The following is a 57,671-nucleotide window of genomic DNA, read 5'->3' on the forward strand; positions in this document are numbered from 1 at the left end:
TTCAGGCCGAGCCCCGTCGTACGGCTCTGCCGGTGTCCGCCGACGCGCGGAGCACCGCGGTCAGTCCGCGCACTCCCGCACGCAGTCCGCGCAGGTCCCGAAGATCTCGATCGTGTGCGCCACGTTGACGTACCCGTGCTCGCTCGCGATGGCCTCGGCCCACTGCTCCACCGCCGGGCCCTCCACCTCGACGGCCTTCCCGCACATGCGGCACACCAGATGGTGGTGGTGCTCCTCGGAGGCGCACCGGCGGTAGACCGCCTCGCCCTCCGTGTTGCGCAGGACGTCCACCTCGCCCGCGTCGGCCAGCGACTGCAGCGTGCGATAGACGGTGGTCAGCCCGACGGAGTCGCCACGGTGCTTCAGCATGTCGTGGAGATCCTGCGCGCTGCGGAATTCGTCGACCTCGGACAGGGCCGAGGCCACGGCGGCCCGCTGCCGCGTGGAACGGCCGCGTACCGGGGGTCCAGCGGTGGTCACCGTTGCCTCCTCACGTCTGCTGGCTGGTCATTGTGCCAGGTGTTCCCGGGCCCGCGCCCGTGGCGGACGAGGCGCGAGCGGCCGGGACCGCCCCCGGCGGGACCTCCGGCAGCACGCACTCGGCCGGATCACCCGCCCCGTGCGCCACCGCCCGGGACCGCGCCGCACGCCGCGCCAAGGGGGTCGCGAGCAGGGACAGCACGACGAACACGCCGATGGCCATCAGCACGATCGTCGCGCCGGGCGGCACCTCCTGGTAGTACGACAGCGAGGTCCCGCCCAGGGTCGTGGCCACGCCGATCGCGACGGCGCCCGCGAAGGTCGCCGCGAAGCTCCGGCTCAACTGCTGCGTGGCCGCCACCGGGATCACCATCAGGGCGCTGACCAGCAGCAGCCCCACGATCCGCATCGCGACCGTCACCGTGAGCGCCGCCGTCACCGCGATCAGCAGGTTCAGCAGCCGCACCGGCAGGCCCGTGACGCGCGCGAACTCCTCGTCCTGGCTCACCGCGAACAACTGGCGGCGCAGCCCCACCGTCACGAGCACCACGAGGGCCGCGAGCACGCACATCGCCACGACGTCACTGCGCGAGACCGTCGAGAGCGAACCGAACAGGTACGAGGTGAGGTTGGCGCTGGAGCCGCCCGGCGCCAGGTTGATGAGCAGCACCCCGCCCGCCATGCCGCCGTAGAACAGCATGGCCAGCGCGATGTCCCCGCGCGTCCTGCCGTACCAGCGGATCAGTTCCATCACGATCGCGCCCGCGACCGACACCGCCGCCGCCGTCCACACCGGGGAGGCGGACAGCAGGAAGCCGAGACCGACACCGGTCATCGCGACGTGGCCGATCCCGTCGCCCATGAGCGCCTGGCGGCGCTGGACGAGGTAGATGCCGATGGCGGGGGCGGTGACGCCGACCAGTACGGCGGCCAGCAAGGCCCGCTGCATGAAGGGGTCCTGGAGCATGTCCATGAGAGTGTGCCTTCCTGGCCGGTCAGCCGAGCAGTCCGGAACGGACGGGCTCGGCGCCGCTGTGCGGGTGGACGTGGTCGTGGCCGGGCAGGGCATGCTGGCCCACGGCCTTCGGGGGCGGTCCATCGTGCAGGACGCAGCCGTCGCGCAGGACGACCGCGCGGTCGATCAGCGGCTCCAGCGGCCCGAGTTCGTGCAGCACCAGCAGCACCGTCGTGCCCAGCGCCACCTGTTCGCGCAGGGTCTCGGCCAGCACCGACTGGCTCACCAGGTCCACCCCGGCCATCGGCTCGTCCATGATCAGGACCTCGGGCTCGGAGGCCAGCGCGCGGGCGATCAGGACCCGTTGGTGCTGACCTCCGGAGAGCGCGTCCACCGAGTCCTTCGCCCGGTCCGCCATCCCGACCTGCTCCAGCGCCCTGCCCACCGCCGCCCGGTCCGCGCGGCCCAGGAAGCCGAGCCGGCTGCGGGAGAGCCGCCCCGAGGACACGACCTCGGTCACCGTCGCGGGCACCCCGCTCGCGGCGGTCGTGCGCTGCGGTACGTAGCCGATCCGCGACCAGTCGCGGAAGCGCCGGCGCGGGGTGGAGAACAGCTCGACCTCCCCGCCGCTCACCGGGACCTGGCCGATCACGGTACGCACCGCCGTCGACTTGCCCGAACCGTTCGCACCGAGCAGCGTCACGACCTCGCCGCGCCGCACCTCCAGGTCGATCCCGCGCAGCACCGGGCGCGCGCCCAGCTCGGCGCGGACGCCGCGCAGCGCGATGACGGGCTCGCGGGAGCCCGGGGAACCGGCGGGGCGGCTTTCGCCGCCCCCGCCGGACGGGGTGAGGGAAGTCATGCGCGCGCCTCCTGGGGTGCGGACTGTGCGGTGCTGCGGAAGTCGGAAGGGAGACGCCCGGGCGGGTACGGGCCGTCATGGACGGGTGCGGACGGGTGCGGGTTTCAGGAACGGGTGCCGAGGTCGGGAACGGGCTCGCAGGCCGGACCGGCCAGAGGACCAGAGGTCAGGAACGGGCCCCCAGGGCCTTCTGGAGCGCCTGGAGGTTCGACTCCATGACCTGGAGGTAGTCGCGGCCCCGGGACTTGTCGGTGATGCCCTCCAGCGGGTCCAGGACATCCGTCCGCAGTCCGCTGTCCCCGGCCACGGTCTTCGCGGTCTTGTCGGAGACGAGCGTCTCGTAGAAGACGGTGGTGACCCCGTCCGCCTTCGCCATCGCGTGCAGGTCCTTGATCCGGGCCGGGCTCGGCTCGCTCTCCGGGTTCAGCCCGCTGATGGCCTCCTCGGTGAGGCCGTAGCGCTCGGCGAGGTAGCCGAAGGCGGCGTGCGTCGTGATGAAGACCTTGGTCCTCGTGTCCTTCAGGCCCTCGGCGTAGGCGGTGTCGAGCTTGCCGAGCTTGCCGAGGAGCGCGGTGGTGTTCTTCCGGTAGACGGCGGCGTGGCCGGGGTCGGCCTTCTCCATGGCCTTGCCGACGCCCTTGGCGACCTCGGCGTACTTGACCGGGTCGAGCCATATGTGGGGGTCCTGTCCCGCCTCCTCGTGGTCGTGGTCCGCGTGCTCGTCATGGGCGGCCGCGTGCCCGCCGACCTCGTCGCCGTGCTCCTCCATCCTCGTGAGCGTGGCGGCGTCCACCTTGTTCTTCACGGAGGACTGGGCGACGACCTCGTCCACGGACGGCTGGAGGCCCTTGAGGTAGAGGATCAGGCCGGAACGCTCGACCTTCGAGGTCTGCCGCGCGCTGATCTCCAGATCGTGCGGCTCCTGACCGGGCTTGGTCAGGCTCGTGACGTCCACGTGCGCGCCGCCGATCTGCTCGGCGAGGTACGCCATCGGGTAGAAGGACGCGGTGACGTCCAGTTTCCCGTCGTCGGAGCCCGAGTCCCCGGAGGAACAGGCGGAGAGCAGGGTGACGCTCAGAGCGGCGGCCGCGGCGGAGGCGGTCACGGATATGAGGCGGGGACGACGACGGCTGGTGTTCATGACACTCATTTTCAACAAACATGGAAACGATTGTCAATAATCGTACGGTAGGGATGCGGGGCGGCGGTCGCGGGCTGTCGCGAGACCCGGATCCGGGGCCGGAGGAGGGGGCTCGTGCCGGTCGCCCGGAGGCCCTGGCGGCGTGGTGCCGGGCCCGTGCCGCGGAACCGATTTGATCCTGGGGGCCGCGCCGCCGGTAACCTGAGTCATTCGCTGGGCAGCGGCGGGTCCGCGGGGCCCGGCGGATGCGTACGAATCCGTGCAGAAGGGCTCCGGGCCCGCGCGGGACCGGCGCAGAAGACCGCTTCGTCGTCGTAATGAAGAGAGCACCGTGGCCGCCGACAAGATCGACACCATCGTCAGCCTGAGCAAGCGCCGTGGCTTCGTCTACCCGAGCAGCGAGATCTACGGTGGCCAGCGCGCCGCCTGGGACTACGGACCGCTGGGCGTCGAGCTCAAGGAGAACATCAAGCGTCACTGGTGGCGCTACATGGTCACCTCGCGTGACGATGTCGTCGGTATCGACTCCTCGGTGATCCTCGCCACCGAGACCTGGGTGGCCTCGGGGCACGTGGCGACCTTCTCCGACCCGCTCACCGAGTGCACCTCCTGCCACAAGCGCTACCGCGCCGACCACCTGGAGGAGGCGTACGAGGCCAAGCACGGCCACCTCCCCAAGGACGGCCTCGCCGACCTCAACTGCCCCAACTGCGGCAACAAGGGCACCTTCACCGAGCCCAAGGAGTTCTCGGGCCTGCTGAGCACCCACCTCGGCCCGACCCAGGACACCGGCTCCGTCGCGTACCTGCGGCCCGAGACCGCGCAGGGCATCTTCACCAACTTCGCCCAGGTCCAGCAGACCTCGCGCCGCAAGCCGCCCTTCGGCATCGCGCAGATGGGCAAGTCCTTCCGCAACGAGATCACGCCCGGCAACTTCATCTTCCGCACCCGCGAGTTCGAGCAGATGGAGATGGAGTTCTTCGTCAAGCCGGGCGAGGACGAGACGTGGCAGGAGTACTGGATGGAGCAGCGCTGGAACTGGTACACCGGCCTGGGCCTGCGCGAGGAGAACATGCGGTGGTTCGAGCACCCGAAGGAGAAGCTCTCCCACTACTCCAAGCGCACCGCCGACATCGAGTACCGCTTCCAGTTCGGCGGCTCCGAGTGGGGTGAGCTGGAGGGCGTCGCCAACCGCACCGACTACGACCTGTCGGCGCACGCCAAGGCCTCCGGCCAGGACCTCGCCTACTTCGACCAGGAGGCCGGCGAGCGCTGGACCCCCTACGTCATCGAGCCCGCGGCGGGCGTCGGCCGCACCATGCTGGCCTTCATGCTCGACGCGTACAACGAGGACGAGGCGCCCAACGCCAAGGGCAAGCTGGAGAAGCGCGTCGTGATGCGCTTCGACCCGAGGATCGCCCCGGTCAAGGTCGCCGTGCTCCCGCTCTCCCGCAACCCGCAGCTCTCCCCGAAGGCCAAGGGCCTCGCGGCGGCGCTGCGCCAGCACTGGAACATCGACTTCGACGACGCGGGCGCCATCGGCCGCCGCTACCGCCGTCAGGACGAGATCGGCACCCCGTACTGCGTGACCGTCGACTTCGACACCCTCGACGACAACGCCGTCACGGTGCGCGAGCGCGACACGATGAAGCAGGAACGTGTCTCCCTCGACCAGATCGAGGGCTACCTGGCCGGCCGCCTCATCGGCTGCTGACCACCCTTCGGGGAACCCGGTCCCGGCCGCGTACGACACGCGGCCGGGACCGGTCCTTTTCCCGGCCCGCCTTCCTCCCCGCTCTCCTCTCCACACCAGGAGCCGACCGTGCCCGAGCCGACCGTGTCCGAGGCGCCCGTGCCGCCCGCGCTCGAACTCACCGCGAACTGCGCGGACTGCTTCGGCCTGTGCTGTGTCGCGCTGCCCTTCACCCGCTCCGCCGACTTCGCCCGGGACAAGGAGGCGGGCACCCCCTGCGGCAACCTCGGCGCCGACTTCGGCTGCACGATCCACGAGGGGCTGCGCGAGCGGGGCTGGTCCGGCTGCACCGTCTTCGAGTGCCACGGCGCGGGCCAGCACGTCTCGCAGGGCACCTTCGCGGGCGTGGACTGGCGCGCGCGGCCCGGCACCTCCGCCGCCATGTTCCGCTCCTTCGGCGTCATGCGGCAGCTCCACGAGATCCTGCGGTACGTCACCGAGGCGCTGGAGCGGGCCGAGACCGCCCCCGTCCACGCCGAGCTGTCCGAAACCCGCGCCCGGATAGCCGAGTTGAGCGAGGGGACGCCCCCGGAACTCGCGGCCCTCGACGTCCCGGCCCTGCGCGCCGCCGCGAACGGCCCGCTGACCCGCGCCGCCCACCTCGTACGCGCCGCCGCCCGCCCCGGCCGCGCCCCCGACCACCGGGGCGCCGACCTCATCGGCAGCGCCCGGCTGCGCGGCGCCGACCTGCGCGGGGCGAACCTGCGCGGCGCCTACCTCATCGCCGCCGACCTGAGCGGGGCCGATCTGCGCGGCGCCGAACTCCTCGGCGCCGACCTGCGCGACACGGACCTGCGGGGCGCCGACCTGCGCGGCGCCCTCTACCTCACCCAGGCCCAGGTCAACGCGGCACGCGGCGACGGCGCGACGCGCGTGGGCGAGGAGTTCAGGCGGCCGGGGCACTGGGGCGGGCACACCGGCTGACGCCTCGGGGCCCCGGGCCTGCCGCCCGCTGCCTGCCACATGGTCCTCGCCCGTGCCTGCCGCCCGGCCCCCGCACGGCCGGGCCGTCCGCCGTGCCCACCACCCCCACCCGCTGGCTACGCTGCACGCGTGGCCATCGAACTCGCCCTGCTGACCGGTGTCTCCTACCGGGGACAGGAGATCACCGCGCCCCGGCTGCGCGGACTGCTGGCGCTGCTCGCGCAGGACCCGCGCGCGGGGTGCAGCACCGGGCGGCTCGTGGCGGGGCTGTGGCCCGAGGACCGGCCGGAACACCCGGCCAAGGCCGTCCAGGTGCTCGTCTCCCGGCTGCGCACCCACCTGGGCGCCGAGGTGATCGCCCGCACCCCCACCGGCTACCGGCTGGCCCTCGACGCGACGCGCGTCGACAGCTCCGCGCTGCTGCTGCACGAGGCCGAGGCCGCGCGGCTGGCCCGCGAGGGCGACCACGCCGGGGCCGCGGCCGAGGCACGGGCCGGACTCGCGCTCTGGGCGGGCGGCGCCGCCACGGCGGGGGAGGACCCGGACGACCCCGTGACCGCCCTGCGCGACGGGCGCGCCCGGGCCCGCGCGTCCCTGGAGCGGACCGGGGCGCTCGCCCTCGCCCGCGCCGGACAACCCGGGGAGGCGGTGGGCCCCCTCACCGAACTGGCCCGGCTGCGGCCCCGCGACGAGGAGGTGCTCGCCGCCCTGCTGCGCAGTGAGGCGGTCACGAGCGGACCCGCCGCCGCACTGGCCCGGTACGAGACCCACCGGCGCTCCCTGCGCGAGGAACTGGGCACCGAACCGGGGCCCGCCCTGCGCTCCGTGCACCAGGAACTCCTGCGCGTCCAGGCGCCCGCCGTACGCCACGGCGTACCGCACGAGCCCAACCCGCTGCTCGGCCGGGAGGACGACCTGCGCGCCGTGACCGCACTGCTGCGCACCGCCCGCGTCGTCACCGTCACCGGGCCCGGCGGCCTCGGCAAGACCCGGCTCGCGTACGCCGTCGGGCGGTCCGCCGAGCAGCGGGTCACGCACGTCGTGTCCCTGGCCGGGATCACCTCCGACGAGGACGTCGCCGGGGAGGTGGCCTCCGCCGTCGGGGCCGGGGAAGGGCGCCGGGCCGGAAGCGGCGACCTCCCCGGCTCCGTCCTCGCCGCGCTCGGGACCGGCCCCGTCCTGCTCGTGCTCGACAACTGCGAACAGGTCGTGGACGGCGTCGCCGGCCTCGTGCGCACCCTCGTGGCCCGCTCCGGCGAACTGCGGGTGCTCGCCACCAGCCGCGCCCCGCTCGGGCTCAGCTCCGAGGTCCGCTACGCCCTGCCGGAACTCACCCCCGCCACCTCCGCCGCCCTCTTCGCGCAGCGCGCGGAGGCCGCCCGGCCCGGCGCCGCACTGCACGAGGCCGAGGTCGCGGAACTCTGCCGCCAGCTCGACGGGCTGCCGCTCGCCCTGGAACTGGCCGCCGCCCGGGTCCGCGTCCTGCCCGTCCCCGAGATCACCCGCCGCCTGCGCGACCGCTTCGGCCTCCTGCGCGGAGCCTCCCGCGACGCCCCCGAACGGCACCGCACCCTGCGCGCCGTCGTCGAGTGGAGCTGGAACCTGCTGGAGCCCGAGGGCCGCACCGCGCTGCGTGCCCTCTCGGTGTTCCCCGGCGGCTTCACCGAGGAGGCCGCCCGGTCGATGCTCGGCGGCGACGAGGGCCCGGACGCCCTCGCCCTGCTGGAACAACTCGCCGACCAGTCCCTCGTCAAGGCCGTCGACAGCCCGTCCGGCCTGCGTTTCCACATGCTGGAGACGATCCGGGAGTTCGGCGCGGAGCGGCGCGCGCGGGCCGGCGAGGAAGAACAGGTGACGGAGCGCTTCCTCGGCTGGGCCCGGGACTACGCGCGCGCCCACCACGACGTGCTCTACCGCGACGACAACCAGGAGCCCTTCACCCGGATACGGGCCGAGCAGGACAACCTCGTCCTCGCGCTGCGCCACGCCCTGGCCCGCGCCGACGGACCGGCGACCGCCGCGCTCACCGCCGTACTCGGCTCGCTGTGGTCGATCGAGTCGAGCTGGAACCGGCTCGTCACCCTCGCCGCCGAGACCGGACCGCCGCTCTCCCACTTCCGCCCCGGGCCCGCCGACGTCGAGGTGGCCCGCAGCGCGGCCGTCGTGTGCACGTCGAGCCTCTTCATGGGCTACGGGCCCCACGCCGTACGGCAACTCGTCACCCTGCGCGCCCTGCCGCCCGCCGTGCCCGACACCCTGCCGCGCGCCCTGGCCGTCCTGCTGTGCGCCGTACCCGAGATGCACGGGCCGCACTACGAGCGCCTGACCGAACTGTGCGCGGCGAAGGAGCCGTTGCTCGCGGCGGTGGCCGAGTGCGTCGCGAGTTACGTGTGGGAACAGCAACTCGACACGGAACGGGCGCTGGAGGCCGCGCGCCGGGCGTTCGCCGTGCTGGGCGCGCTGCGCAACCCGGCCCTGCGGATGCTGAGCCACGGCCGGGTCAGCGAACTGTGCCTGCGCACCGAACGCGGCGAGGAGGCGTACCGGCACCTGCTCTCCGCCCTCGACGCGCTGGACGACTTCGAGGACTGGCCCGACGCGATGGGCATCCGCTGGGCCCTCGTCCTGGCCTGCCTCCAGCGCGGGGAAAGCGAGGAGGCCGAGCACTGGCTGGAGCTCGCGGCCGGTGAGCACCAGGACGAGGCCGCGCTCGTCTTCACCCCGAACCTCGTGGCGCGCGGGGAGATCGCCCTCCTGCGCGGACGCGTCGACGAGGGGCTCGGCCTGTGGCGCCGGGCGGTGGAGCAACTGGGCCGCGTCGGCGCCCCGTACGCCGACGACCCCTTCCTCGACACCTGGACGCTGGAGGTCGTCGCGGGCGCCGTGGCCGCGCACGCCCTCGCGGGCAGGCCGCAGGAGGTCACCGCCCTGACGGACCGGCTGCTCGCCCGGCTGCTGACCCTGCTGGCCGCCCCGGCCGGGACGGGCTCCCCGGGCGATCTGGCCCTGGGCGGAACGGCGCTGCACGCGCTGGGCCTGGCGCGCCTGGCCGGGGGCGACGCCTCGGGGGTCCGGCTGGCGGCGCTCGCCGAGCGGCTGCCCGCGGCGCGCGAGTTCCCGCCGCTGTCCGCGAGGCACGCCCGGCGGGCCGCCGAGAGAGCCGACGCGGCGGCGTACCACGACGCGGTGTCGCGGTACGCCGCCCTGAGCCAGGCCGAGTTGCGGCAGGCCGCGCTGCGCGCGCTCAGCCCTGCGGATCACGGTTGAACCGGGCCGTCGACCACAGCCCGCCGACCGCGATCAGCAGTACGCTCCAGCCGGCCGCGAACCACAGGTCGCGTCCGCTCACCCCGCCCAGCAGCAGCCCGCGCACGGACTCGATCACCGGGGTGAAGGGCTGGTACTCGGCGAACCAGCGGAACCAGCCCGGCATCGAGTCCACCGGCACGAAGGCGCTGGACAGCAGGGGCAGCACCATCAGCGGCAGACCGGTGTTGCTCGCCCCCTCGGGGTTGGGGCTGACCAGTCCGACACCGACCCCGATCCACACCACGCCGAGGCTGAACAGGGTCAGCAGAGCGGCCGCCGCCAGCCACTCGGCCGGGTTCGCGTGCGGCCGGAAGCCGATGGCCACCGCGAAGGCCAGGACGAGGGCGAGGGCCAGCAGGGTCTGCACCACGCTGCCCACGACATGGCCGACCAGCACCGAGGGACGGGAGATCGCCATGGTGCGGAAGCGGGCGATGATGCCCTCCGTCATATCGCTGCACACGGAGACGGCGGTGCCCAGAGCCGTGCCCCCGACCGTCATCAGCAGAATGCCGGGCACCAGGTAGGCGAGGTAGGCCGAGCGGTCGGTGCTGCCGGTCAGGCCCGCGCTCATCACGTCCCCGAAGACGTACACGAAGAGCAGCAGGACGACCACCGGCGTCAGCAGGAGGTTGAGGGTCAGGGAGGGGTAGCGCCGGGCGTGCAGGAGGTTGCGGTGCAGCATCGTGGACGAGTCGCGCACGGCGAGGGACAGGGAAGTCATCGGACGGTCTCCTTGGTGGTGGGCGCGGACGGGGACGGGGACGCGGACGTGGGCGCGGACGTGGCGGGGGTGCTCGGGGTGGCGGCCCGCGCCCCGGTGGCGGCCGGGTCCGTGGCGGGGTGGCCGGTCAGGGCGAAGAACACGTCGTCGAGGTCGGGCGTGTGCACGGTCAGCTCGTCCGCCTCGACACCGGCCACCTCCAACCGGCCCAGCAGGGAACGTAGTTCCGCCTGGCTGCCGCCGTTGGGCACGGTCAGGCACAGCGCCTCGTCGCTGCGCGCGGCCTCGCTCAGCGCCTGCGCCGCGTGCCCGTACGCCCCGGGCGTCGCGAACCGCAGCCGGACGTGCCCGCCCGGGACGAGCCGCTTCAGCTCCGCCGCGGTGCCCTCGGCGACGAGCCGGCCGCCGTCCAGGACCGCGATCCGGTCGGCGAGCTGATCGGCCTCCTCCAGGTACTGCGTGGTCAGGAAGACGGTGACGCCGCCCGCGACCAGTTCGCGCACGAGGGTCCACAGGGCGTGCCGGCTGCGCGGGTCGAGACCGGTCGTCGGCTCGTCGAGGAACAGGACGCGCGGATCGCCCACCAGCGTCATGGCGAGGTCCAGGCGCCTGCGCATCCCCCCGGACAGCGAGGACGCCGGTTTCCGCGCCACCGCGCCCAGGTCCAGCCGCTCCAGCAGCCCGGCCGCCACCCGGCGGCCCGTACGGCGCGGGAGATGGCGCAGGTCCGCCATGAGGTGCATGTTCTCCTCGGCGGTGATCAGGTTGTCGACGGCCGAGAACTGACCGGTCACCCCGATCGCGGCGCGCACCGCCTCGGGCTCGGCCGCGAGGTCGTGCCCGGCCACCCGCAGCTCACCCGCGTCCGCCCGGATCAAGGTGCTCAGGACCCGGACCGCCGTCGTCTTGCCCGCCCCGTTCGGCCCCAGCAGCGAGAAGACCGTGCCGGCCGGCACCCGCAGGTCGATCCCGTCCAGGACGGTCTTCTCCCCGTACGCCTTGCGCAACCCGGTGGCGGAGATCGCCGGTTCGTCGTCGTTCGTGTGTGTGCTCGTCGTCATGCGGCAGAGCGTGCGCCCCACCGCCTTCGCCACGGCTTCAGCGCGGTTTCAGGTACGGGGGAGGGCTGAAACCCCAGGTGGGCGGCCCGGAGGCTCCCGCACGACGCCGACGGGGCCCGCCCTCCAGGAGAGCGGGCCCCGCCTTGTGCGCCCGCCGGGTGGCGGGCCCCGTGCGCGCGGTGTTCAGGTTCTCAGGTGCTCACCGCACGGTGATCCGGTTGCCGTGTCCGGGACTCACTGCACGTTGATCTTGAAGGTGGACGTCGTGTTCCTGATGTCCTGGAAGTTGCCGCTCATCGTGAGGCCCTTGAAGGTGGCCTCGCCGACCGCCGGGCCCTGGCCCGCCTCCGGCATCTCGTTGGCCCAGATGCCCCAGCCGGACCGGGCGTCGTAGGCGTCGCCGCTCTTCTTCGCGCCGGTGATCGAGATGTCGGTGAAGACGGTGTCCTTCACCGGGAACTGCGGCTGTCCGCCCACGTAGTTGGTCTGGAACATGATGCCGCCGTAGGTCGGGTCCACGATGTCCACGTCATTGACGCGGATGCCCTGGAAGACCTTGGAGGCGGAGAAGATCCAGAGCGCGGGGAAGACCTGCGTGCCCCAGAAGTGACCGCCGGCTCTCACCAGGGACACGTTCTCGATCGTCGTCGGACCGGTCCCGAAGCCGTTCATCGGGTAGCCGAAGTCCAGCGAGGACACCGTGATCCCGGAGTACACCAGGGTGTCGGCGATGTGGATGTTGCGGAAGGTGTTGTCGTAGCCGCCGTAGACCGCGAGGCCCGCCGCGCGCCAGGTCAGCGTCGAGGACAGGTTCTCGAAGACGTTGTTCTTCTCGTCGGCCCCGCCCGCGTCGATCGCCGAGAACAGCGCGAAGCTGTCGTCACCGGTGGCGCGCGCGTCGTTGTTGACGACGTGGTTGTCGGTCGAGCCGTTGGTCATGTTGATCCCGTCCGCGAACATGTCGCGGATACGGGAGTTCTTGATGGTCACGTTGTCGGTGTTGGCGCCCCAGTACAGGCACACCATGTGCTCGACCCAGATGTTGTCGATCGTGACGTCCGAGATGTTCGAGAAGTCGAACACCTTGCCCGGTCCGTCGATCCGGGACGTGTAGTTGCCGAAGTAGGTGAAGTTCGCGAAGGAGGAGCCCTTCGCGCTCGCCTCGGCGCGGAAGCCGACGTCCGTGTTCTCCTGCGAGGACGGGGCGTGGAAGCGGGTGAACCAGGGTCCCGCCCCGGTCACCTTGACGGCCTTGCCGTAGACCTGGAACTTGCTCGCGGTCTCGTAGTCCCCGGCGGGCAGGTAGACGCCGACGAGCTTGCCCGTCGTGTCCATCCGGACCTTGTCGAGGGCGTTCTGCACGTCCTGCTGGCCGAAGCCGGCGGGGGTGACGTACGCGGCCGGGTCCGGGTTGGCCAGGGCGGTGGCCTGCTCGGTGTTGATGAAGTCGATCGCGTACGTGGAGCTGTTCGCGCTGTCCTTCTGCAGGCGGATCTTCGAGCCCGCCGGGATCGTCTTCCCGAGCTGGAGGCTGGCCTCGTCGTAGATGTGGCGGGGCGCGCCGGAGCCGGGCGAGTTGCCGGGCGCCGTCTCGTTGCCGTAGAGCCACGCGTACTGCGAGGTCAGGTCGACGGGCTTGAGGAGCTGCCCGTCGACGTACACGTTGAGCGTCGCGTTGGTGCCGCCACCGCCCGCCGAGTCCGGGATCGAGAACCGGGTCACCAGGGTGTTGGTGGGCGCCTTCGTCGTGAACTCGACGTACTCACCGGTGTTGTTGAGGGTCACCGCCTTGCGGCCGGACGCCTCGCCCGCGAGGTCGCCCACGGTGCGGTTGGGGCCGATGACCTTGGCGCCGCCGCCGACGGTGCCATCCTCCGCCTCGTACATGTCGTAGGGCATGTCCGCGCCGCGTCCGACGAACAGCGGCTGCGTGGAGGTGTTGTTCTCCCGCTTGACCGGCAGTTCGTTGGCGTCGTCGGCGACCACGGTCCTCACCGTGTACTTGCCGTTGACCGCCGTCCAGGAGCCGAGGCTGACCGGGGAGGTCGTCGCCCCGGGCGCGATCGCGCCGTTGTAGGTGCCGGTCAGGGTCTTGACCGTCGCGCCCTTGGCGTCCTGCACGGTGACGGTGAGAGCGTGCGCGCCGGAGGCCGAGGCGGTGATGCCCTGGTTCTTCAGGGCGACCGAGAAGGTCACGTTGTCGCCGGCCGAGGCGCTGGTCGGGGACCACGAGGTGGTCGCGACCAGGTCGGAGCTGGAGACCTGCTTGACGACCAGCGGGTCCGGGCTCGTGTAGGTGTTGTTGGCCTCGTTCTGCTCGACGACCTTGTTGGACTCGTCGACCACGGCGCCGACCTGGTAACTGCCCGCGTCCCGCGTGCCGATGGAGCCGGTGACGGTCCTGGTCTCACCGGCCGCGAGCGCCGGGACGGCCGCCGTACCCGCCTTGTCCCCGCCGAGCTTGAACGTCAGGTCGGTGGCCTTCGCCGCCTGGCTGCCGCTGTTGGTGACGGTCGCGGTCAGGCTGATCGCGTCCGACTCGACCGGCGCGGCCGGGCTGGAGGTGATCTTCGTGACCTGGAGGTCCGGGTTGGGCGCGGGCACCCCGATCACCTGGAACTCGGCGATCTGGCCGGCCGGGGCCCCGGTGTTGGAGGTGATCCTCAGCTGGACGTCGGCGAAGCGGCCGGAGACCGGGATGGTCACCGTGTTCTGGCTCGACGGGCTGAAGGTGTAGTCCTTGGCCGCGACCGCGCTCGTGAAGCTTGAGGCGTCCTGCTCGCGGCCCAGCACCTGGATGTTCTGGGTGCGGTTGCCCCAGGAGCTGTCCGGGCTGAGCTTCAGCACGACCTGGCTGACGTCGGCGTTGGCGCCCAGCTTCGTGGTGAGCGTGTTCGGGTAGCTGCCGCCCGCGCCCTCCCAGTAGGTGCTGGTCTGGCCGTCGTTGGCGTTGGCGGCGACGAAGGTGAAGACGCTGGAGCTCGCCTCGATCGGCTTGCCCTGCGCCAGGTTGGAGCCGGGGCCCGTGGTGCCCGGACGGGTCACGCTGTCGCTGTTGCCGGAGACGTTGCCCGCCGCGTCCTTGGCCCGCACGTAGTACGTGACGGAGGAGCCGGCCGCCGGGGTGTCGGTGTACGTCGTGACGTCACCGGCCACCGACTTGAGCAGCTTGTCGTTGCCGTAGACGTCGTACGCGGTGACCTTGACGTTGTCCGTGGACGCCTGCCAGGTCAGCTTCACGTCGTTGCCGGACTGCGTGAAGGCGAGGCTGCCGGGCGCGGTGGGCGCCTGGGTGTCCCCGGTCGACTGGCCCTTGCGGGTCACGCTGTTGCTGTTGCCCGAGACGTTCCCGGCCGCGTCCTTGGCCCGCACGTAGTAGGTGACGTCGGCGCTCGCGGGCTGGCTGTCGGTGTACGTCAGGACGTTGCCCGCGACGCTCGCGCGCAGCTGGCCGTTGGCGTACACGTCGTAGCCGGTGACCCCGGTGTTGTCGCTCGCGGCCTTCCAGTTGAGCTTGATCTGGCCGCTCGCGGGCTCGGTGTAGGACAGGTCGGCGGGAGCGGTGGGCGCCTGGGTGTCGCCGGTCGCCGGGCCGTAGACCTCCAGCTCCGACAACTGGCCTGCGGGCCACGCCGTGTTGGCGGTGATCAGTACGCGTACGTAGCGCGTGGTCGTCGCGTCGAAGGTGATGTCCGCCGACTGGTCGTTGCCCGCGTTGAAGGTGTACGCCTTCGAGGCGACGAGGTCGGTGAAGTCGGAGTTGTTGGCCGAGCCCTGGATCTTGAGGGTCTGGCTGCGGCTCTCCCAGCCGCTGGGCAGCCGCAGGGTGACCTGGTTGACCCGCACCGAGGAGCCGAGGTCGGCCTGCACCCACTGCGGGAAGGAGTTGTTCCTGCTCTCCCAGTAGGTGGCCCGGTTGCCGTCGCCCGCGTTGGCCGCCCCGTAGACGTCGGCGTGCCCGCTCTCCGTGAAGGGCTTGCCCTGTGCGAGGTTGGGGGTCGCGGCGGCCTCGGTGAGCACCTGCATCTCGGCCAGCTGGCCGGTCCGCGCGACCGAGTTGGCGGTGAACTCGGCGCGCACGAAGCGGGTCAGGGTCGCCGGGAAGGAGACCTTCACGGTGTTCCCGTCGCCGGGGCTGAAGGTGTACTGCGCGGAGGTCTTGAGCGTCGTGAAGCTCTTGCCGTCCGCGCTGCCCTGGAGCGCCAGGGTCTGCTTGCGGGCCGCCCAGTCGGCGGGCAGGCGCAGGACGACCTGGCGCACCCGCTTGGTGCGGCCGAGGTCGGTCTGCACCCACTGGGCGGACTTCTTCGCGGCCTGCCAGTAGGTGCGCGCGTCTCCGTCCGTGACCGTGGCGGCGGCGTGCTCGCCGGCCGCGCTGGAGGCGGTGGTCCGCGCTCCGGCGGCGGCGTCCGGGCCGCCGGCCGCCGAGGCGCCCAGGGCCGGCAGGCCCAGGACCATGACGCTGGAGGCGAGGACGGCCGTGGCCGCGCGCCATCTCCAGCGGTGTGTGTCGATGCGGGTCATGCGGGGGTGTCCCTCTCTGCGGGGCCCCGCGCGCGGGGTGCGCGCGGAGGCGGCTCATCGGTGGAGCAGAGCGGTGGTGCGGGCCGGGCTCGGGGTGTGGCGCCGGGGGTGACGCCGCGCTGCGTGCGGCTGGCGGCAGCACACAGCTCACACACAAGAACTCAGCTTCTTGCGCTTAATTATTGGAGAATTGCAGAGACTTGTAAGTCAGTCCACGGTCAGGACAGAGAAAATTGCCCGGGCATGTCAACAGCCGGGCGCCGGGCGCGCACCCCGCAACCCCCGGCGGTCATGGGCTCAACTCCCCGTTTTTGACAGGCGCTTGACAAATTCTGGGCCGCTCGCCACGATGCAGAACGCTGTAACCACCGCGCGAAACCCCCCGCTTGAGCCGTGCGAACACGTGGTAGTCCCACGCTTCGGCGCGACACGCGACACGCGAGCCGCCTGTCCGCCGGGGAGTGCGCAGCCACCCCCACCGGCGCGGTGGCCAGCGACGACGAGAGCAAGCGCGGCCGGCGCGCGCCTTGCCTGACACCCCACGAGGTCAGGAAGGAAGCTTCATGTCAGTACGCCCGAGAAGGACCGGGGGCCCGGCGAGAGCCGGGCTGCGCGTCATCACCGCGCTCGCCCTGGTGTTGGGGTCGGGAGCCGTGATCGGCTCCGCGAGCGGCGCGGGCGCCGCCCCGCAGGACATCCCCGCCGCCGACTACCAGCAGGTCGAACTCGCCAGAGGAGCCGCCGAGATCGGCGGCGAGGGCATGTCCCTGTCGGTGCTCCCCGACCGGTCCGTCGTGCACACCTCGCGGGACGGCACGGTACGGATCACCGACGCGGCCGGGAACACCAGGACGGCCGGGAAGCTCGACGTGTACGACCACGACGAGGAGGGGCTCCAAGGCGTCGCGGCCGACCCGGACTTCGACACCAACCGCTGGATCTACCTGTACTACTCGCCGCCCCTGGACACCCCTGCGGGCGATGCTCCCACCACCGGCTCCGCCGCCGACTTCGACCCGTTCAAGGGGCACCTGAACCTCTCCCGGTTCACGCTGAAGGAGGACGGCAGCCTCGACAAGGCGAGCGAGAAGGTCGTCCTCGAAGTCCCCAACGACCGGGGCCAGTGCTGCCACGTCGGCGGCGACCTCGACTTCGACAGCAAGGGCAACCTGTACCTGACCACCGGCGACGACACCAACCCCTTCGAGTCGGCCGGCTACAGCCCGCTCGACGAACGCACCGACCGCAACCCGCAGTTCGACGCGCAGCGCTCCTCCGGCAACACCAACGACCTGCGCGGGAAGCTGCTGCGGATCACGCCCACCGCGGCGGGCGGCTACACCGTCCCCGAGGGCAACCTGTTCGCGCCGGGCACCGAGAGGACCCGCCCCGAGATCTACGCGATGGGCTTCCGCAACCCCTTCCGGATGTCCGTCGACCAGGCGGACGACACCGTCTACCTGGGCGACTACGGGCCGGACGCGGGCGTCACCGCCGCCGACCGGGGGCCGAGCGGACAGGTCGAGTTCAACCGGATCACCCAGGCCGGGAACTTCGGCTGGCCGTACTGCACCGGCACCAACACCACCACCGAGACCTACAACGAGTGGACCTTCCCGGACGGCCCCTCCGGAGCGAAGTACGACTGCGCCGGCGGCCCCGAGAACAACTCCCCGCACAACACCGGGCTCACGAAGCTGCCGCCCGCCAGTCCGGCCTGGATCAGGTACGCCGGGGACGAGGGCTCCCCGCCCGAGTTCGGCAGCGGCTCCGAGTCCCCGATGGCCGGTGACGTCTACCACTACGACGCGAGCCTCGACTCGCCCGTGAAGTTCCCCGAGGAGCTCGACGGCCGCTTCTTCGCCACCGAGTACGGCCGCAAGTGGATCAAGACCGTGGAGGTCGGGAGCGACGGCTCCCCGGGCGCCATCGAGGACTTCCCGTGGACCGGCACCCAGGTCATGGACTCCGAGTTCGGCCCGGACGGCGCGATGTACGTCCTGGACTACGGCACCGGCAGCGACAACCAGGCCCTCTACCGCATCGAGTACCTGGCCGGGAGCAACCGCAGCCCGGTCGCCAAGGCCGCGGCCGACAAGACCTCCGGGGCCACCCCGCTGGCCGTGGAGTTCTCCTCCGAGGGCAGCTCCGACCCCGAGGGCGGCACGCTGTCCTACGCGTGGGACTTCGGTGACGGCGCGCGCTCCGACGAGGCGAACCCGAGCCACACCTACACCGAGGCCGGGACCTTCACACCGACGCTCACCGTGACCGACCCCGAGGGCCTCACCGGCACCGCGAGCCTCGTCGTCACGGCCGGGAACACGGCACCGACCGTCAACCTCACCGCGCCCGCCGACGGACAGCTCTTCTCCTTCGGCGACGACGTGCCCTTCACCGTGACCGGCTCCGACCCGGAGGACGGCGAGCTCGACTGCGCCAAGGTCAAGGTCACCTACTCCCTCGGCCACGACAGCCACACCCACGCGATCACCTCGAAGAACGGCTGCACCGGCACGATCAACGTGCCCAGCGACGGGGAGCACGACGCCGCCGCCAACCTCTACGGGGTCTTCGACGCCGAGTACACCGACAGCGCGGGCCTGACCACGCACAGCGTGCGCAAGCTCCAGCCGCGCCACCGCCAGGGCGAGCACTACAGCGAGATGTCCGGCGTGGAGGCCGCCGCGCACAGCACCGCCGAGGGCGGCACCGCGGTCGGCTTCACCGACGACGGCGACTGGATCGCCTTCGAGCCGTACGTCCTCTCCGACGCCACGTCGATCACCGCGCGCGTCGCCTCGGGCGGGGCGGGCGGCGCCCTGGAGGTCCGCGCGGGCGCGCCCGACGGAACCCTGCTGGGCTCCGTGGACGTGGGCTCCACCGGCGGCTGGGAGACCTACGAGGACGTGCAGGCGGACCTGAGCGGGGCGCCCTCCGGCTCGACCACGCTCTATCTCGTCTTCACCGGCCCCAGCGGACAGGGCAGCCTCTTCGACCTCGACTCCTTCACCCTCGGGACGTGAGCGCGATGACCCGGAACCGACGCCAGGGCAGACGCCTGGCGGCCCTCGCCACCCTCGCCCTCGCGGGCGCGCTGCTGGCCCCCGCCACGGCGGGCGCGGCGGCCGACCCGTACGAGGTCCTGGTCTTCTCCAAGACCGCAGGCTTCCGCCACGACTCGATCCCCACCGGCATCGCGACGCTCCAGGAGCTGGGCGCGGAGCACGACTTCACCGTCACCGCGACCGAGGACGCCGCCGCCTTCACCCCGCAGAACCTCGCCGGGTACGAGGCGGTCGTCTTCCTCAGCACCACCGGGGACGTCCTCGACGACACCCAGCAGGACGCCCTCCAGTCGTACGTGGACGGGGGCGGCGGCTACCTCGGCGTGCACGCCGCCGCCGACACCGAGTACGACTGGCCCTACTACCGGCAGCTCGTCGGCGCCTGGTTCCAGAGCCACCCGGCCATCCAGGACGCGACCGTCGTGACCGAGGACCACGAGCACCCGGCCACCGCGCACTTCGGCCCGACCTGGCTGCACAACGACGAGCTGTACAACTACCGCACCAACCCGCGCGACCAGGTGCACGTCCTCCAGACCCTCGACGAATCCACCTACGAGGGCGGGGAGATGGGCGACGACCACCCCATCACCTGGTGCCATCCGCAGGAGGAGGGCCGGTCCTTCTACACCGGGCTCGGCCACACCGACGAGTCGTACGCCGACCCGGACTTCCGGGCGCTGCTGCTCGGCGGACTCCAGTACGCGGCCGGTCAGGCCGAGGCCGACTGCACGCCCCCGGAGGGCGGCGGCGAGCAGCCCGCGACCGTCGAGGCGGAGTCCTTCAGCTCCGGCTCGGGCGTGCAGGCGGCCGGGCACGCGGCGGCGAGCGGCGGCGCGACCCTCGGCTACATCGAGGACGGCGACTGGGCCGGATACGCCGACGTCGCCACCGAGGGCGCGGCCTCCTTCACCGCGAAGGTGTCCTCGGCGGGCGCGGGCGGCACGATCCACGTCCACGCGGGCTCGGCCACCGGCCCCGAACTGGGCAGCGCCGAGGTCACGCCCACCGGTTCCTGGGAGACCTTCACGACCGTCTCCACCCCGCTGACCGGCACCGGTCAGGGCCCGCTCTTCCTGCGCTTCACGGGCGGCGCGGGCTCCCTCTTCGACATCGACAGCTTCTCGCTGACGGCGGCGGAAGGAGGGGCCGCGAAGTAGGGGCGTGCGGTCCCCGGCGGGCAGCGCGGCGCAAAACGCGGTGCGCGGCCCGCCGGGGACGCGGTACCGTCTGACCCATGTTCTTCATGACGCCGATCTACGAGTGAGAGCGCGGCGGAGGCCCGGGGTACGCGATCCCCGCCGCTGACCGCCCCCTTCCGTCGTTCCCCCACCCTTCACCGCGCCCGTGCGGCGCGTTGCCGTGGCGCGGTCCACACTGATCGGAGCAGGACACATGGCGAAGAGCCGAAACAACCTCCTGGGCGTAGGCGGCCAGCGCGGCAAGCTGCCCAAGCCCGGCCAGGCGGGCCACACCGGCCCCGCCGACCGTCGCGCGGCCGAGGACCACAAGCAGGAACTGGCCCGCAAGATGCGCGAGAAGCTGACCGGCACCCCGCAGCCCGACCCGGAGCCGGAGTCCGCGACGGACCAGGCCCAGGCGAGCGAGGGCGAGCAGAACAGCTGACGTGAGCGGGGCCCGCGAGGCCCCGCAGCTCCCCGCATGAGCGACCGCCCGGCCCTTGGGGCCGGGCGGTCGTGCTGTCAGCTGTCGGTGTCCTTCGGATGGCGCGGGGAGGCGAGGACGAAGTGGACGGTGCGGCGTGCCTCGTCACACCTGCGCGCGTTCGAGGCAGTGGTCGAGCACAGCTCGCTCCAACCGCCACTCGACCACGACGCGGTGCAGTGCCGAATGGACATCCAGCTCCGCGGCGTCGTGTGCGGCGTTCACGAGGTCGACGACGAACTCCCGGACCACCTGTGCGGCCAGACGCCTGGTCCACGGAAACACCTCTGGCAGCGCTGCCTGGACGGCCCTGCTACCGGCGTCGCTGCCGATCAGCGCGGTGAACAGCCGGGCGACGAGCTCTGCGGACTCCTCGCGCTCCCGGTCGTGCTGCTCCGTGGTGAGGTAGAGGTCCTCGCCGTCGCGACGGGTGACGTGCACGCGATGCGCCCGCTCCACCGTGTCGGCGACGCGTCCGGGATTCTTCGACAGCCCGGAGAACGAAACAGTCGGTGCGAACATGACGCCACCGTGGCTTCGGAGCAAGTCCCGAAGTCAAGCGGTGGCTCGTCGGCCTGTGAGGTGCGGCGCCGTCCGCCGAGCCACGGAGGAGAAGGAGCGGAGTCGTGACCCGACAAGAGGGGGAACCGGTGGGGCTGCCGAGGCGACCCTCGGGTGCCGGTGCCAACGCCGGTAGCGCGAGCGGCGACAAGGGGAGAGGGGCAGCGGGCCTCGCGAGGTGGGCGCCCTCCGAGCGACGCGCGCTCGCTCTGGCCCGCCTGCGCGCCCTGGCCCAGGAGGGGGCTCTGGACCTCGCCGTCTTCGAGGTGAAGGGCCGGTACCGCCACTGACCGGGCGGTCTGTCGTTGACTGACGCGGGCGGCCCGGCCCACCCCCTCACACCACGGCCCTCGGCAACCGCACGCTCAGCGCCGCCGTCAGCAGTACCGCGCCGATCTGCACCAGCAGGGTCGTGGCCAGGGCCGTGCCCGTTCCCGTGGACGGGGCCAGGGACAGGAACAGCGTGCCGAGGGTCGCGACGCCCAGGGCCAGGGCGGCCTGCTGGGTCGTGGACATGACGCCGCCGCCGACCCCCGCGCGCTCGGCCGGGACCTCGGACAGCACGATCCGCAGGACCACCGGGAGCTGGAAGGACTGGCCGAGACCGGCGAGCACCATGCCCGGCGCGAGGCTCAGCACCCCCAGGTCCGGCCAGCCCGCGTGGACCGTCACCACGACCACCCCGAGGCCCAGCGCCTGGAGCAGCGCGCCCGCGGTCACCACCGGGCTCCCGAAGCGGCGCACCAGCCGGGGACCGGCCAGCGAACCGAAGAAGAAGGCGACCGCCGCCGGGGTCAGCGACAGACCGGCCTCGACCGGGCCCATCCGCAGGCCCTGCTGGAGCGCCACCGCCATCACGAACATGAACCCGCCGAACCCGATGCTGAACGGCACCAGGATCAGCAGCCCCCGGCGCAAGGACACGATCCGGAACAGGGACGGCGGGACGAGCGGCGTCCGGCCCGCCCGGTCCGCGCGCCGCTCCACCACCAGGAAGGCGGCCGCCGTGAACGGGAACACGGCGAGCAGCACCCAGGTCCACAGCGGCCAGCCCGCCGCCCGGCCCTCGGTCAGCGGCAGCAGCAGCGCCACGAGACCCACCGCGAGCAGCGCCGTACCGGGGACGTCCACCGGGGCGGGCGCCGCCGAGCGCGTCTCCGGCACCGAGCGCACCGCGCACAGCAGACCGGCCGCCGCCACCGGCACGTTGACCAGGAAGACGGCCCGCCAGCCGAGCCCCGCGACATCGGCGGAGACGAGGACCCCGCCCAGGATCTGCCCGGCCACCATGGACAGCCCCGCCGTCGCCCCGTACAGACTCATGGCCTTCGCGCGGCGCGCCCCGGCCGTCGTGGACTGGATGGTCGCGAGCACCTGCGGCAGCATGAACGCCGCCGCCGCGCCCTGCGCGATCCGCGCCGCCACCAGGACGCCCGCCGTCGGCGCGAGACCGCAGGCCAGCGAGGTCAGCCCGAAGGCGGCCATCCCCGCGAGGAACAGCGTCCGCCGCCCGAACAGGTCCCCGATCCGGCCGCCGAGCACCAGCAGCACGGCGTACGCGACCCCGTACCCGGCGACGACCAGTTCCAGCGTCGCCTCCCCGGCACCGAGATCCCGGCCCATGTCCGGCAGGGCCACATTGACGATGAAGAAGTCGACGAGCGGCAGCGCCGCCCCCAGCAGCACGGTGAACAGCCCGAAGGAACCGAGGACCGCCCCGTGCGCCACGACGACCGGCCCGGGGTCCGCCCCCGGGAGCGCCGACTGCCGCGTTCCGCTCTCACTTACGTTGGTGTCACTCACGTACGGCAGCCTGCGCCCGTCGTGAAAGGGGTACCAGAGTCTCCTTATACGGGTACCGGTCCCACCTGGCTGAGTCCCTGGTCCTGCCCGCCGGGGTGCGGCAGGCTGGAGGCATGACGCGTACGACGACGGGATCGATCCAGGCTCTTCCGTCCCCCGCGCCCGGGTTCGCCCCCGGGTCCCTCCCGGCGGCCCCGCCCGGCCCCGCCGCCGAGGGCGAGGCGCGGGCGCGCCGCCGCGAGCTGGCCGGCTTCCTGCGCAGCCGGCGGGAGCGGATCACCCCGGAGCAGGTCGGGCTGGTGCGCGGGCGCAGGCGCCGCACGCCGGGGCTGCGCCGCGAGGAGGTCGCGCAGCTCGCCGCCGTCGGGGTCACCTGGTACACCTGGCTCGAACAGGGACGGGACATCCAGGTCTCCCCGCAGGTCCTGGACGCGGTCGCCCGCGCCCTGCTGCTCGACCCGGGCGAACGGACGCACCTCTTCCGGCTCGGCGGGGCCGTGGACCCGGCGCCCGGCACGCTCTGCCCCGCGATCACCCCGGCGGTGCGGGCGCTGCTGGAGCAACTGGAGCCGGTCGCGGCCTGTGTGCAGAACGGCCGTTACGACATCCTCGCCCACAACAGGGTGTTCGGGCGGCTGCTGTGCGACCTGGACACGGTGCCGCCCGAGGACCGCAACTGCATGATCCTCGCCCTCACCCACGAGGGCTGGCGCTCCTCGCTCTCCCAACTCGACAGCACCGTACGGGCGATGGCCGCCAAGTTCCGCGCCTCGATGGCCGATCACCTCGCCGAGCCGGCCTGGCGCGCGATGCTGGACAGGCTCATGGAGTCGCCCCAGTTCCGCGAGGTGTGGGAGCGCCACGAGGTGCTCGCGCCGCGCTCCAGGACCAAGCACTTCCGCAACGCCGAGGTCGGCCCGCTCAGCGTCGTCCACACCGATCTGTGGCTCGGCCCGGCGGACGGCCCCCGGCTCGTCACCTACGTGCCCGCCGACGAGGAGAGCCGGCGAGGTCTCGAACAACTCCTGCGCCTGGCACAGGAGAAGGAGGAGGTCAGCCCCGACCATGCACGGTGGAGCGGTAGATGCACTGGGCCGTGCTGGGGGCCGGCAAGCTCAGAGAGCGCTGCGTGAAGACGCCGGGCGAACTTGGCACGACGGAGATCGGAAAGGCCGGGTTGTGACCATAAGTCGATTATCCAGGAAGAGGCTCCTGGTGCTGCCTCACTCGGCGACAAGGCGCCGCAAACAAGGAAAGCGGCTGCGGCCCGGCGGCCGCAGCGGTTGTGGCCTTCTGCGTTGTCCCATCAGACCTGCGAGGGTTCGCATTACCACCTGATCGATCTCCTCGGACAGGTTCCTCTCCGGACTGTCGAATCCGGCCATCGCGTGTTCGCCAATATTCCGCGACTGGACACCCGCCCGGTCGTCATTTAACACGACGACGGCTTCGCCTGGGTGTTTATCGGCCCCTACGACGGCGTGGGCGAGCCGGAGCACTTCAGATAAGAAATCAGGGCGTCTGAATGTAATCACTTCATTTTCTACTGGAGGTGAACTTCCAAGATATCGATTTCACGCGCACACCACTTCACTACGAAATTCGCCCTGTCCTCAGGAAGAATGTCAAGCACCTGACGCAGTTTGGTTTCTCCGATTTCTCCTTTGCGGGCACGCGAAATTGCTCGATAGATGGAGCCTCGCTGGCCAGAAGTGAACCGCTTCCTGGTCCCGATCACTAGCTCCAGCAGGCGATCCCCACCCAACATTACGTTAAGAATCCTCAGGAATAGCTGATCGCTGTCCTCAGGGATCGAATTTGTTTCATCGTGTTCCCATCTGTGCATCCTCACCATCTTCGCCCAGGGAGTTGGCGCTGCAAGCAGGAGTTCCAACATTCGCGCTACCTCCTTGCGCAAACCCTCCGGATTCGCCGAATCCGCGTCGCCGACTTCTTCAATCCCTCCAAGGGATTGACCCCTATAGGTCATGAAGGTGTAAAGGTTTTCGGGGCTCGATGCAGCCGCCATTTTATGGTGACCGTCCTCGAAGATCACTTTCACGCCATGTCGCGAAACTACTTCATCAAGCGTGCACCTCCCCTTCTGGTACATTTTCACGGCGAACCAAGGTTCAGAAATGCAGAGATCTTCAATCTCCTTTTCGAAGGTATCAACAACTTGATTTTCCACTTCGTTCCAGTAGTTACCGCCGCGGTCGTCGGCAGTTCCTGTGTAAGCCGTTAGGCTCAAGGCGAAGGCGAGGCATTCAGTCTTTTCCGGCATCGCCGTAATTGAGGTAATAATCTGATCGGCAATCACTGGATGCAACTCAGCGGGCGCCTTCAAAAGGCCCCTAGCCGCAGATGAAAGCGAATGCTTCTTCCTATCTTCAGGAATCGATCCGGCAAGAATCATCTGAAGGAAGTTGTCTGTGACGCTACGCAAAACGGCTGGGCGTAGATCCATGAACTCGACCGACCGCGCACAGAATGATGTGATTGCTATCCGGGCGCTACGATCGGACTCCTCTTTAATTTTTTCAAGTAGCGCCAGGATTGCCCCGTTCGACCCATCAAGGAGTCTCTCGTCGAGTGTCTGAATCGCGAGCTGCGCGATTACATCCCACTCTTGCACCCGCAATTTGGAATAGAGAACATCCAAGATCGACCTGACGTCGCTGCATTCGCGTACGATCTGTCGCGCCGCAAAGTACTCGAGAAACGTGCGATGCGTAAAGGCGTAAAGATTGTTTCCTGCGATGTCTGTTCCTACGTCCGTCAGCACCCATGCGCGCCCACGGCAGTATTCTACAAACTGGCGTGCGGCGTCCTGGGCGGCATCGAAGTCCTCGTAGTATCGACCGTGGAGATAGCTGGTCGTGAACTGAACCAGTCTTTTCTCTGTGATTCCAGATGCGCCGTCGTTACTCTGCATAAGATTAAGCGCGAGAGCGAACATGGCATTCTGCATACCCCGCTCGAACGGCTTCTCTACGAGGATTCCACGAGAGGAATCCCACCTCTCGAAGAGAAACTCTGAGCAGCGTCGATACAACTCGGGTCTGTTTCGCGGAATATACCCAGCGCCCCTATATAGGGCGCACATGAGCCCCAGCATTAGCGGATTGCCGCCGAGGTCGTCTGCGTGTGAAAGCTCGTTGAGGAAGTTTTCAGCAAGCCTAGTGCGCTCGGATTGACCTCCAGAACGCATCAAACCGAACCAGTTTCGCACGTAGGATTGGCGCTGGCCATAGGAAAAACTACCCAACGTCAATACCTCAAAGAGATCTGCGTCGAGAGGTGACAGGTCGTATCCAACCTTGCGCGAAGTGACCATGATCGGAGTACCTGGATAGGCCAGCGAAAAGGCTTCGACTGCGCTAACCATATCCTGACGCAGGGCGGTGTTCGTCAATTCATCCATGCCATCAAAGATGACGGCGGCGCGAGAGTTGAGGAGAAGATATTCAATGCAGCCTTCCGGTGCCGGTGTTGAATAAAGTGCACCGCAAATCTTTTCAATGTACTCCACGATTGAGACTCGTGAGTTTTGGAAGTATTTCGCATAGTCGCGCATGACGACCTTGAAAGGCGCCTTTGCGGCTGATCCGCGGTTCCTTCCTCGAGCCAAGTCAACGCAAAGTTTCGTAGCCAGAGTCGATTTGCCTCCGCCGGGATCCCCGAGGATGACCACGCGGGGGTAGTTTTCAAAGATGTCCTTGGGTAGAAGCGCAGTTTCTCTGTGAAATCTTTCCTCGTTATCTCCCTCCTCTTTTAGGGTTGCTTGCACATAGATTCGATCGATGGCGATGCGGCTACCCGAGTCAATTTGTGGAGGTCTAACTTTGTTCTCAGTCAGTGCAACCTGTCGACTGAAATGTTTATGAAATTCGTCGTAGGTGCGCAGATCGTCAATCTTGCAAATTAGATCACAGTTTCGCGTGCTTGCCGCAGCTTGCGCTGAAACGACCCTTGCTGATGTTAGTGAGACCTTCTTCTCGGAATTTAGCTCTGCAAGTTTTGACGTGATAGCTGCGGAGAGATCGTCAAACAGGGCGTCGGAAACTGCCTGTAGATTATTTTCCGGAACAGTGCGATAAAGCCTCATGGATTCATTTAGAGACTTCCGCAATGCGGCAATTTCGCTTTTCTTGTTGGCGGACGTTGCGATGGAAAGTCGCAAAGTCAATTGTTCAAACTCTCCTGACTGGATGAATTGGGCAATCTTTTCTCGGGATGCGGGAGTTAGGTTGGGGATCTGCTCAAGTGCGACAGAGTGAAATGTGTTGGGTCCGGCCTTTATGGCGTTGCGAGCGGCAATCCTGTTCGCGATACCACCACCTGCCTGTCTCAAAAATCGGCCAGCAAGCGTTCCCAAAATGGAACCTACGGCTCGACTCGCAGCCATCGAAATCGGATCCAAGGTGTCCCCCCGTATTTGGTATGCCGATCAACTGATCGGCAGTCTAGGGCGGTGCGACCGGACATGGGCGTCGAGTTAGAGGATTGCCTCAAATCGGTTGGCTGAAGCCGTGGAACCGGCCGCCCACTCACAGAGGCTTTCTCCCGATCACGATGCTCGCTCAACGTCGCGACCGGTGCAGCCAGGGCCAGAACGGGGCGACGGCAGGAGTGCCCAGGCGCTGGCGGCGAGCTGTGAATGCGGGCCAGTAGAGCGCGGGACGGGGAACGGGGGCGGGAGACGGCGCCGGTCGCGGCCTGAGCGGCGGGACCCGTCCGGTCAGCCCCCGCCCCGGCTGCGGGGCTCAGGCCGGGCAGCGGACGTCACCGGACGGGCGCCGGCCCGTCGTCAGGAACGCGGTCACCGTACGGTCCCCGCACGCGTTGCCGTTGTTGAGGCAGGCGCCGTGCCCGCCGCTGTCGACGCTCACGAGCCGGGCCCGGTCACCCAGCGCCGCCCGCATCCGCAGGGCACCCGCGTACGGGGTGGCCGGATCGCGGAGGTCCTGGATCATCAGGATGGTGGAGGGGCCGTGCGCGTTCACGTGCACCGGGCGGGTCAGTCCTTGACGACGGTGACCTGGGCGGGCGTCGCCGGCTCGGCGTCCTCGATCGCGAGGCGTCCTGCGGTACGGCGGGCCGTGCCCGCCGCCCAGCCGCCCGAGGTGAGCAGGCCCAGGAGCAGGACGGCCACCCCGCAGCCCGTGAGGATCCACCACGCGGGGCGGGCCGCGCCGGAGAAGGTCGCGGCGTACGAGGAGGGGTCGATGCGGGAGGCGATCACGGCGCCGATGACGGCGACGCCGAGGGTCGAGCCGGTCTGCCGGCTCGTGGAGGCGACGGCCGCCGCGACCCCGGCCTGGGCGCGCGGCATACCCGAGACGGCCGTGTTGGTGATCGGCGCGTTGATGAAACCGAAGCCGAGACCGAACAGGGCGAAGCCCGCCAGCAGGCTCCACGTGTGCTCCTGCGCGTCGAAGCCCGCGAAGGCCAGCCCGCTCGCCGTCATCGCCGCACCCGCGATCAGCAGCGGGACGCGGGTGCCGCGCGAGCCGACGAGGCGGCCCGACAGGGGCGCGCACACGAAGGACAGCGCGGCCATCGGCAGCATCATGAGCCCCGCGTCGAGCGCGTCCAGGCCCCGCACGTTCTGGAGGTACAGCGTGTTCAGGAACAGGAAGCCGGCCAGCGCGGAGAAACCGCACACCGCGATCACCGTGGCCCCGCTGAACGGGGCGCTGCGGAAGAAGCGCAGGTCGATCAGGGGCTCCGGACGCCGCCCCTCGTAGCGGACCAGCCCCAGCAGGGCCAGGACGACCACCGCCGCGCAGGCCAGGATGAGCGGCGAGGTCCAGCCCGCGTCCGGCGCCTCGATGATGCCGAAGGTCAGCGCGCCGAGCAGGGCGATCACGAGGAGCTGACCCACCGGGTCGGGGCGGCGCGCCCGCGCGGCCCGGGACTCGGGCACGTAGCGCGCCGTGAGCACGAGCGCCGCGATGCCCACCGGCAGGTTGACCCAGAAGATCGACCGCCAGCCGACCGAGTCCACGAGCAGACCGCCGACCAGCGGACCGGCCGCCATCGAGACGCCGACGACCGCGCCCCACACCCCGATCGCCCGCGCCCGCTCGCGCGGGTCGGTGAAGGTGTTGGTGATGATCGACATGGCCACCGGGTTGAGCATCGAGCCGCCGATCGCCTGGACCATCCGGAAGACGACCAGCAGCTCCAGGTTGGGCGCGACCGAGCACAGGGCCGAGCCCAGGGTGAAGACGAGGAGCCCGAGGCGGAAGACGCGGCGTCGGCCGATCCGGTCGGCGGTGGACCCCGCGAGCATCAGCAGGCAGGCCAGGACCAGGGTGTACGCGTCGATCGTCCACTGCATCCCGGAGACGCTCGCGTGCAGCTCACGCTGCATCGAGGGCAGGGCGACGTTCAGCACGGTGTTGTCGAGACTGACGATCAGCAGGCTCATGCAGCAGATCGCCAGGACGAGCATCCGGCGCCGGTGGCTCAGGACGGGGGACGAGCCGCCGGGGGACGGGGTGCGGGAGGCGGGTGACTCGGCGCTCGGGGAGGCGGGCGTTTCGGGCATGACGACAAGCCTAGTCGATAGTACGGTTAACTAACTAATAAGTAGGTGCTGTGGACACCGGAACACCGGCGCCGGCGGAGTGCGGGACAATGAATCCATGTCCCTCGCGTTCCCCGCCGTCGCCACCCCTCTGACGATCGGCCCGCACACCGTCCAGCCGCCCGTCGTGCTCGCCCCCATGGCGGGCATCACCAACGCGCCGTTCCGCACCCTGTGCAGGGAGTTCAGCGGCGGCAAGGGCCTGTTCGTGAGCGAGATGATCACCACGAGGGCGCTGGTGGAGCGCAACGAGAAGACGATGCAGCTCGTCCGCTTCGGCCCGGCCGAGACGCCCCGCTCGATCCAGCTCTACGGAGTGGACCCGGCCACCGTCGGCAAGGCGGCCCGCATGATCGCCGAGGAGGATCTCGCCGACCACATCGACCTGAACTTCGGCTGCCCCGTGCCGAAGGTCACCCGCAAGGGCGGCGGCTCCGCCCTGCCCTACAAGCGCAACCTGCTGCGCGCGATCCTGCGCGAGGCGGTGGCCGGGGCGGACGGCCTCCCGGTCACCATGAAGATGCGCAAGGGCATCGACGAGGACCACCTCACCGCGCTCGACGCGGGCCGGATCGCCGTCGAGGAGGGCATCAGCGCGATCGCCCTGCACGGCCGCACCGCCGCCCAGCACTACGGCGGCACCGCCGACTGGGAGTCCATCGCGCGCCTCAAGGAGCACGTCCCCGAGATCCCGGTGCTCGGCAACGGCGACATCTGGTGCGCCGAGGACGCGGTCCGCATGATGCGCGAGACCGGCTGCGACGGAGTGGTCGTGGGCCGTGGCTGCCTCGGGCGGCCCTGGATCTTCGGCGACCTCGTCGCCCTGTTCGAGGGCACCGCCGCACCCGCCGCCCCGTCCCTGCGCGAGGTCGCCGACGTCATGCTGCGCCACGCGACCCTGCTCGGCGAGTGGCTGGGCGACGAGGCGCGCGGCGTCATCGACTTCCGCAAGCACGTCGCGTGGTACCTCAAGGGCTTCTCGGTCGGCTCCGAGATGCGCAAGCGGCTCGCGGTCACCTCGTCCCTCGCGGAGCTGGCCGAGGGTCTCGCCGACCTCGACCTCGACCAGCCCTGGCCGGCCGCCGCCGAGGGCCCCCGGGGCCGTACCTCCGGAAAGAACCGCGTCACCCTCCCCGACGGCTGGCTGAACGACCCGTGGGACTGCGCGGCCCTCACCGAGGACGCCGAGTCCGACACCTCGGGCGGCTGAGGAAACGGTGGGGGACACGCTCGACCTCTGGAAGCGGCGATGCGGGCGGGTCCCCGACGAGGTGTGGGAGCGCACCGGCCTCACCACGCTGATCCTCGCGGACAACGAGCTGACCGCGCTGCCCGCCGCCGTGGGCCGCCTGCACGCCCTGCGCACCCTCGACCTCGGCCACAACCTGCTCACCGGGCTGCCGGAGGAACTGGGTGCGCTGACCTCCCTGAGCGACTGCCTCTACCTGCACGACAACCGCCTCACCGCACTCCCCGACAGCCTGGGCGGGCTCACCGCCCTGCGCTACCTCAACATCGGCGAGAACCCCCTGACCGCGCTCCCCGCCACGCTCGGCGACCTGGGCGCCCTCCTCGAACTGCACGCCCAGCACGCGCACCTGCGCACCCTGCCCGACTCGCTCGGCCGGCTCGTCCGGCTGCGCGAACTGCGCCTGCGCGGCAACGCGTTGACCGCCCTGCCCGCCACCTTCGCGGAACTGCGCGCACTGCGCCGCCTGGAGCTGCGCGACAACCGGTTCACGAGCGTCCCCGCGTGCCTGGCGGGCCTTCCCCTGCTGCGCGAACTCGACCTGCGCGGCAACCCGCTGACCACCCTGCCGCAGTGGCTGACCCGGCTGCCCGCGCTGGAACGACTCGACGTGCGCTGGACAGGGGCGGCGGAGGCGGCAGGCGTACGCGGGGAACTGGAAGCACGCGGCTGCGTGGTGTGGGGATGAGGGACGGCCGGGCCGGACCGGTGAACCCGAAGAACCGCTGGTGTCCCGTGGGGCCTTGGGGGATCATGTGCATCCCGGGACGACAGGACGCGCCCCACCCCCGCGTGTGCTGTCGCCGAGTTGTTTAGCGAGAGAAGACGACGCCATGAGCTCGCCGCTGGAAGACCGCCTGCGCCACATGGAACAGAGCCTGAACACGAGCGTTCCGCACTCCGCCCGGATGTGGAACTACTGGCTCGGCGGCAAGGACAACTACGATGCGGACCGCCAACTGGGCCAGCGCATGGCCGAGTTGTACCCGCAGATCATCGAGATCGCGCGCGCCTCACGGAAGTTCCAGGCGCGAGCGGTGCGGTACCTGGCCACCGAGGCCAAAGTCCGGCAGTTCCTCGACCTCGGTACGGGGCTGCCCACGGCCAACGCGACGCACGAGGTCGCGCAGGAGGCCGCCCCCACCTCCCGGATCGTGTACGTCGACCACGACCCGATCGTCCTCGCCCACGCGCGGGCCCTGCTCACCAGCGGCCCCGAGGGCGCCACCGACTACGTGCACGGCGACCTCACGGACGCGCCCGCCGTGCTGAAGGAGGCGGCCCGCACCCTGGACCTCAGCCGGCCGGTCGCCGTCCTGATCATGTCCACCCTCGGCCACGTCGCCGACAGCGGCGAGGCCCACGCCCTGCTCCGCTCCTACCTCGACGCGCTGCCCTCCGGCAGCTACCTCGTGCAGTGCGACACCATCGAGACACCCGAGTCCAAGGCCGCCTCCGACGACTACGCGGACGGCGGCGCGATGCCGTACATCTCCCGCCCCAAGGAGGACATGGCCCGCTTCACCGAAGGCCTCGACGTGCTCGACCCCGGCTTCGGCTCGATCAGCCTGTGGCGCCCCGAGGAACCGCTGACGGGGGAGCCCCTGGAACAGTGGGGCTTCGTGGGACGCAAGCCGTAGCCTGGCGGCGGGCCCGGGTGCGGCACCTGCCGTGTGGCGCACCCTCAGCGCCGTGCCGCCCGGCGTACGGAGGCGCGGTCCCGTCGGCGGCCCGCAGGGTCAGGCCTTGCGCGCACGCCGCCCGAAGTCCGCCGCCACCGAGGAGACCACATCAAGGGACACCGCCGGTGACAGGGCCACGGACCGCAGCAGGCCGTACGCCTCCTGCGCCCGGCTGACCTTGTACGGATCGTCGATCAGCGTTCCGGAGAACGCGGTCTCCGTGTAGCCGACCGGCGGTGTGTCCTCGAACGTCATCAAGGTCAGCATCGCGCCCATGGCGGCGTGCGCCCCTTCGCTGACGGGGAGCACCTGAAGGCCGATCTCACCGCGCGAGGCCAGGTCGGCGATGTGCTGCAACTGCCCCTCCATCACGGTGTCACTGCCGACCGGCAGCCGCAGGACGTGCTCGTGCAGGACCACCCAGTACTGAGGCCGTGTCGCGTCCTTCAGGATCTCCTGTCGTACGGCCCGGCCGGTGATCTGCCCCTCGATGTACTCCTCGGTGGCGAAGGGACGCGCCGCCAGCACGATCGCCCGGATGTAGCCGGGGGTCTGCAACAGCCCCGGAACGAGGATCGGGGCGAAGTCGTCGATGGTCGTCGCCAGGTGTTCGAGGGCCTCCGTGTGCGCGAAGTACCTCGCCTGGTACAGGGCCTTGTCCTGAGCCTCGCGGGCCGGGCGGTCGGCCAGTATGACGAGCTTCCTGACCAGCCGGTGCAGCATCCCCCCGGTCCCCAGAACCTGGTCGATCCGTTCCGCCACGTCCAGTTGCGGTTTGCGCTGGCCGGTCTCGAACTGGGCGATGTAACTGGCCGAGACGAACACCAGGCCGCCCAGTCCGGACTGGGTGAGACCGGCTGCCATCCGGGCGCGCTTCAGCTCCTCGCCGAAGTACTCCCAGGTGAGGATCTTGAACTCTTCGTCGGTGCTCAAGTCTTGCCCCTCGTGCGCAAGTTGGCCGTTGCCGTCGCGTGTGCGGCATCGGTCCCAACCTACGAGACGCCGAGCGGGCCCACCCTCCGTTATCCGCACTTCGCACCCGTACGGGAGCCCCGGCGCGACAGGAGAACCGTCACGTCGAACGAGCGTGCGGTGCGGGGGAGGGCGGGGCGACCGGGACGTGGGCCCGGATGCCGGCAGCGTTCCGACCTGGGGTTCGCGGACTTGACCTCAAGTCCACTTGATGACGGAGGCTCCGATCATGACCACGCATGCGGATCACACAGAGATCGGCGGACTCGTCGACCGGTACTTCCGGGCACTGGACGCGCGGGAGTTCCCGGCGGGCTGGGCCCGGGACTTCTTCACGGACCAGGCGCGCATGGAGATGCCGGTCGGGGTGGACCAGGGCGCCGAGGCCGTCCGCGCCACCGAGCGGGCCCTGCGCCGCTTCGACCGCACCCAGCACATCGCCTCCGGGCTCATCACCGACACGGAGGCGGAGGAGGGGCGGGCCACCGCCTCGTGGAACGCGCTGATGACCCACGTCCACCACGAGGCCACCCTCCGGGAGCGCGGGGAGCGGGCCGACCCCCTGTTCTTCGTGGGCGGCCGCTTCGAGGCGGAACTCCACCGCACCCCGGCCGGCTGGCGCTTCACCCAGCTGGCCGTGCGGCCGGTCTGGACGAAGGGCCAGCCGCCGCCGGGCATGAGCGAGGGGTGAGCCGGGTGGCTGGTCGCGGCGCGGACGAGGAGGCCGGGGGAGGAGCGGCCGCTCCGGGCACGGCCGCCTCGCACGGTGCGCTTACGATGCTCACTGGACGAAGCCGGACCGGCCGAGAGGGGCTTTTGGAAACCATGAGTAGTGGCGCGACCGCTCCCCGGCCAGATGCCGTCCAGGGCATGATCCCCGTCGAGCTGGACGAGACGGGCCACAGTACGGACGTGGAAAAGGAGGATATCGGTGAGCGCATCGACAGCCCCTTCGACCCCGATCTCATTGAGGTCCAGACCCGCAACCCGACCGTCTCCCTCCTGCTCAACCGTATCAATCGCGGAACGATCGACCTTGCCCCCGACTTCCAGCGCCGGGCCGGTATCTGGACCCTCAAGGCACAGAGCAGGCTCATCGAGTCGCTGCTGCTGCGCATCACCCTGCCCACGCTGTACGCCGCCGAGGGGGACGACGACAGCTGGGCCATCGTCGACGGGGTGCAGCGTCTCTCCACCATCGCCCGCTTCGTCGCCCCCGACTCCATCGGGGCCGAGCCGCTGCGTCTGACCGGGCTGGAGTACCTCACCGAGTTCAATGACTGCTCCTTCGCCGACCTTCCCGGTCGGCTCCAGACGCGCATCGAGGAGACCGAACTGGTCGTCCTGCTCATCCGGCGGGGAACCCCGGAAGAGGTCAAGTTCAACATCTTCGCCCGCATCAACACCGGAGGGCGGGCGCTTACGCGCCAAGAGCTGCGACACGCTCTCATTCCCGGGCCCGCCCGTGCTTTCCTCGCAGACCTCGCTGCCTCCGACGCCTTCCAGAGGGCGAGTGGCGGGAGTGTTTCGCCGGAGCGCATGTCCGACCGGGAGATGTGCCTCCGCTTCGTGGCCTTCTCCCTGACCCCACCGGACGACTACCTCAGCGGGGACTTCGACAAGTTCCTCCGCCAGGCCATGCACGAGATCAACGCCTTGGACGACAAGGGGCGGAACGAGCTCCGCCGGGACTTCATCTACAGCATGAGGGCCAGCCACGCTGTTTTCGGCGAACACGCATTTCGTAAGAGGTTCCCCCATGTCAATCGACGTTCCCCGGTGAACAAGGCGCTGTTCGAGGCTCAGTCAGTCACCCTCTCCGCCTATCCGCAGTCAGACGTCCAACTACTCAAAGCGCGCCGTGCCCGGATGGACGAGGAATTCTTCCGGCTCATGCTGGAACCGGACTTCTTCAACTCCGTCTCCTCGGGCACGGGCGACATCGCCAAGGTCCGCCTCCGCTTCCGTCTGCTGGACGAGATGTTCCGAAAGGTCCTCGGTGCTTGATCGGGTCTCTGTCGTCAATTTCAAGGCGTTCAGCCGTCAGGACCTCGTTCTGGCGCCGTTCACCCTGCTCACCGGCCTCAACTCCTCCGGTAAGAGCTCCGTGCTCCAAGCCCTCGCCCTGCTGCGCCAGTCTCACGAGGCCGGGGTACTGGAGGACGGCGAGGACTCGGGCCTGCTCCTGAACGGCGAGTTCGTCCAGTTGGGCACCGGTCAGGATGTACGACACGAGGCCTATCCCAAGAACGATCCCGACATCGGTCTCGGCGTCGTCCCGGTCGGGCGCCCGGACAGGGGAGTGACCTGGCGCGCCGCGTACGGTCCCGAGGACGATCTGCTCAGACTGGTCAATGCCCCCGTGGTCGGTATGCACCCGGCCGCGGCGCTGCCCGAGCTGTTCGGTCCGGGTTTCCAGTACCTCAAGGCGGACCGTATCGTCCCCGACATCAGCTACCCACGCTCACACCATGCCGTCGTACGGCGCGGATTTCTCGGCGCCCGGGGGGAGCACACCGTCAACTACCTGCGCGTTCACCAGGACGAGCCCGTTGAGGAGGCGTTGCGCCACCCGTCGACGGCCTCCGGCACCCTGCTCGCGCAGACCGACGCCTGGATGCAGCGGCTCTGCCCCGGCGTCAACCTCCAGGCCATCGGGATCGACGGGACGGATTCGGTGCGGCTCAGCTACGGCTTCGGCGCCGGGGTCAACGCCTCCAACCGGTACCGGCCGACCAATGTCGGTTTCGGGCTCACGTACGCACTGCCCATCGTCGTCGCCTGCCTCACCGCGCGGCCGGGATCACTCGTCCTGCTGGAGAATCCTGAGGCGCACCTTCACCCGCAGGGGCAGACCTCGCTGGCGTTCCTGGCCACGGCCGCGGCTCGTGCGGGCGCGCAACTCCTGGTGGAGACCCACTCGGATCACGTCCTCAACGGCCTACGGATCGCGGTCAAGAACGACCGTCTCCCGGCATCCGCGACCGCCGTGCACTTCTTCCGTAGGAGTGGGCAGGGCGTGGAGGTGGTCACCCCTCGCATGGAGGAGGACGGCATGCTGTCCGAGTGGCCCCGTGGCTTCTTCGACGAGTGGGAGAACTCCCTCGACCAGTTGCTGGACTGAGGGAGCGTGGAGGGCAACCGGCCAGTACGGCCAGGCGACTGTCAACCAGGGGGCGGAGATGCCACTGCTGTTGTTTCTCAACGAGCGTTCCTGCGCGTCCGAAGCCTCGGCAGGAGAAGTGGCCACGGCGATGGACGAGTTGATCGGACTGCTGCGGGAGGCCCGGTCCTGGCGCGAGATCGCCCTCGTCACCCGGTCCCCACTGGTCCAGTCCGAGCTGGCCCGGGGTTACTACTACCAGCAGTGGGCCGCTGACAACAGGCACCGTAATCAGCGGCAGTTCATCAAGGCGCTGCGCAACCGGGCCCCCTACGCCGACGTGCTCTCCGCACACGCCGCGTCGGCTGAGGTGGAATACGAGTACGCGGGCGAACGTGCCAGAGGGATCGGTGCGGCCCACCTCATGGACGGCATGTGCGTGAGTCTCCCACTGGCCCGCGCCTGGCACCGCTCCTGGCTGGAGGTCGTCGTTCGCGCTCTGGCTGAGAACGACCACGGCGAACTGGTCTTGACGGAGACGACCGAATCGGTGCGCCACGGTTCCCGAGCCGTCGACCTCAAGCCGCACGAGGAGTGGGCCCGCGCCGCCGGGCTGGAGGCGCTCGACTCGGCGGCCGGGCTGTGGGCGAATCGGGCCGACTTCTTCCCCTCGCTCCGCTTCCTGCCCAAGGTCCAGCAGGAGCTTGAAGCCTTGCAGAGGCCCGCCTTCCTCCAGGCGCGTGGTCTGCTCGCACGCCTGGAGGAGTCGGCGGCACGCTGGGATCCGACGGAGACAGCCGTTCCTCTCTGGCAGGGAGCGAAGATCACCCCGGAGCATGAGCAGCGCAAACGCCTCTGCTTTTTCTCGGACGCGAACGGTAACCGGCGCTGCTACGACTGGCACGGCCGCTTCACTCCGGGCGCCGGGCGCTTGCACTTCCGGCTACTGGCTGCTGAAGGAAAGTTGGAAATCGGCTATCTGGGGCCCAAAATCGGAACGTAGTCGCCAGTCGGCCCGGGAGACGGGTTTGGCCGAACGGGCCCTCAGCCACTTGGTGGGGCCCGCCGCCCCACCCCGGGGCGGCGGGCCCGCGCAACCCGTGCGGCTACCCCGCCCCCACCGCCGTCAGCAGGGCCAGCGGGGCCGCCGCCGAGCGGGACTCGCGGGCGCAGGCGTGGGGGTACGGGACGGGGGAGGGGTACTCCTCGCGGCTGTATCCGGCGAGGACCTCCGGCAGGCGGTGGCCGTCGGCGGCGGCCGCCTCGGTCAGGGCCCGCGCGACCCTCGACGCCTCGTCGTGCAGGCCGTAGCGGGCCAGGCCCAGCGCGATCAGCGCGTTGTCGTGCGGCCACACCGAACCCCGGTGGTAGGACAGCGGATGGTACGCGGGCTGCCCGGCGGCCAGCGTCCGTACGCCCCAGCCGGAGAAGAAGTCCGGCTCCAGCAGCCTGCGGCCCACCGCCTCCCCGTACTCCTTGTCCAGCAGTCCCGACCACAGCAGATGGCCCGCGTCCGAGGCGAGCGCGTCGACCTGGCCGCCCTCGCCGTCCAGGGCCAGCGCGGGGAACGAACGCCCCGGCATCCAGAAGTCGCGCTGGAACCGGTCCCGCAGGTCGACGGCCGCCTGTTCCAGCAGGTCCGCGTACACCTCGTCGCGCCACACGGCCCTGGCCAGGTGCGAGGTGCGGCGCAGCGCGTCGTAGGCGTAGCCCTGCGCGCCCGCCGCCATCACCGGGCCGCTCGGCCGGCTGCCGTCCGCCGAGCAGATCGCGCCCGGCGAGTCCTTCCAGTTCTGGTTGGCGAGACCGCCCTCGTCCGCGCGGTACACGAGGTAGCCGCGCGAGGTGAGCCCGCCGTGGTCCAGCATCCAGCCGACCGCCGCCCTGGCGTGCCCCTCCAGGCGCCGCGCGAGCGCCGGATCGCCCGTGCGCTCCGTGTACGAACCGAGCAGGACCAGGAACAGCGGGGTCGCGTCCACCGAGCCGTAGTACCGGCCGAAGGGCACCTGACCGAAGTGCGCCAGCTCGCCGTGGCGCACCTCGTGCACGATCTTGCCCGGCTGCGCGACCAGGCCCTGCGTCTTCTCCGTGGCCTGCGTCGCCGCGAGCGCGGCGAGCGTCGCCGCCGCCGGGCCCGTACGGTAGGGGAGCAGGAACAGCGAGGTCAGCAGTGCGTCACGGCCCAACAGGGCCTGGAACCACGGGGCTCCGGCCGCCGGGACGCGCACCTCCTCCCCGTCCGGGCCCACCGCCGGCACCTGGAGCGAGGCGAGGTCCGCGAGCCCGCGCCTACACGCCGCGCCCAGCCCCGGGCTGCCCGCCGCGAGCGCCGTCGCCGCCGTGTCCCCCGCGAACTCCGACGCCTCGGCGGCAAGTTGGCGGGCCGCCTCCGCCGGGCTGTGCGGGACCGTGCGCTGCCGGGGGATGCCGTGCGGACCGGCCAGCACCCGCAGCGCCACCTCGGCCGAGCCCTGCGGGGGCGGCTCCAGCGTCCACACCAGCCGGCGCGCGCCCGTTCCCGTCTCCTCGACCGCCTCCGGAGCGGGCAGCGCGGTCACGCTGGTCCGCGAACTCCACTCGCCCCGGCGGTAGGTGAATTCGAGGCCGCCCTCCTCCAACTCCTTCCGGCCGCGCACCGCACCCGTCTTGCTGTACGTCCGGTAGTCCGAGCGCAGCTCGAACTGATCGGTGAAGTCCGCGTCCACGGTCAGCCCGACCCGGACGGAGAGCGGCGCCGGACGGTTGCTCGTGACCCGCAGGGTCTCCACGAACACGCCGTCCACGACCGCCTGTTCACGGAAGACGGTGTACGGCGGGGGATCGGTGCGCCCGCCGCGCGGGGTCAGCACCGCGCGCAGGGTGTCCGCGCCGGTGGACGGCACGAGGACCTCGGGCACCCGCCCGTCCACCGTCAGCTGCCAGCGGCTCAGATGGCGGGCGTCGTGCACGAACAGGCCGTCCGGCGAACTCCCCCGCACCCCCGTGATGTCCCCCGCCGCGTCCACGGCCGCGAACGTCGCCCCGTGAACCAGTACGTGCTGCGCTAAGCGCTCCGTCATTCCTCAGTCCCTCCCTCGGCCAGCAGGTCGAGGGTCAGGGCCGCCGTCCAGCCGAACCGGCGCGCCCCGCACCCCCGCCCCGCATACGGATCGACGTACTCCGCGAAGTCCGTCGCGCCCGCCGTCTCCAGCAGCGCACGCCGCAACTCCGCCGCGCGGGCCCGCTCACCGTGCGCGCGCAGCCCCCGCTCAAGCAGCCAGTTGATGTTGAACCAGGCCGGTCCCCGCCAGTACCGCTGCGGGTCGAAGGCCGGCGAGGTCAGATCGTGGCTCGGCACCAGGCGGGCCGGACCGCCCAGTCCGAAGCGCGGGCCCGTCAGCGTGTCCACGAGCCCCGCGACCACCTCGCGCGGCAGCTGAGGCAGCAGGAGCGGAACGAGCCCCGAGACGCCGTGCTCCCGCACCAGCGGCCGCCGGTCCACCCCCTGCTCCGGGCCGGCCGGACGAGTCCCGCCGCCCGCCTCCCGGGCGGAACCGGTCCGTGAGCGGACGGCGCCCCGCAGGACCGTTTCCGCCGCCGCGAGCACCGCCGCCCCGCCTTCCGTGCCCGCCTCCCGCGCCGGGGCCGTCTCCAGGAGCGGTTCCCCGGCCTGCGCGGGTACCGGGACGTGCCCGGCCGCCGTCGTCGCTTCCGGGGTGTGCCCGGCCGGGCCCGGTTCCGCGCCCAGGTCCCGGCACAGGAACATGCCCGCGTCCCGGTCCCACAGCCGGGTCACCAGGGCCCGGGTGAGCCGCCGCGCCCGCTCCCTGCGGGGGCCCGGGGCGCCACCGAGGACCCCGGCGATCTCGGCGAGGGCGTACTCCGAGGCGATCAGCAGCGCGTTGAACGCGGGGTCCTCCACCGCGAACAGGCCCCCGCCGCCGAGGCCCGAACCGGGCGCCGCGTCGTCGGCGTACCCGCGGTCCCGGTACTCGGCGGCGAGCCGCACGTACCGCCCGTAGTCGAGATCGGTGGGACGGTCCTCGGGGGCGCCGTGGTCCAGATCGGCCCTGCGGTACGAACGGGCCTCGGCCGGCTCCACGCGGGACAGCGGGGAGTCCCAGTTCGGGCTGTTGTCCATGCCCTGCTCCCACGGGTGGACCACCGACACCAGCCCGCCGCCGCCCAGGTCCCGGCACTCCAGCAGGTAGCGGTGCCAGGCCGCCAGCCGGGGGTACATGCGCTCCAGGAAGCCGCGCGAGGCGGAGACCCCGGGGGCGGCGCGGTGCACGAGCCAGGTGGCGAGGGCGTGCACCGGGGGCTGCACGATGCCCGAGGTCTCCGGGGCGCCGGGCGCCGCGTCCGCCGAGGAGGAGCGCCAGAAATCGGGGCTCGGGAAGTACGCGTCGAGCGGTACGGAGGGGTTGAAGACGATGTGCGGCACCCGGCCGTCGGCCCACTGCGCCGCGAAGAGCGTCTCCAGCTCCCGCTGGGCGCGTAAGGGGGACAGATGACGCAGGCCGATCGCGATGAAGGCCGAGTCCCAGGACCACTGGTGCGGGTACAGGCCGCGCGAGGGCACCGTCGAGGTCCCCGTCCAGTTCTCCGCCAGCACCTCCGCCGCGCCCGCCCACAGCCGGCCCGCCGCCGTACCCGCGCCGGGGACCGCGCCGGAGGTGACGTCCGAGGGGACGCCGGAGGCGGCGTCCCGCAGCGCGCCGGGGGCGAAATTGGATGCGATCCGTGCGGATCCGCTGGTCGTGGCCGGTGCGGTGGGGGGAGGCTGTCCCGGGGAGACCGCGCGCCCGGCGGGAAGGGAGTCGTCGTTGAGAAGACTGCGGCTGGTGGTGGTCCGGGACATGCGCTCCACGTGTTTCTCCCCAGAGAGGTCCGGAGACGGTCCGGGCAGCGGGCAGCCCGGAAGAGCGGTACTGGGTACCGTAGGGTTACGTCTATTTAACACGCAAAACTCAATATGTAATGCGGAGTTGCCGAACGCAAGGGGGTTGGACATGGCCGGGAACCAGGCGAGCGCCGGGGACCTGCTCCATCTGGTGCGCAGTGGTACGGCCACGACGCGCGGCGCGCTCCAGCGGGCCACGGGCCTGTCCCGGGCCACCGTCGGGCAGCGCCTCGACCGGCTGTTCCGGGCCGGCTGGCTGCGCGAGGGCGCGGCCGACCCCGGGGGCTCGCCGCTCGGCGGACGGCCGTCCGTGCGCCTGGAGTTCGAGGACCGGCACGCCGTCGTCCTCGCCGCCGACCTGGAGACCAGGCACGCCCGCGCCGCCGTCCTCGGCCTCTCCGGGGAACTCCTCGCGGAGCACACCGGGCCCCTGCGCGTGGAGGACGGGCCCGACGCCGTCCTCGGCGAGCTGGGCACCTGGTTCGGGCGCCTGCTGGACAAGTCCGGGACCCCCGCGGACGCCGTGTGTGGAATAGGTCTCGCCGTGCCGGGCCCGGTTGACCGGGGCTCGGGACGGGTCGTCCAGCCGCCCATCATGCCCGGCTGGGACGAATACGACATACGCGGAAGAATACGGCGGGCCTTCGCGGAGGCCACAGGGGCCGGCGGGCCCGCCGGAACCGGCCTCGCCCCCGGCCCTGCCCCCGTCCCCGTGCTGGTCGACAACGACGCGAACCTCATGGCGTACGGGGAGCAGCGCGCCGGGTTCCCGGACTGCTCCGCCTTCGTGCTGGTCAAGGTCTCCACCGGGATCGGCGCCGGGGTCGTCGTGGACGGCGCGATCTACCGGGGCGTGGACGGGGGAGCGGGGGACCTCGGGCACATCCGGGTCCCCGAGGGGGAGGGGGCGCTGTGCATGTGCGGCTCCTACGGCTGCCTCGCCGCCGTCGCGAGCGGCCGGGCGCTGGCCCGGCGGCTCACCGAGGCCGGGGTGCCCGCGTCCTCGGGTTCGGACGTGCGTCTCCTGCTCGCCGACGGGCATCCCGAGGCGACGGGCCTCGCGCGCGAGGCGGGCCGCCAGGTCGGCGAGGTGCTGGCCACCGTCGTGACCCTGCTCAACCCCGGCGTGCTGATGATCGCGGGCGACCTCGCGGGCACCCCGTTCCTCACCGGCGTACGCGAACTCCTCTACCAGCGGGCGCTGCCGCGCAGCACGGCCGGGCTGGAGATCGTGACCTCGCGGCTCGGCGAGCGGGCGGCGCTCGCCGGAGCGGGTGCCCTCGTCGTGGAGCACCTGTACGAGCCGGGCCGAGCGGAACGGCGTCTCGCCGCGATGGGTCTCTGAACCGCGCCCCTTCTCCCGGCCCATCCCCGCTTCTCGTCACGCTGGGTGAGCGGCGGCGCGAGTGGACGATCCCCGTCCGGCCGTTTCCCCGCCACCGGAAACCGCACCGCGCGGGACTGCCCGCGCGAGGCCGTGAGCGGCACGGGATGACAGGAGCGCCCTCCGGACCGTCCGAATGCTGGGAGAAGTCACCCGGAGGACACGTGATTCACGCCACACTTGAGGAGGGCGCTGCTCACATGAGCGAACTCGGGGCGCATTCACGACCCTAAGAATGGCACTGAGTGCCATGGCGGCTGTATTCAAGTTCTGAACTCATATGGCGTGGTGGTCCGCTCAGGTGAGCGGAATTAACTGGAACGACATGTTCCGATTCGAAGTAGTGAAGATCGACCCGGCGTGTGCGCCGGTCCGCGCTCACTTTCGATCTGCTGGCAGACGGCTGGTTCCGGCCCCAGGACACGCAAGTGCACGTACCGCCGGGCCTTCGATCTGGGTATGTTCCTCGCCGTCAGGGCAGTCGGATGGGCGAGGAGTCGAGTCCTGTGTCGTCACAAGCGAAGAGCACGGATAACCCCGCGGTACGGAAGACCACCGGACCGGACACCGGGACGGTGAAGTTCGTCTACGACTTCACTGAGGGCAACCGTCATCTCAAGGACCTGCTCGGCGGCAAGGGCGCGAACCTCGCCGAGATGACCAATCTCGGACTGCCGGTCCCGCCCGGCTTCACCATCACGACCGAGGCCTGCAAGACCTACCTGGAGAGCGGCAAGGAGCCCGCGGCCCTGCGCGACGAGGTGAGCGCCCACCTCGACGCGCTGGAGGCCACGATGGGCAAGACGCTCGGCCAGGCCGACGACCCGCTGCTGGTCTCGGTCCGCTCCGGCGCCAAGTTCTCGATGCCCGGGATGATGGACACCGTCCTCAACATCGGACTGTCCGACGCCTCCGTCGCGGGGCTCAGCGGCCAGGCCGGGGACGAGCGCTTCGCCTGGGACTCCTACCGGCGGCTGATCCAGATGTTCGGCAAGACGGTGCTCGGCGTGGACGGCGACCTCTTCGAGGAGGCGCTGGAGGCGGCCAAGCGCGCCAAGAAGGTCGCGACCGACGTCGAACTCGACGCCGCCGACCTCAAGAAGCTCGTCAAGCAGTACAAGAAGCTCGTCGAGCGGGAGGCCGGACGGCCCTTCCCGCAGGACCCGCGCGAACAGATGGACCTCGCGATCCACGCCGTCTTCGACTCGTGGAACACCGACCGCGCCAAGCTCTACCGCCGCCAGGAACGCATCCCGCACGACCTCGGCACCGCCGTCAACGTGTGCTCGATGGTCTTCGGCAACCTCGGCCCCGACTCGGGCACCGGTGTCGCCTTCACCCGCGACCCGGCCAGCGGCCACCAGGGCGTCTACGGCGACTACCTCCAGAACGCCCAGGGCGAGGACGTCGTCGCCGGCATCCGCAACACCGTCGCGCTCGCCGATCTGGAGAAGATCGACAAGACCTCGTACGACGAGCTCCTGCGGATCATGGCGACGCTGGAGAACCACTACCGCGACCTGTGCGACATCGAGTTCACGATCGAGCGCGGCAAGCTGTGGATGCTCCAGACCCGCGTCGGCAAGCGCACCGCGGCCGCCGCGTTCCGCATCGCCACCCAACTCGTCGACCAGGGCCTCATCGACGAGGCGGAGGCGCTCCAGCGGGTCAACGGCGCCCAGCTCGCGCAGCTCATGTTCCCCCGCTTCGACGACGAGGCGCGCACCGAGGTCGTCGGCCGCGGCATCGCCGCCTCGCCGGGCGCGGCCGTCGGCAAGGCCGTCTTCGACTCGTACACCGCCGTCAAGTGGTCGCGCTCGGGGGAGCAGGTCATCCTGATCCGCCGCGAGACCAACCCCGACGACCTCGACGGGATGATCGCGGCCGAGGGCATCCTCACCTCGCGCGGCGGCAAGACCTCGCACGCCGCCGTCGTCGCCCGCGGCATGGGCAAGACCTGTGTGTGCGGCGCCGAGGACCTGGAGGTCGACACCAAGCGGCGCCGGATGACGACCTCCTCCGGCACCGTCGTGGAGGAGGGCGACCTCGTCTCGATCGACGGCTCCAGCGGCAAGGTCTACCTCGGCGAGGTCCCCGTCGTCCCCTCCCCGGTGGTCGAGTACTTCGAGGGCCGGATGCACGCCGGGGCCGAGGAGGCCGACGAACTGGTCGAGGCCGTGCACCGGATCATGGCCTACGCCGACCGCACCCGCAGGCTGCGGGTACGCGCCAACGCCGACAACGCCGAGGACGCCCTGCGCGCCCGCCGCTTCGGCGCCCAGGGCATCGGCCTGTGCCGCACCGAGCACATGTTCCTCGGCGAACGCCGCACCCTGGTCGAGACCCTGATCCTCGCCGACACCGACGCCGAACGCGAGAAGGCCCTCGAACAGCTCCTGCCGCTCCAGAAGCGGGACTTCGTGGAGCTGTTCGAGGCGATGGACGGGCTGCCCGTCACCGTGCGGCTGCTCGACCCGCCGCTGCACGAGTTCCTGCCCGACATCACCGAACTCTCCGTACGCGTCGCGCTCGCCGAGGCCCGCAAGGACGCCAACGAGAACGATCTGCGCCTGCTCCAGGCCGTCCACCGGCTGCACGAGCAGAACCCGATGCTCGGACTGCGCGGGGTCCGGCTCGGCCTCGTCATCCCCGGCCTGTTCACCATGCAGGTACGGGCCATCGCCGAGGCCGCCGCGAGCCGCAAGGCCGCGAAGGGCGACCCGCGCGCCGAGATCATGATCCCGCTCGTCGGCACCGTGCAGGAACTGGAGATCGTCCGCGAGGAGGCCGAGCAGGTCATCGCCGAGGTCGAGGCCGCGAGCGGTGTCCAGCTCAGGCTGTCGCTCGGCACGATGATCGAACTGCCGCGCGCCGCCCTGACCGCCGGGCAGATCGCCGAGGCCGCCGAGTTCTTCTCCTTCGGCACCAACGACCTCACCCAGACCGTGTGGGGCTTCTCCCGCGACGACGTCGAGGCCAGCTTCTTCACCGCCTACCTGGAGAAGGGCATCTTCGGCGTCTCCCCGTTCGAGACCATCGACCGCGAGGGCGTCGGCAAGCTCATCGCCGACGCCGCGAAGGCCGGCCGGGCCACCCGCCCCGACCTGAAACTCGGCGTGTGCGGGGAACACGGCGGCGACCCCGAGTCCGTCCACTTCTTCCACGAGGTCGGCCTCGACTACGTCTCCTGCTCCCCGTTCCGCATCCCGGTCGCCCGCCTGGAGGCGGCCCGCGCCGCGGCCTCCCCGTCCTCGGACACGACCCGCTGACCACCTGACCCCGGGGCCACCACCCGTCCCGCCCACCCTCACGGGACCGGCGGCGCCCCCGGGCACGCAAGAGGAAGGGCGGCGCCTTGTGCGGAGGCGCCGCCCTTCGGTGCGGTCGCGTGTCCGGCGTGAGGAGAGACCGACGGGTCTTCGCCCAACTGCCCCCGGTGGTGAGGGGCCCCGGCCACCCGGCCCGCCCCTGCACGGTGGCCGGGGCGTCCCCGTGCTCAGGCCGAGGGTGTGCCGTCCGTGGGGGCCGGGGGGTTCAGGTGCGTGGTGTCGCCCCAGTCGGTCAGGCGGAGGGTGCGGCCGTCGCCACGCCAGTGCGAGACCGAGGCGTTCGGGACGGGCGGCAGGTGCTCCGGGGCGGTCGCGCCGATGCCGGTCAGTACGTGGCGCAGGGCGAGGACCACGCCGTCGTGCGCCACGACCAGGACCCGGCGCCCGGGGGCGGCGCGGCCGAGGTCGGTGAGGAACTGGCCGACGCGCAGGGCGAGGTCCGCGAAGGACTCGCCCCCGGGCGGCCGGTACCACCAGTCGCCCAACAGCTCGCGGCGCGCGGCCTCGTGGGGTGCCCGGGCCCGCACGGCGGACGGCGGGTGCAGTTCGAAGACGCCCGTCTCGCGGTCGCGCAGCCGTTCCTCGATCAGCGGGTCCGGCGGTGCCGCCCCCCGCTTCGCCGCGCTGTCCGCCGTCGCCCGCCAGGTCTGCCGGGCCCGGGTGTAGGGGGAGCAGACCACCAGGTCGGGGCCGGTGCCGGGGGCGTGGTCCGCGAGCCAGCCGCCCAGCGCCTCGGCCTGAGCGACGCCCTTCGGCGTCAACGGGACGTCACGGTCACGGCCCGGCACCGGCTCAGGCGAGCCGGACTCCGCGGCGGCGGCGAACGCGACGTTGGCCGCGCTCTGGCCGTGGCGGACGGCCCACAGCGCCCCGAGCGGGCAGGGCGGGACCAGAGGCGTCGCCGCACCCGTACCCGTGTCCGTGCCGCTCACCGGTCACCCGCCCGTACCCGCGCGGGAGGGACGGGAGAGGGGGACGGGTTCGTCCCGTGGTGACACGTCTGCCCGTGGTGACGCGTCTCAAGGAGGTCGTCCACGCTGGATCGTCCCTTCTGCGGCCGGCGCGGGGGCGGCGCCGGTTTCCGGGCCGGTGCCGAGGTCACCGTAGCTCCCCGGGGTTCCCGAGGACCGCCGGCGACACCGGCGCGCGCCGCCGGGACAGCGGTACGGGCTACGGAGCGAGGGCCGCGCGCGCCGTCGCCAGGAAGGCCGGGACGCTCGCCCGCGCGGGCTCGGCCCCGTGCCACCACGTCAGCGTGACGTCCGTACGGGCCGCCGCGTCCGCCAACGGTACGGCCGCGACCTCGCGGCGGGCCGCGGGTCCTCGTACGGCCGTCTCGGGCAGCAGGGCGCAGCCCATACCGGCCGCCACGCACTGGCACAGCGCCGCCAGGCTCGCGACCTCCGTGCCGACGACGGGCGCCTCGGGCCCCAGGGTGCGGAGCAGCGCGTCGAGCATCTCCCGGAAACCGCAGCCGGGCGGGGTCGCGAGGAAGGGCTCGCCGCGCAGGTCGAGGCCGCTCACGTGCGGGGCGCAGGAGAGGCGGTGGCCCGGCGGGGTGACGACCATCAGGCGTTCCGAGCCGATGCTCTCGCTGGTCGTCAGCTTGTCCCCGGGGGCCGCGCCGTAGGTGAGCGCGACGTCGACCTCTCCCCGGCGCACCCAGTCGTACACCTCACCGCGACCGCCCTGCCGCACGGTCACCCGGACCCGTGGACACAGCTCGCGGTAGCGGGCGAGCACGGCGGGCAGCCGGTGCGCGCACAGTGTCTCCAGCCCGCCGACGGTCAGCGGACCGCTCGGCTCCCGCGCCTCCTCCCCGACGGCGGCACGCGCCTGACGCGCGAGCAGCAGCATCTGGTCCGCGTACTCGATCAGCCGCTCACCGGCGGGGGTCAGGGACAGCCTGCGGTGCGCGCGGTCGAAGAGACGCACGCCCAACTCGGCCTCCAGGGACTGGATCTGCTCCGTCACGCTCGACTGCGCGTAGTTCAGCTCGGCGGCGGCGCGGGTGAAGTTGAGCGTCCCGGCCACGGCCCGGAACGTTCGCAGATGACGCAGTTCCACGGACCGTCCTCCCCCATCGGTTCCCCCGATGGTGCCATCGGCGGATCCCGCTTCCTCAACCACCCGCGCGTTGCGAGGATTCCAGGAGCCGGACGCCGTTCGCCAGTTTCCGGCCCTCCAACTCCCCTCGCGCCAAAGCGCCCTTGCCTCCCGGCCGGGGCGGCCCCGCGCGTCCCCGCACCACCTTCGGAGGTTCCCATGTCCAGCCAGTCAGCGCGTGCCGTCAACGAACCAGGTGCCGCACGGGGGGCCCGCCCCGGCGGGCCGGAGCCGGGTCCGGCGCGTGCGCGGCCGGGCGGGCTCCTGCTCCTCGGGATCTCGCTCGGCTACTTCATGGTGCTGCTGGACACCACCGTGGTCACGGTCGCGCTCCCCGCGATCGGCGACGACCTGTCGGGTTCGCTCAGCGGGCTCCAGTGGGTGTCCAACGGGTACACGCTCACCTTCGCGGCGCTGCTCCTGACCGCCGGCGCGCTCAGCGACCGGTACGGCGGCCGGAAGGTCTTCGTGGCCGGGCTGTGGCTGTTCGCCGCGTTCTCCGGCGCCTCGGCCGCGGTCGGCTCCCTCGGCGCGCTGATCGCGCTGCGCGCCCTGCTCGGCGTGGCCGGCGCGCTCCTGCTGCCCACCTCGCTCGCGATCATCGCGCACGCCTTCACCGAACCGGCCGCCCGGGCCCGCGCGATGGGCGCCTGGGCCGCGATCAGTGGCAGCGCGCTCGCCGCGGGACCGCTGGTCGGGGGCGTCCTCAGCGACACGCTCGGCTGGCGGGCCATCTTCCTGATCAACGTGCCGGTCGCGCTCCTGAGCCTGGCGCTCGTCGTACGACACGCCCCGGCCAACGTCCCGGGTGCGGCCAGGGGCCTCGACCTGCCCGGCCAGACCACCGCCGTCCTCGCCCTCACCGCACTGACCTACGGGCTGATCGAGAGCGGTGCGGAGGGCTGGGGGTCCTGGCAGGTCCTCGGCTCGTTCGCCCTCTTCCTCGTGAGCGCACTGCTCTTCGTGGCCGCCGAGCGCCGTACGCCCACACCGCGGCGTGCGCCCATGCTGCCGCTCGGCATGTTCCGCGAACGGACGCTGTCCTCCGGGCTGTTCGCCGGGCTGCTCGTCAACTTCGGTCTCTCCGGCGTGCTGTTCGTGCTCTCGCTGTCCTTCCAGGAGGCGCACGGCCACTCGGCGTTCACCACGGGGCTGCTGTTCCTGCCGCTCACGCTGCCGACCGCCTTCAACCCCGTCCTCACCGGCAGGCTCGTCGCCAGGATCGGGGCGCGCAGACCGGCCGTCGCGGGTTTCCTCCTGATGGGGACCGGGGCGCTGGTGCAGTCCGCGGCCACCTCCGACGGGGACTCCACGGCCGCACTCGTCACCACCTGCGCGGGCCTGCTCGTCATGGGCTTCGGCGTCTCCTTCGCCATCCCGCCGCTCATGACCGCGATCGTCGGCTCGGTACCCAGGGAACAGTCCGGCATCGCCTCGGGCGCCCTGAACTCCGCCCGCCAGACCGGCGCCGTACTGGGCGTCTCCGTCCTGGGAGCGGTCATCGGCTCGGGTACCCCGGACGGCACCGGCACCCGGTACGCGCTGCTGACCGCCGCTCTCGCACTGCTCGCCGGGGCGGGCGTGGTCGCCGCCTGGCTGGGTCGGCCGGGCGCCGGGAAGTGAGCCTGCCCGCCCGCCCGTGCCGGTCCGAGCCCCTGCCCGGCGACGGCCCGCACGGCAAGGCGGCCCTGCCCGGCGTCCCGCGCCGGTCCGAAGTGCCCCGGTGGCCGGGCCCGTCTCAGCCCGGCAGATCCTCGTACGCCACCCCGGTCAGCTCCCGTGAGGCGTCCCAGAGGCGGCGCGCCGCCTCGTCGTTCAGGGTCCACGGGGCACGCCAGGACGGGGCGGGGGCGCCGCGCCAGGCCACGAAGCGCGGGCCGGTGAACGAGTCGCCGCGCACGCCGGGCGCGGTCGCCGCGAACAGGGTCGGCAGGGCGCCCTGTTCGGCCGACTGGGCCGCGATCCGGTTGCCGAGCTCGACGACCTTCTCCGTCCGCTTGCGCCCCTCCATCCGCACACCCGCCGTCTGGAGGTTGGTCCGCGCGTAACCGGGGTGGACCGCCGCGACCACCGTCGAGGACCCTGCGGCGGCCAGCCGCCTGCTCAGCTCGTGCGCGAACAGCAGGTTCGCCGTCTTCGAGCGCGAGTAGGCAACCCAACGACGGTATTCACGTTCGCTGTTGAGATCGTTGATGTCGATGTTGGCGAACATGTGCATGAAGCTGGACACCGTGACGACGCGGCTGCCCGGCGTCCGCCTGAGCGTGGGCAGCAGGAGACCGGTCAGCGCGTAGTGCCCCAGGTGGTTGACTCCGAACTGCCGCTCGAAACCGTCCTCCGTGCGGCTGTAGGGCAGCGCCATGACGCCCGCGTTGTTGACCAGCAGATCGATCCGCCGCTCCGCGTGCCGGGCGGCGAACTCCCGTACCGAGGACAGGTCCCCGAGGTCCAGCCGGGAGAACTCGGCGTGCGCGCCCGGGACTTCCGCGAGCAGCCGGGCCGTCGCGTCCCCGCCCCGGCCCTCGTCCCGGCACGCGAGGACCACGTGGGCCCCGTGCCGGGCCAGCTCCCGGGCCGCGACGTAGCCGATCCCGCTGTTGGCCCCCGTGACGACCGCCGTACGGCCCCCCTGGTCGGGAATGTCACTCGCACTCCAGCCGGACATGACGCGGGCTCCCTTCACCTGGTCCACACGGTCACGCGTCGCCGTACCACCGGGGCGCGGGGACGCTGGGGACCGCCTGCCCGCCACCCTAGTCAGCTACGCCCACCGCGACCGGGTACCTCAGGCCGCCGCGCCGCCGTCGACCACGAGATCCGCCCCGATCGTGGAGGAGGCGGCCGGTGAGGCCAGGTGCAGTACGGCCGCCACGATCTCCTCGGTGGAGGACACCCGGCCCAGCGGGGACTGGGCCTTCATGCGCTCCGCCCGGTCCGCCGGGCTCTCCCCGGGGCGCAGCGACATGGCGGTGTCGGCGGGGCCCGGACTCACCGCGTTGATCCGCACCCCCTCCGCCGCGTGGTCCAGGGCCGCCGCCCGGGTCAGCGCGGACACGGCCGCCTTCGAGGCGATGTAGCCGGCGAGCCCCGGGAAGCGGCGGTGCGCGCCCAGGTTGGAGGCGATGTTGACGATCGCCCCGCCCGAGGGCTGCGCGCGCATCAGGGCGATCTCCTCCCGGAGGCAGTGGAAGACACCGGTCACGTTGACGTCGAACAGGGTGGCCCAGTCCGCGTCGCTCAGTTCCGTCAGCGGAGCGCCGCCCCGGAAGACCCCGGCGTTGTTCACCGCGACATCCAGCGAGCCGAACCGCTCCACGGCCCTGGCCACGAGCCGGCCGACCGCCGCCGGGTCGCTCACGTCGGTCGGGGACACGGCGGCCCCGGTGCCCGCCGCGCCGATCAGGGCCGCCGTCTCCTCCAGGGCCTCGCGGCCCCGGCCGGCCAGCGTCAGCGACGCGCCCTCGGCCGCGAAACCGAGCGCCAGCGCGCGGCCGAGCCCGGAGCCCGCGCCCGTCACGAGCACGGACGCGCCCGAGAAGCGCGAGGGGAAGGGCGGGGGAGCGGTGGCGGAGCGCGGAACGGGGAAGGCCGGTGTCACGAGGACTCCTTCTTTCACTGTCGTACGGCTGTTGTCCGGATCATTTCTGAACAAGCGTTCTTGAATTGAGGTGCGCGTGCGGCCCGGCGGCCGCTCGCCGAGCGGCTCAGCCGAGCAGGGTGAGCGCCTCCCGGGCCGCGTCCCGGACACGCGCCGGATCGGCCGAGACCTTGCCCACGACGCGCATGCCCTGGAGCAGCACCAGCAGGAGACGGGCCAGCGCCGCCGGGTCCCGTTCGGGGGCAAGTTCGCCCTGGGCCCGGGCGCGCAGCAGCGCCGAGTGCAGCAGCGTCTCGATGTGGGCCCAGCCGCGCTCCACGCGGAACGCCGCCTCCGGATCGCGCGCGCCCAGTTCGGCGGCGGTGTTCGTGACGAAGCAGCCCCGGCCGCGCGTGGTGGCCCGGGCGGCCTCGTCCGCGAACCGCAGGACCACCTCGCGCACCCCGGGCAGCGCGGGGCCCGGCGCCGACAACTCGTCGAGCAGACGCGGGTCGTGGCAGGCCCCGTACCGGTCGAGGGCGCGCAGGTACAGCTCGCGCTTGCCGCCGAAGGTCGCGTACAGACTGGCCCGGCCGATACCGAGCGCGGCCACCAGATGGGCCATCGTGGTGGCCTCGTACCCGCGCTCCCAGAACAGCTCCATGGCCGTGCCGAGAGCCGCCTCGGGATCGAACTCCTTGGCTCTGCCCATGCGAGGAACCTAGAAGAGAGTGGAACGTACGGTCAAGAAAATGACGTCCTTCCCTCCCGGGCCGTGGATCGGACCTCCGGGCGAACCCGCCCCCGCTGCCCCCCTCCCCGGGCGCGGCCAGGCGCTCAGCGCGCGCGAGGCAGGACCGTCATGGACGCTCGCGCAGCGTCCGCCGCTCGCTTAGCGTCCGCCGCTCGTGGGGGAGCCGCCCGGGAGGCCGGTTCCGGCGGCCTCATAGGGTCATGCCCATGCCCGACATACCTTTGACCTCGGTGTTCGTCCTGTGCCTGGCCGCGCTCGCCGCCGGCTGGATCGACGCCGTCGTGGGCGGCGGCGGACTCCTGCTGCTGCCGGCCCTGTTCCTCGGCGTCCCGCACGTCGCCCCCGCCCAGATCCTCGGCACCAACAAGGCGGTCGCCGTCGTCGGCACCGGCGCGGCCGCCGTCACCTACGCGCGCCGCGCCCCGGTGAACGTGCGGACCGCCGTGGGCATCGGGATCGCCGCCGTGTGCGGATCGATGACCGGGGCCTTCTTCGCGGCGGGCATCGACAGCGACCTGCTGCGCCCGCTCATCATGGTCGTCCTGCTCGCCGTCCTGGCCTTCGTGATGCTGCGCCCCTCCTTCGGCACCGCGGTCCAGGGACCACCGGCCGGACGCGCCCGGGTGCTCACCGCGATCGGCGTCGCCGGGCTCGGCATCGGCTTCTACGACGGGCTGTTCGGCCCGGGCACCGGGACCTTCCTGGTGATCGCGCTGACCGCCGTGCTGCACCTCAACCTGGTGACCGCCTCGGCCACCGCGAAGATCGTCAACGTGTGCACGAACCTCGGCGCGCTCGGCATGTTCGCCTACCACGGCACCGTGATGTGGCAGCTGGCCGCGCCCATGGCCCTGTGCAACCTCGTCGGCGGCATGACCGGCGCCCGCACCGCCCTCAACCGGGGCAGCGGCTTCGTGCGCCTCGTCCTGGTCGTGGTCGTGGTGACCCTGGTCGGGAAGCTCGCCTACGACCAGTGGCTGGGCTGAACGGCGGCCCCGCGTACCCGGCGGCGGGCGTACGGGGCGGGCGTCCGGGACGGGTGTCCGGGACGGGTGTCCGGGACGGGCTTTCGCGGCGGGTCCGGTCCGCCCGCAGGCCCGCCCCGCCGCCTCCGCCGTCACAGTCCTACGCCGCGCGCCCTGCGGTGGAGCAGCCACGTACCGGCGGCCGCCGCGCACGCGAGCACCCCGATCCCGCAGGCCACCCGTACGGGATCGCTGCCCAGCGGGCCGGGCCCGGCCGCGGTGGTCCGCGCCGCTCCCCGCGCGGCGCCGCTCCCCGCACCTCCTGGGTCGTTCCCCGCGCCGCCGTGCCCGGCCGCGTGGCCCGCGGGACCGTACGCCCCGTCGAGCCCCACCGTCAGGTCGCCGCGCGCGTCGGCCTTTCCGCTCCCGCAGCGCGCCACCACCTCGTACGTGCCCGGTTCGACGGTCGCGGGGACGGTGAACCTCCCCACCGACTCGCCCGTCGCCGGGTCCGCGCCGAGCAGGAAACTTCCCTCGCGGACCGCGGGCGCCGAACCCGTCGCGGCGCCGGAACCGCACGCCGCCGTCCGCACGGTCACCGTCGTGCCCGGTGCGACCGAGGCCGGCTCCAGCCGGAGCGCGGGCCCGGTCGCGGGGCCCCGGTCGGCGTACGCGGCCGTCCCCGGGGCGCAGACGATTCCGGCGGCTACTACGGCGGCGGCTGCCGCACCCGTCCGCAGACGTGTCGTGGGCATGGTCCTCCTTCCGCGTGGGGCCCGGCCGCGGCTCTGCGCGCACGGCGCCGTACGCGCCCCGCCTACGAGGTAAGCCGGGTCCGCCACCGCCCGCCCGCTCAGCAGGGGTGAACGGGTGACGCCGCATCAGCGGGCCGGCGCCGTGCGGAAGGCCGCGGAAGGTCTCAGATCCGGTCCCAGGGAACCGCCCCGTACACCTCCTCCAGCCGGCCGAGCAGCCCGCCGTCGACCGCGAACTCCCTTTCGTCCACGGCCCGTACGGGGGTCACGCCCTGGGAGTTGCAGACGAAGGCGGCGCGGAAGCGGCCCAGCTCCGCCAGGCGCACCGGCTCCCGCGCGAGGGGGGAGCCCGCCGCGGCCAGCCCCGCGTCGAGCAGCCGCAGCGTCGTTCCCTCCAGCGAGGGCCCCGCGGGCGCCACGAACCGCTCCCCGTCGTGGAACAGGACGTTCGTCACCGCGCCCTCGCTCACCAGGCCGTCCGGGCCGGTCAGCAGCGCCTCGTCGAAGCCCTCGCCGGCCGCGATCCGCCCCGAGTGGATCTGCCCGAAACCGCCGAGGTGCTTGACGTGCGGGAGCGGACGTACGTAGGCGACCGAGCGCAGCCGCTTCGCCGACCGGCCCGCCTCGACCGGCGGACGCACCGTCACCCACAGCGAGAGTTCCTCCAGCGGGCGGTGCACGTAGATGCGGACCGCCGCGTCCAGTAGGTCCCCGCCGAGCGCGTGCCGCACCCGTTCGCGCACCAGATCCTGGTCCGGCTCCACGCCCCACAGCTCCCGCGAGCCCTCCGCGAGCCGGTCCAGGTGCACCCGCAGCCCCCGCACGCTGCCGCCCCTGACCTGCATCGCGGTGAAGTGCCCGTCGTTCACGACGGCCCGCCACAAAAGGTCGTCGGCCGTGGGCGGACGACCGTCGACCTCCATGCGCACGATGCCGAGGGAGCGCTGGAGCGGGCCGGGGGCGGCGCCGGGCGAGGGGGCCGGACCGGGGGAGTCTTGTCCTGTCATGGCGCCACGGTAGAACCCGCCGACGCGGGCCCGAAGCCCGCCGGGCCCGGCCCGTGCCCACGGGGGAGCCGCCGTGAGCGGCCGGTGTCCGCCACGGAGTCCACAGGCGTCGGCCCCACCTGGCGGAAGGCCGCCCGCCGGCGGCCGGCCCGTAACCGGAACCCCCTTCCGCCTGTCCGCTTGACCTCAACCAAACTTGATGAACGAGTCTCGCGTCATGGATACCGCTCAGGCCCCCACGCGCACCTCTGTCCTCGACTCCGCTCCGGCCGAGTCCGCCACCCCCGCGCCCGCCCCGTCGGGCCGGGACCGGCCGTTGCGGACGGCGCTCATCGTCGGCAGCAACCGCGACGGCCGCTTCGGGCCCGTCATCGCCGACTGGGTCCTCTCCCGGATGGCCTCGCGCCCGGGACTCGTCCCCGCGACCGTCGACGTCGGCACCACCACCCTGCCCACCGCGATCACCAGCCGCCCGGGGCCGGAACCCGCCCGCGCACTGTCCGCGACCTCGGCGGCGCTCGCCGCCGCCGACGCCTTCCTCGTCCTCACCCCCGAGTACAACCACTCCTATCCGGCCCCGCTCAAGAACCTCATCGACTGGCACTTCGACGAATGGCAGGCCAAACCGGTCGGCTTCGTGTCCTACGGCGGGGTGTCCGGCGGGCTGCGGGCCGTCGAGCACCTGCGTGGCGTCTTCGCCGAACTGCACGCCGTCACCGTCCGCGAGACCGTCTCCTTCGCGAACGCCGGCAGCCTGTTCGACGCCGCCGGCCGCCCGCGCGACACGGCCACCGCCGAAGGGGCCCTGGACCGGCTGCTCGATCAGCTCGACTGGTGGGGCCACGCCCTGCGCGAGGCCAAGGAGGCCCGCCCGTACGGGTCCTGAGCCCCCGACCGGCGGCCGGGCCCAGCGGGAGGCACCGCGATCGGCCCGGCCACCGGACCGCGCCACGGCGATATCAGGCACGGCGACCTCCGGCACGGCGACCTCCGGCACGGCGACACCCGTCACGACCGGCGTCGTCTGACCGCTGCCGCTGCCGCTGCCGCTGCCGCTATCGCCGCCTACCGCCGTCGCTCTCCGTCCGCCGCCGCCAGGGCCCGCCGTACGCCGTCCTCCTGAGGTCCGAGGAAGTGCGGCCGGGGACGGAACGTCGCGTCCAGCGCGGCCTTGGAGGCGGCGAGCACCTCCCGGCCCGCCCCGAAGTACCACGTCCTGTCGTGCCGGTCGTCGACCCCGACGCCGTACGAGGTGATCCCGGCGGCTCGGCACAGGGCGACGGCCCGGCGTATGTGGAAGCCCTGACTGATGAGCACGGCCCGGTCCACCCCGAACACCTTTCTGGCCCGCACGCACGAGTCCCACGTGTCGAAGCCCGCGTAGTCGCTGACGATCCGCCCGCCGGGCACCCCGTGGCGGACCAGATAGGCACGCATCGCGTCCGGCTCGTCGTACGCGCGGCGGCTGTTGTCACCCGTCACGAGCACCACCTCGACGCGCCGCGCCTCGTACAGCCGCACCGCCGCGTCCAGGCGCCGTGCCAGGTACGGGGAGGGCTCCCCGCCCCACAGGCCCGCGCCGAAGACCACCGCGACCCGCTCGCGCGGCGCCTCGGCGACCGTGCGCAGCGCCCCGTCCGTCGTCAGCCGCAGCCAGGCCGAGGGCAGCAGGGCCAGCACGCACAGCAGCACGAGGGAGCGCAGCAGCCGCCGCTGCCCGCGCCGCGTGTACCGCACCGACGACCACACCGCCCGTGCGCGACCGGCCGCCCATCGCCGGGCCGCCCGACCGCCCCCGTCCGTTCCCCTCACCAGTCCTCGCCCCCGTCCGTCCGCACTTCGTCCGCGCTTCGTCCGCACCGGACACCCCGCCCGCACGTGTCGTACACCGCTCAGGACGCCGTACGCCCGCACGCGGTTCGACCCCCGCCGCGCAGGCACCGGACCAGGCGTGCGGCGGCCCGGTCACACTGTCGATCACGTTACGGACCGGCACTGACAACGGCCGCCGACCGCTGTGGGACGCCGTGTGCGCGGCGACACGGACGCGCAACGGCCCGGCAACGTGCACCGCGCACGATCGGGGCATGACGGTGCCGACGACCGAGACCGTGACCGAGACCCGCCGTACGACCCCGCCCCGCGCTCCCACCGCGTCGGCCGGAACCGCACCGTCCACCGCGCCCGAGCCCGCGCCGGCGCCCTCGCGCCAACCCGTACCCGTCCCCGTATCCCTGCCGAAGACGGCCGCACCGGTCACGGAAGCCGGGACAGGTCCCGTCCCGGACCTGTCGTGGCCCGGTCCGGGGCCGGATCTGTCGTGGCCCGGTCCGGGGCCGGATCTGGACAGTACGGGGCAGCTCATCGGCCGGATCGGCTCCCAGCTCGGCAGCGGGCTGCTGCGCGTGCGGCCCCGGCACGCTCCGGCACCCGTACTGCTCCTCGCCGCCCACGGCAGTCGCGACCCGCGCGCCCTCGCCA

The 57,671-nt window shown here is 71.6% G+C and carries 42 protein-coding genes and 2 pseudogenes (1 of these 44 running past the window's edge); 21 read left to right on the forward strand and 23 right to left on the reverse strand.

Annotated features, from left to right (window positions below):
- Positions 1-60: 60 nt before the first annotated feature.
- From AB0J21_RS08450 to AB0J21_RS08465, 4 genes are all read right to left on the reverse strand, one after another.
- Positions 61-480, reverse strand: a complete 420-nt coding sequence (locus AB0J21_RS08450; protein WP_363145065.1) for a Fur family transcriptional regulator — start codon at positions 478-480, stop codon at positions 61-63.
- 10 nt (positions 481-490) lie between these two features.
- Positions 491-1,453, reverse strand: coding sequence for a metal ABC transporter permease (locus AB0J21_RS08455; protein WP_363145066.1), 963 nt, complete (start codon positions 1,451-1,453; stop codon positions 491-493).
- Between the two features lie 22 nt (positions 1,454-1,475).
- Positions 1,476-2,297, reverse strand: coding sequence for a metal ABC transporter ATP-binding protein (locus tag AB0J21_RS08460; RefSeq protein WP_363145067.1), 822 nt, complete (start codon positions 2,295-2,297; stop codon positions 1,476-1,478).
- Positions 2,298-2,463: 166 nt separating this feature from the next.
- Complete coding sequence (locus AB0J21_RS08465; RefSeq protein ID WP_363145068.1) at positions 2,464-3,447, reverse strand: metal ABC transporter substrate-binding protein; 984 nt, start codon at positions 3,445-3,447, stop codon at positions 2,464-2,466.
- A 322-nt stretch (positions 3,448-3,769) separates the two neighbouring features.
- On the opposite strand from AB0J21_RS08465, the gene AB0J21_RS08470 reads away from it, so the two are divergent.
- From AB0J21_RS08470 to AB0J21_RS08480, 3 genes are all read left to right on the forward strand, one after another.
- Positions 3,770-5,152: a glycine--tRNA ligase gene (locus AB0J21_RS08470; protein WP_363145069.1), complete on the forward strand. Its 1,383-nt coding sequence runs from the start codon at positions 3,770-3,772 to the stop codon at positions 5,150-5,152.
- Positions 5,153-5,260: 108 nt separating this feature from the next.
- A complete protein-coding gene (locus AB0J21_RS08475; RefSeq protein WP_363145070.1) occupies positions 5,261-6,115 on the forward strand; it encodes a pentapeptide repeat-containing protein in 855 nt (284 codons plus the stop codon).
- 129 nt (positions 6,116-6,244) lie between these two features.
- Positions 6,245-9,382, forward strand: a complete 3,138-nt coding sequence (locus AB0J21_RS08480) for a BTAD domain-containing putative transcriptional regulator (protein WP_363145071.1) — start codon at positions 6,245-6,247, stop codon at positions 9,380-9,382.
- Here the strand turns inward: AB0J21_RS08480 and AB0J21_RS08485 are convergent.
- From AB0J21_RS08485 to AB0J21_RS08495, 3 genes are all read right to left on the reverse strand, one after another.
- A complete protein-coding gene (locus AB0J21_RS08485; protein WP_363145072.1) occupies positions 9,360-10,148 on the reverse strand; it encodes an ABC transporter permease in 789 nt (262 codons plus the stop codon). The genes AB0J21_RS08480 and AB0J21_RS08485 overlap by 23 nt on opposite strands.
- Positions 10,145-11,209: an ATP-binding cassette domain-containing protein gene (locus AB0J21_RS08490; protein ID WP_363145073.1), complete on the reverse strand. Its 1,065-nt coding sequence runs from the start codon at positions 11,207-11,209 to the stop codon at positions 10,145-10,147. Before AB0J21_RS08490 ends, AB0J21_RS08485 begins: the two co-directional genes overlap by 4 nt.
- A 234-nt stretch (positions 11,210-11,443) precedes the next feature.
- Entirely contained in the window at positions 11,444-15,733 is a 4,290-nt protein-coding gene (locus tag AB0J21_RS08495) for a discoidin domain-containing protein (RefSeq protein ID WP_363145074.1), read from the reverse strand.
- 563 nt (positions 15,734-16,296) lie between these two features.
- Here AB0J21_RS08495 and AB0J21_RS08500 point away from each other — a divergent pair.
- The 3 genes and pseudogenes from AB0J21_RS08500 (at position 16,297) to AB0J21_RS08510 (ending at position 20,427) form a co-directional block, all read left to right on the forward strand.
- Positions 16,297-18,759, forward strand: coding sequence for a PQQ-dependent sugar dehydrogenase (locus AB0J21_RS08500; RefSeq protein WP_363145075.1), 2,463 nt, complete (start codon positions 16,297-16,299; stop codon positions 18,757-18,759).
- Positions 18,760-18,764: 5 nt separating this feature from the next.
- Positions 18,765-19,925, forward strand: a pseudogene (locus tag AB0J21_RS08505) (ThuA domain-containing protein); the annotation flags it as partial.
- Positions 19,926-20,196: 271 nt separating this feature from the next.
- Positions 20,197-20,427, forward strand: a complete 231-nt coding sequence (locus AB0J21_RS08510; RefSeq protein WP_363145076.1) for a DUF6243 family protein — start codon at positions 20,197-20,199, stop codon at positions 20,425-20,427.
- Positions 20,428-20,571: 144 nt separating this feature from the next.
- Here the strand turns inward: AB0J21_RS08510 and AB0J21_RS08515 are convergent, their stop codons facing one another.
- Positions 20,572-20,988, reverse strand: coding sequence for a prevent-host-death family protein (locus AB0J21_RS08515; protein WP_363145077.1), 417 nt, complete (start codon positions 20,986-20,988; stop codon positions 20,572-20,574).
- A gap of 104 nt (positions 20,989-21,092) precedes the next feature.
- Here AB0J21_RS08515 and AB0J21_RS08520 point away from each other — a divergent pair, with 104 nt between their 5' ends.
- Positions 21,093-21,317 carry a hypothetical protein gene (locus AB0J21_RS08520; RefSeq protein WP_363145078.1) on the forward strand — a complete coding sequence of 75 codons (225 nt, stop codon included), beginning with the start codon at positions 21,093-21,095 and terminating at the stop codon, positions 21,315-21,317.
- A gap of 46 nt (positions 21,318-21,363) precedes the next feature.
- Here AB0J21_RS08520 and AB0J21_RS08525 read toward each other — a convergent pair whose 3' ends face one another.
- Positions 21,364-22,755, reverse strand: coding sequence for an MFS transporter (locus tag AB0J21_RS08525; RefSeq protein WP_363145224.1), 1,392 nt, complete (start codon positions 22,753-22,755; stop codon positions 21,364-21,366).
- A 188-nt stretch (positions 22,756-22,943) separates the two neighbouring features.
- Between AB0J21_RS08525 and AB0J21_RS08530 the strand changes: the two genes are divergently transcribed.
- Positions 22,944-23,963 (forward strand): helix-turn-helix transcriptional regulator, encoded by a 1,020-nt coding sequence (locus AB0J21_RS08530; RefSeq protein WP_363145079.1) that lies wholly within the window; start codon positions 22,944-22,946, stop codon positions 23,961-23,963.
- Positions 23,964-24,373: 410 nt separating this feature from the next.
- Here the strand turns inward: AB0J21_RS08530 and AB0J21_RS08535 are convergent, their stop codons facing one another.
- The 3 genes and pseudogenes from AB0J21_RS08535 to AB0J21_RS08545 all read right to left on the reverse strand — a co-directional run bounded on the left by AB0J21_RS08535 (position 24,374) and on the right by AB0J21_RS08545 (position 29,290).
- Positions 24,374-27,238 carry an NACHT domain-containing protein gene (locus tag AB0J21_RS08535; RefSeq protein WP_363145080.1) on the reverse strand — a complete coding sequence of 955 codons (2,865 nt, stop codon included), beginning with the start codon at positions 27,236-27,238 and terminating at the stop codon, positions 24,374-24,376.
- A gap of 358 nt (positions 27,239-27,596) precedes the next feature.
- A pseudogene (locus AB0J21_RS08540) lies at positions 27,597-27,836 on the reverse strand (alpha/beta hydrolase); the annotation flags it as partial.
- Positions 27,837-27,850: 14 nt separating this feature from the next.
- Entirely contained in the window at positions 27,851-29,290 is a 1,440-nt protein-coding gene (locus tag AB0J21_RS08545; protein ID WP_363145225.1) for an MFS transporter, read from the reverse strand.
- Between the two features lie 193 nt (positions 29,291-29,483).
- On the opposite strand from AB0J21_RS08545, the gene dusB reads away from it, so the two are divergent.
- The 3 genes from dusB to AB0J21_RS08560 all read left to right on the forward strand — a co-directional run bounded on the left by dusB (position 29,484) and on the right by AB0J21_RS08560 (position 32,314).
- On the forward strand, positions 29,484-30,635 hold the full coding sequence (gene dusB / locus AB0J21_RS08550; RefSeq protein ID WP_363145081.1) for a tRNA dihydrouridine synthase DusB: 1,152 nt from the start codon (positions 29,484-29,486) through the stop codon (positions 30,633-30,635).
- A gap of 7 nt (positions 30,636-30,642) precedes the next feature.
- Positions 30,643-31,362 carry a leucine-rich repeat domain-containing protein gene (locus AB0J21_RS08555; RefSeq protein ID WP_363145082.1) on the forward strand — a complete coding sequence of 240 codons (720 nt, stop codon included), beginning with the start codon at positions 30,643-30,645 and terminating at the stop codon, positions 31,360-31,362.
- 145 nt (positions 31,363-31,507) lie between these two features.
- A complete protein-coding gene (locus AB0J21_RS08560; protein WP_363145083.1) occupies positions 31,508-32,314 on the forward strand; it encodes an SAM-dependent methyltransferase in 807 nt (268 codons plus the stop codon).
- Between the two features lie 99 nt (positions 32,315-32,413).
- Here AB0J21_RS08560 and AB0J21_RS08565 read toward each other — a convergent pair whose 3' ends face one another.
- Positions 32,414-33,289 (reverse strand): helix-turn-helix transcriptional regulator, encoded by an 876-nt coding sequence (locus AB0J21_RS08565; protein WP_363145084.1) that lies wholly within the window; start codon positions 33,287-33,289, stop codon positions 32,414-32,416.
- 268 nt (positions 33,290-33,557) lie between these two features.
- Here AB0J21_RS08565 and AB0J21_RS08570 point away from each other — a divergent pair, with 268 nt between their 5' ends.
- From AB0J21_RS08570 to AB0J21_RS08585, 4 genes are all read left to right on the forward strand, one after another.
- On the forward strand, positions 33,558-34,019 hold the full coding sequence (locus AB0J21_RS08570; RefSeq protein WP_363145085.1) for a nuclear transport factor 2 family protein: 462 nt from the start codon (positions 33,558-33,560) through the stop codon (positions 34,017-34,019).
- Between the two features lie 221 nt (positions 34,020-34,240).
- Positions 34,241-35,335, forward strand: coding sequence for a DUF262 domain-containing protein (locus AB0J21_RS08575; protein WP_363145086.1), 1,095 nt, complete (start codon positions 34,241-34,243; stop codon positions 35,333-35,335).
- Positions 35,328-36,452, forward strand: coding sequence for a DUF3696 domain-containing protein (locus tag AB0J21_RS08580; RefSeq protein WP_363145087.1), 1,125 nt, complete (start codon positions 35,328-35,330; stop codon positions 36,450-36,452). The genes AB0J21_RS08575 and AB0J21_RS08580 overlap by 8 nt, the downstream gene beginning before the upstream one ends.
- Before the next feature lie 58 nt (positions 36,453-36,510).
- Complete coding sequence (locus tag AB0J21_RS08585; protein ID WP_363145088.1) at positions 36,511-37,434, forward strand: hypothetical protein; 924 nt, start codon at positions 36,511-36,513, stop codon at positions 37,432-37,434.
- A gap of 103 nt (positions 37,435-37,537) precedes the next feature.
- Here the strand turns inward: AB0J21_RS08585 and AB0J21_RS08590 are convergent, their stop codons facing one another.
- Entirely contained in the window at positions 37,538-39,490 is a 1,953-nt protein-coding gene (locus tag AB0J21_RS08590) for a glycogen debranching N-terminal domain-containing protein (protein WP_363145089.1), read from the reverse strand.
- Entirely contained in the window at positions 39,487-41,271 is a 1,785-nt protein-coding gene (locus tag AB0J21_RS08595; protein WP_363145090.1) for a hypothetical protein, read from the reverse strand. The genes AB0J21_RS08590 and AB0J21_RS08595 overlap by 4 nt, the downstream gene beginning before the upstream one ends.
- A 151-nt stretch (positions 41,272-41,422) precedes the next feature.
- On the opposite strand from AB0J21_RS08595, the gene AB0J21_RS08600 reads away from it, so the two are divergent.
- Together AB0J21_RS08600 and ppdK are read left to right on the forward strand one after the other, a co-directional pair.
- Positions 41,423-42,658: an ROK family protein gene (locus AB0J21_RS08600; protein WP_363145091.1), complete on the forward strand. Its 1,236-nt coding sequence runs from the start codon at positions 41,423-41,425 to the stop codon at positions 42,656-42,658.
- A 614-nt stretch (positions 42,659-43,272) separates the two neighbouring features.
- Positions 43,273-45,966, forward strand: a complete 2,694-nt coding sequence (ppdK, locus tag AB0J21_RS08605) for a pyruvate, phosphate dikinase (RefSeq protein WP_363145226.1) — start codon at positions 43,273-43,275, stop codon at positions 45,964-45,966.
- A 227-nt stretch (positions 45,967-46,193) separates the two neighbouring features.
- On the opposite strand, the gene AB0J21_RS08610 is transcribed toward ppdK, so the two are convergent.
- Positions 46,194-46,958, reverse strand: coding sequence for a histidine phosphatase family protein (locus AB0J21_RS08610; protein ID WP_363145092.1), 765 nt, complete (start codon positions 46,956-46,958; stop codon positions 46,194-46,196).
- Between the two features lie 238 nt (positions 46,959-47,196).
- Positions 47,197-48,093 (reverse strand): LysR family transcriptional regulator, encoded by an 897-nt coding sequence (locus tag AB0J21_RS08615; protein WP_363145093.1) that lies wholly within the window; start codon positions 48,091-48,093, stop codon positions 47,197-47,199.
- Between the two features lie 198 nt (positions 48,094-48,291).
- On the opposite strand from AB0J21_RS08615, the gene AB0J21_RS08620 reads away from it, so the two are divergent.
- Positions 48,292-49,755 carry an MFS transporter gene (locus AB0J21_RS08620; RefSeq protein WP_363145094.1) on the forward strand — a complete coding sequence of 488 codons (1,464 nt, stop codon included), beginning with the start codon at positions 48,292-48,294 and terminating at the stop codon, positions 49,753-49,755.
- A gap of 115 nt (positions 49,756-49,870) precedes the next feature.
- Here the strand turns inward: AB0J21_RS08620 and AB0J21_RS08625 are convergent, their stop codons facing one another.
- The 3 genes from AB0J21_RS08625 to AB0J21_RS08635 all read right to left on the reverse strand — a co-directional run bounded on the left by AB0J21_RS08625 (position 49,871) and on the right by AB0J21_RS08635 (position 52,421).
- A complete protein-coding gene (locus AB0J21_RS08625) occupies positions 49,871-50,797 on the reverse strand; it encodes an oxidoreductase (RefSeq protein WP_363145095.1) in 927 nt (308 codons plus the stop codon).
- Between the two features lie 120 nt (positions 50,798-50,917).
- Positions 50,918-51,730, reverse strand: coding sequence for an SDR family oxidoreductase (locus AB0J21_RS08630; protein ID WP_363145096.1), 813 nt, complete (start codon positions 51,728-51,730; stop codon positions 50,918-50,920).
- 106 nt (positions 51,731-51,836) lie between these two features.
- Entirely contained in the window at positions 51,837-52,421 is a 585-nt protein-coding gene (locus AB0J21_RS08635) for a TetR family transcriptional regulator (RefSeq protein ID WP_363145097.1), read from the reverse strand.
- Positions 52,422-52,669: 248 nt separating this feature from the next.
- On the opposite strand from AB0J21_RS08635, the gene AB0J21_RS08640 reads away from it, so the two are divergent.
- Positions 52,670-53,449 carry a TSUP family transporter gene (locus AB0J21_RS08640; protein ID WP_363145098.1) on the forward strand — a complete coding sequence of 260 codons (780 nt, stop codon included), beginning with the start codon at positions 52,670-52,672 and terminating at the stop codon, positions 53,447-53,449.
- Positions 53,450-53,580: 131 nt separating this feature from the next.
- On the opposite strand, the gene AB0J21_RS08645 is transcribed toward AB0J21_RS08640, so the two are convergent.
- Both AB0J21_RS08645 and AB0J21_RS08650 read right to left on the reverse strand, forming a co-directional pair.
- Positions 53,581-54,183: a hypothetical protein gene (locus tag AB0J21_RS08645; RefSeq protein WP_363145099.1), complete on the reverse strand. Its 603-nt coding sequence runs from the start codon at positions 54,181-54,183 to the stop codon at positions 53,581-53,583.
- Between the two features lie 164 nt (positions 54,184-54,347).
- A complete protein-coding gene (locus AB0J21_RS08650; RefSeq protein ID WP_363145100.1) occupies positions 54,348-55,190 on the reverse strand; it encodes an aminotransferase class IV in 843 nt (280 codons plus the stop codon).
- 217 nt (positions 55,191-55,407) lie between these two features.
- Between AB0J21_RS08650 and AB0J21_RS08655 the strand changes: the two genes are divergently transcribed.
- On the forward strand, positions 55,408-56,076 hold the full coding sequence (locus AB0J21_RS08655) for an NAD(P)H-dependent oxidoreductase (RefSeq protein WP_363145101.1): 669 nt from the start codon (positions 55,408-55,410) through the stop codon (positions 56,074-56,076).
- Positions 56,077-56,255: 179 nt separating this feature from the next.
- On the opposite strand, the gene AB0J21_RS08660 is transcribed toward AB0J21_RS08655, so the two are convergent.
- Positions 56,256-56,939 carry an ElyC/SanA/YdcF family protein gene (locus AB0J21_RS08660; RefSeq protein WP_363145227.1) on the reverse strand — a complete coding sequence of 228 codons (684 nt, stop codon included), beginning with the start codon at positions 56,937-56,939 and terminating at the stop codon, positions 56,256-56,258.
- A 338-nt stretch (positions 56,940-57,277) separates the two neighbouring features.
- Between AB0J21_RS08660 and AB0J21_RS08665 the strand changes: the two genes are divergently transcribed.
- Positions 57,278-57,671 carry the start of a CbiX/SirB N-terminal domain-containing protein gene (locus AB0J21_RS08665; protein ID WP_363145102.1) on the forward strand. Its footprint extends 761 nt past the window's final position, so only the first 394 of its 1,155 coding nucleotides appear in the window; the start codon lies at positions 57,278-57,280; the stop codon falls past the right edge of the window.

Origin of the sequence: Streptomyces sp. NPDC049954 (assembly GCF_040656295.1) — a bacterium.
GTDB lineage: Bacteria > Actinomycetota > Actinomycetes > Streptomycetales > Streptomycetaceae > Streptomyces.

Excerpts from the sequence above, each read along its gene's own strand:
- AB0J21_RS08455 (WP_363145066.1), bottom strand. The coding sequence starts at position 1,453 with ATGGACATGCTCCAGGACCCCTTCATGCAGCGGGCCTTGCTGGCCGCC.
- AB0J21_RS08460 (WP_363145067.1), bottom strand. The coding sequence starts at position 2,297 with ATGACTTCCCTCACCCCGTCCGGCGGGGGCGGCGAAAGCCGCCCCGCC.
- AB0J21_RS08465 (WP_363145068.1), bottom strand. The coding sequence starts at position 3,447 with ATGAGTGTCATGAACACCAGCCGTCGTCGTCCCCGCCTCATATCCGTG.
- AB0J21_RS08485 (WP_363145072.1), bottom strand. The coding sequence starts at position 10,148 with ATGACTTCCCTGTCCCTCGCCGTGCGCGACTCGTCCACGATGCTGCAC.
- AB0J21_RS08490 (WP_363145073.1), bottom strand. The coding sequence starts at position 11,209 with ATGACGACGAGCACACACACGAACGACGACGAACCGGCGATCTCCGCC.
- AB0J21_RS08495 (WP_363145074.1), bottom strand. The coding sequence starts at position 15,733 with ATGACCCGCATCGACACACACCGCTGGAGATGGCGCGCGGCCACGGCC.
- AB0J21_RS08500 (WP_363145075.1), top strand. The coding sequence starts at position 16,297 with ATGTCAGTACGCCCGAGAAGGACCGGGGGCCCGGCGAGAGCCGGGCTG.
- AB0J21_RS08510 (WP_363145076.1), top strand. The coding sequence starts at position 20,197 with ATGGCGAAGAGCCGAAACAACCTCCTGGGCGTAGGCGGCCAGCGCGGC.
- AB0J21_RS08515 (WP_363145077.1), bottom strand. The coding sequence starts at position 20,988 with ATGTTCGCACCGACTGTTTCGTTCTCCGGGCTGTCGAAGAATCCCGGA.
- AB0J21_RS08530 (WP_363145079.1), top strand. The coding sequence starts at position 22,944 with ATGACGCGTACGACGACGGGATCGATCCAGGCTCTTCCGTCCCCCGCG.
- AB0J21_RS08535 (WP_363145080.1), bottom strand. The coding sequence starts at position 27,238 with ATGGCTGCGAGTCGAGCCGTAGGTTCCATTTTGGGAACGCTTGCTGGC.
- AB0J21_RS08545 (WP_363145225.1), bottom strand. The coding sequence starts at position 29,290 with ATGCTCGTCCTGGCGATCTGCTGCATGAGCCTGCTGATCGTCAGTCTC.
- dusB (WP_363145081.1), top strand. The coding sequence starts at position 29,484 with ATGTCCCTCGCGTTCCCCGCCGTCGCCACCCCTCTGACGATCGGCCCG.
- AB0J21_RS08560 (WP_363145083.1), top strand. The coding sequence starts at position 31,508 with ATGAGCTCGCCGCTGGAAGACCGCCTGCGCCACATGGAACAGAGCCTG.
- AB0J21_RS08570 (WP_363145085.1), top strand. The coding sequence starts at position 33,558 with ATGACCACGCATGCGGATCACACAGAGATCGGCGGACTCGTCGACCGG.
- AB0J21_RS08585 (WP_363145088.1), top strand. The coding sequence starts at position 36,511 with ATGCCACTGCTGTTGTTTCTCAACGAGCGTTCCTGCGCGTCCGAAGCC.
- AB0J21_RS08590 (WP_363145089.1), bottom strand. The coding sequence starts at position 39,490 with ATGACGGAGCGCTTAGCGCAGCACGTACTGGTTCACGGGGCGACGTTC.
- AB0J21_RS08595 (WP_363145090.1), bottom strand. The coding sequence starts at position 41,271 with ATGTCCCGGACCACCACCAGCCGCAGTCTTCTCAACGACGACTCCCTT.
- AB0J21_RS08600 (WP_363145091.1), top strand. The coding sequence starts at position 41,423 with ATGGCCGGGAACCAGGCGAGCGCCGGGGACCTGCTCCATCTGGTGCGC.
- AB0J21_RS08620 (WP_363145094.1), top strand. The coding sequence starts at position 48,292 with ATGTCCAGCCAGTCAGCGCGTGCCGTCAACGAACCAGGTGCCGCACGG.
- AB0J21_RS08625 (WP_363145095.1), bottom strand. The coding sequence starts at position 50,797 with ATGTCCGGCTGGAGTGCGAGTGACATTCCCGACCAGGGGGGCCGTACG.
- AB0J21_RS08635 (WP_363145097.1), bottom strand. The coding sequence starts at position 52,421 with ATGGGCAGAGCCAAGGAGTTCGATCCCGAGGCGGCTCTCGGCACGGCC.
- AB0J21_RS08640 (WP_363145098.1), top strand. The coding sequence starts at position 52,670 with ATGCCCGACATACCTTTGACCTCGGTGTTCGTCCTGTGCCTGGCCGCG.
- AB0J21_RS08645 (WP_363145099.1), bottom strand. The coding sequence starts at position 54,183 with ATGCCCACGACACGTCTGCGGACGGGTGCGGCAGCCGCCGCCGTAGTA.
- AB0J21_RS08650 (WP_363145100.1), bottom strand. The coding sequence starts at position 55,190 with ATGACAGGACAAGACTCCCCCGGTCCGGCCCCCTCGCCCGGCGCCGCC.
- AB0J21_RS08655 (WP_363145101.1), top strand. The coding sequence starts at position 55,408 with ATGGATACCGCTCAGGCCCCCACGCGCACCTCTGTCCTCGACTCCGCT.